The 56,182-nt window shown below is 67.5% G+C and carries 56 protein-coding genes and 3 tRNA genes (2 of these 59 running past the window's edge); 34 read left to right on the forward strand and 25 right to left on the reverse strand.

Features of this window, described 5'->3' with window-relative positions; translation table 11 throughout:
* The 4 genes in view from ACFC14_RS14090 to ACFC14_RS14105 are tightly spaced (at most 47 nt apart) and all read left to right on the forward strand, a layout consistent with a single transcriptional unit that may run on beyond the window.
* Nucleotides 1-439, forward strand: the 3' portion of a protein-coding gene (locus ACFC14_RS14090) for a DivIVA domain-containing protein (RefSeq protein ID WP_376105648.1). The gene continues 140 nt to the left of window position 1, outside the view; the window shows 439 of its 579 coding nt (coding positions 141-579); the start codon falls outside the window, past its left edge; it ends in the stop codon at nt 437-439.
* Between the two features lie 47 nt (nt 440-486).
* Nucleotides 487-1,179, forward strand: a complete 693-nt coding sequence (locus ACFC14_RS14095; protein ID WP_376105651.1) for a transglycosylase SLT domain-containing protein — start codon at nt 487-489, stop codon at nt 1,177-1,179.
* Between the two features lie 9 nt (nt 1,180-1,188).
* Nucleotides 1,189-1,479 (forward strand): hypothetical protein, encoded by a 291-nt coding sequence (locus ACFC14_RS14100; RefSeq protein ID WP_376105653.1) that lies wholly within the window; start codon nt 1,189-1,191, stop codon nt 1,477-1,479.
* A 2-nt stretch (nt 1,480-1,481) separates the two neighbouring features.
* Nucleotides 1,482-2,198, forward strand: coding sequence for an alpha/beta hydrolase (locus ACFC14_RS14105; protein ID WP_376107203.1), 717 nt, complete (start codon nt 1,482-1,484; stop codon nt 2,196-2,198).
* Nucleotides 2,199-2,213: 15 nt separating this feature from the next.
* On the opposite strand, the gene ACFC14_RS14110 is transcribed toward ACFC14_RS14105, so the two are convergent.
* A complete protein-coding gene (locus ACFC14_RS14110) occupies nt 2,214-3,275 on the reverse strand; it encodes an AI-2E family transporter (RefSeq protein ID WP_376105656.1) in 1,062 nt (353 codons plus the stop codon).
* 180 nt (nt 3,276-3,455) lie between these two features.
* Between ACFC14_RS14110 and ACFC14_RS14115 the strand changes: the two genes are divergently transcribed.
* Both ACFC14_RS14115 and ACFC14_RS14120 read left to right on the forward strand, forming a co-directional pair.
* Nucleotides 3,456-5,387 carry a glycosyl transferase gene (locus tag ACFC14_RS14115; protein ID WP_376105658.1) on the forward strand — a complete coding sequence of 644 codons (1,932 nt, stop codon included), beginning with the start codon at nt 3,456-3,458 and terminating at the stop codon, nt 5,385-5,387.
* A complete protein-coding gene (locus ACFC14_RS14120; protein WP_136043844.1) occupies nt 5,384-6,307 on the forward strand; it encodes a tetratricopeptide repeat protein in 924 nt (307 codons plus the stop codon). Before ACFC14_RS14115 ends, ACFC14_RS14120 begins: the two co-directional genes overlap by 4 nt.
* Nucleotides 6,308-6,335: 28 nt before the next feature.
* Here the strand turns inward: ACFC14_RS14120 and glgB are convergent, their stop codons facing one another.
* The 3 genes from glgB to glgX all read right to left on the reverse strand — a co-directional run bounded on the left by glgB (nt 6,336) and on the right by glgX (nt 12,747).
* Nucleotides 6,336-8,540 (reverse strand): 1,4-alpha-glucan branching protein GlgB, encoded by a 2,205-nt coding sequence (glgB, locus tag ACFC14_RS14125; RefSeq protein WP_376105661.1) that lies wholly within the window; start codon nt 8,538-8,540, stop codon nt 6,336-6,338.
* On the reverse strand, nt 8,537-10,609 hold the full coding sequence (locus ACFC14_RS14130) for a maltotransferase domain-containing protein (protein ID WP_376105663.1): 2,073 nt from the start codon (nt 10,607-10,609) through the stop codon (nt 8,537-8,539). Before ACFC14_RS14130 ends, glgB begins: the two co-directional genes overlap by 4 nt.
* A gap of 65 nt (nt 10,610-10,674) precedes the next feature.
* The gene (gene glgX, locus ACFC14_RS14135; protein WP_376105666.1) at nt 10,675-12,747 is read right to left on the reverse strand and encodes a glycogen debranching protein GlgX; all 2,073 of its coding nucleotides are present in this window, start codon (nt 12,745-12,747) and stop codon (nt 10,675-10,677) included.
* A 100-nt stretch (nt 12,748-12,847) separates the two neighbouring features.
* Between glgX and ACFC14_RS14140 the strand changes: the two genes are divergently transcribed.
* The 4 genes from ACFC14_RS14140 to ACFC14_RS14155 are packed head-to-tail and all read left to right on the forward strand — an operon-like array spanning nt 12,848 to nt 17,972.
* Nucleotides 12,848-14,023, forward strand: a complete 1,176-nt coding sequence (locus ACFC14_RS14140) for a cysteine desulfurase family protein (RefSeq protein WP_376105669.1) — start codon at nt 12,848-12,850, stop codon at nt 14,021-14,023.
* 9 nt (nt 14,024-14,032) lie between these two features.
* Entirely contained in the window at nt 14,033-15,130 is a 1,098-nt protein-coding gene (gene mnmA / locus ACFC14_RS14145) for a tRNA 2-thiouridine(34) synthase MnmA (protein ID WP_376105672.1), read from the forward strand.
* A 38-nt stretch (nt 15,131-15,168) separates the two neighbouring features.
* Entirely contained in the window at nt 15,169-17,502 is a 2,334-nt protein-coding gene (gene ligA / locus ACFC14_RS14150) for an NAD-dependent DNA ligase LigA (protein WP_376105675.1), read from the forward strand.
* Nucleotides 17,499-17,972, forward strand: coding sequence for a hypothetical protein (locus ACFC14_RS14155; protein ID WP_376105678.1), 474 nt, complete (start codon nt 17,499-17,501; stop codon nt 17,970-17,972). Before ligA ends, ACFC14_RS14155 begins: the two co-directional genes overlap by 4 nt.
* Here ACFC14_RS14155 and ACFC14_RS14160 read toward each other — a convergent pair.
* The 3 genes from ACFC14_RS14160 to ACFC14_RS14170 are packed head-to-tail and all read right to left on the reverse strand — an operon-like array spanning nt 17,969 to nt 22,020.
* Entirely contained in the window at nt 17,969-18,424 is a 456-nt protein-coding gene (locus tag ACFC14_RS14160; protein ID WP_376105681.1) for a GNAT family N-acetyltransferase, read from the reverse strand. The genes ACFC14_RS14155 and ACFC14_RS14160 overlap by 4 nt on opposite strands.
* A 3-nt stretch (nt 18,425-18,427) precedes the next feature.
* Nucleotides 18,428-20,272, reverse strand: a complete 1,845-nt coding sequence (locus tag ACFC14_RS14165) for a DEAD/DEAH box helicase (protein WP_376105684.1) — start codon at nt 20,270-20,272, stop codon at nt 18,428-18,430.
* 47 nt (nt 20,273-20,319) lie between these two features.
* Nucleotides 20,320-22,020: a long-chain-fatty-acid--CoA ligase gene (locus tag ACFC14_RS14170; protein ID WP_376105687.1), complete on the reverse strand. Its 1,701-nt coding sequence runs from the start codon at nt 22,018-22,020 to the stop codon at nt 20,320-20,322.
* A 67-nt stretch (nt 22,021-22,087) separates the two neighbouring features.
* Between ACFC14_RS14170 and gatC the strand changes: the two genes are divergently transcribed.
* Genes gatC through ACFC14_RS14200 form a run of 6 tightly spaced genes read left to right on the forward strand, consistent with a single transcriptional unit; the run spans nt 22,088 to nt 27,639 of the window.
* The gene (gatC, locus tag ACFC14_RS14175) at nt 22,088-22,387 is read left to right on the forward strand and encodes an Asp-tRNA(Asn)/Glu-tRNA(Gln) amidotransferase subunit GatC (protein WP_376105690.1); all 300 of its coding nucleotides are present in this window, start codon (nt 22,088-22,090) and stop codon (nt 22,385-22,387) included.
* Nucleotides 22,384-23,901 (forward strand): Asp-tRNA(Asn)/Glu-tRNA(Gln) amidotransferase subunit GatA, encoded by a 1,518-nt coding sequence (gene gatA, locus ACFC14_RS14180; protein ID WP_376105693.1) that lies wholly within the window; start codon nt 22,384-22,386, stop codon nt 23,899-23,901. Before gatC ends, gatA begins: the two co-directional genes overlap by 4 nt.
* Nucleotides 23,901-25,415 carry an Asp-tRNA(Asn)/Glu-tRNA(Gln) amidotransferase subunit GatB gene (gatB, locus tag ACFC14_RS14185; protein WP_376105696.1) on the forward strand — a complete coding sequence of 505 codons (1,515 nt, stop codon included), beginning with the start codon at nt 23,901-23,903 and terminating at the stop codon, nt 25,413-25,415. Before gatA ends, gatB begins: the two co-directional genes overlap by 1 nt.
* Before the next feature lie 47 nt (nt 25,416-25,462).
* The gene (gene dinB, locus ACFC14_RS14190) at nt 25,463-26,719 is read left to right on the forward strand and encodes a DNA polymerase IV (RefSeq protein ID WP_376105699.1); all 1,257 of its coding nucleotides are present in this window, start codon (nt 25,463-25,465) and stop codon (nt 26,717-26,719) included.
* Nucleotides 26,720-26,756: 37 nt separating this feature from the next.
* The gene (locus ACFC14_RS14195) at nt 26,757-27,074 is read left to right on the forward strand and encodes a hypothetical protein (RefSeq protein ID WP_376105702.1); all 318 of its coding nucleotides are present in this window, start codon (nt 26,757-26,759) and stop codon (nt 27,072-27,074) included.
* Nucleotides 27,058-27,639 carry a hypothetical protein gene (locus ACFC14_RS14200; RefSeq protein ID WP_376105704.1) on the forward strand — a complete coding sequence of 194 codons (582 nt, stop codon included), beginning with the start codon at nt 27,058-27,060 and terminating at the stop codon, nt 27,637-27,639. Before ACFC14_RS14195 ends, ACFC14_RS14200 begins: the two co-directional genes overlap by 17 nt.
* A gap of 1 nt (nt 27,640) precedes the next feature.
* Here ACFC14_RS14200 and ACFC14_RS14205 read toward each other — a convergent pair whose 3' ends face one another.
* From ACFC14_RS14205 to orn, 6 genes are all read right to left on the reverse strand, one after another.
* On the reverse strand, nt 27,641-28,144 hold the full coding sequence (locus ACFC14_RS14205; protein WP_376105707.1) for a DUF2017 family protein: 504 nt from the start codon (nt 28,142-28,144) through the stop codon (nt 27,641-27,643).
* The gene (clpS, locus tag ACFC14_RS14210) at nt 28,141-28,437 is read right to left on the reverse strand and encodes an ATP-dependent Clp protease adapter ClpS (protein ID WP_376105710.1); all 297 of its coding nucleotides are present in this window, start codon (nt 28,435-28,437) and stop codon (nt 28,141-28,143) included. The genes ACFC14_RS14205 and clpS overlap by 4 nt, the downstream gene beginning before the upstream one ends.
* Complete coding sequence (locus tag ACFC14_RS14215) at nt 28,434-28,781, reverse strand: metallopeptidase family protein (protein ID WP_091036179.1); 348 nt, start codon at nt 28,779-28,781, stop codon at nt 28,434-28,436. The genes clpS and ACFC14_RS14215 overlap by 4 nt, the downstream gene beginning before the upstream one ends.
* A 38-nt stretch (nt 28,782-28,819) precedes the next feature.
* Nucleotides 28,820-29,449, reverse strand: a complete 630-nt coding sequence (locus ACFC14_RS14220) for a LysE family transporter (RefSeq protein ID WP_376105713.1) — start codon at nt 29,447-29,449, stop codon at nt 28,820-28,822.
* A gap of 90 nt (nt 29,450-29,539) precedes the next feature.
* A tRNA-His gene (locus ACFC14_RS14225) sits at nt 29,540-29,612 on the reverse strand.
* 36 nt (nt 29,613-29,648) lie between these two features.
* Complete coding sequence (gene orn / locus ACFC14_RS14230; protein WP_376105716.1) at nt 29,649-30,275, reverse strand: oligoribonuclease; 627 nt, start codon at nt 30,273-30,275, stop codon at nt 29,649-29,651.
* A gap of 87 nt (nt 30,276-30,362) precedes the next feature.
* Here orn and ACFC14_RS14235 point away from each other — a divergent pair.
* Nucleotides 30,363-30,435: transfer RNA gene (locus ACFC14_RS14235), tRNA-Arg, on the forward strand.
* 80 nt (nt 30,436-30,515) lie between these two features.
* Here ACFC14_RS14235 and ACFC14_RS14240 read toward each other — a convergent pair.
* Entirely contained in the window at nt 30,516-30,785 is a 270-nt protein-coding gene (locus tag ACFC14_RS14240) for a hypothetical protein (RefSeq protein ID WP_136043860.1), read from the reverse strand.
* Nucleotides 30,786-30,994: 209 nt separating this feature from the next.
* On the opposite strand from ACFC14_RS14240, the gene ACFC14_RS14245 reads away from it, so the two are divergent.
* From ACFC14_RS14245 to ACFC14_RS14260, 4 genes are all read left to right on the forward strand, one after another.
* Nucleotides 30,995-31,510, forward strand: coding sequence for a single-stranded DNA-binding protein (locus tag ACFC14_RS14245; protein ID WP_376105720.1), 516 nt, complete (start codon nt 30,995-30,997; stop codon nt 31,508-31,510).
* 85 nt (nt 31,511-31,595) lie between these two features.
* Nucleotides 31,596-32,093: a DUF6993 domain-containing protein gene (locus ACFC14_RS14250; protein ID WP_376105723.1), complete on the forward strand. Its 498-nt coding sequence runs from the start codon at nt 31,596-31,598 to the stop codon at nt 32,091-32,093.
* Nucleotides 32,094-32,434: 341 nt separating this feature from the next.
* On the forward strand, nt 32,435-34,114 hold the full coding sequence (gene ettA / locus ACFC14_RS14255) for an energy-dependent translational throttle protein EttA (RefSeq protein WP_136043861.1): 1,680 nt from the start codon (nt 32,435-32,437) through the stop codon (nt 34,112-34,114).
* Between the two features lie 7 nt (nt 34,115-34,121).
* A complete protein-coding gene (locus ACFC14_RS14260) occupies nt 34,122-34,607 on the forward strand; it encodes an acyl-CoA thioesterase (RefSeq protein ID WP_376105726.1) in 486 nt (161 codons plus the stop codon).
* 25 nt (nt 34,608-34,632) lie between these two features.
* On the opposite strand, the gene ACFC14_RS14265 is transcribed toward ACFC14_RS14260, so the two are convergent.
* A complete protein-coding gene (locus ACFC14_RS14265) occupies nt 34,633-35,523 on the reverse strand; it encodes an acyl-CoA thioesterase (RefSeq protein ID WP_376105729.1) in 891 nt (296 codons plus the stop codon).
* 50 nt (nt 35,524-35,573) lie between these two features.
* Here ACFC14_RS14265 and ACFC14_RS14270 point away from each other — a divergent pair, with 50 nt between their 5' ends.
* Nucleotides 35,574-36,239 (forward strand): hypothetical protein, encoded by a 666-nt coding sequence (locus tag ACFC14_RS14270; protein ID WP_376105732.1) that lies wholly within the window; start codon nt 35,574-35,576, stop codon nt 36,237-36,239.
* 70 nt (nt 36,240-36,309) lie between these two features.
* Here ACFC14_RS14270 and ACFC14_RS14275 read toward each other — a convergent pair whose 3' ends face one another.
* The 4 genes from ACFC14_RS14275 to pepN all read right to left on the reverse strand — a co-directional run bounded on the left by ACFC14_RS14275 (nt 36,310) and on the right by pepN (nt 42,204).
* A complete protein-coding gene (locus ACFC14_RS14275) occupies nt 36,310-37,974 on the reverse strand; it encodes an FAD-binding dehydrogenase (protein WP_376105734.1) in 1,665 nt (554 codons plus the stop codon).
* Nucleotides 37,971-38,420, reverse strand: a complete 450-nt coding sequence (locus ACFC14_RS14280) for a globin (RefSeq protein WP_376105737.1) — start codon at nt 38,418-38,420, stop codon at nt 37,971-37,973. Before ACFC14_RS14280 ends, ACFC14_RS14275 begins: the two co-directional genes overlap by 4 nt.
* Nucleotides 38,417-39,490 carry a mechanosensitive ion channel family protein gene (locus ACFC14_RS14285; protein WP_376105740.1) on the reverse strand — a complete coding sequence of 358 codons (1,074 nt, stop codon included), beginning with the start codon at nt 39,488-39,490 and terminating at the stop codon, nt 38,417-38,419. Before ACFC14_RS14285 ends, ACFC14_RS14280 begins: the two co-directional genes overlap by 4 nt.
* Nucleotides 39,491-39,651: 161 nt before the next feature.
* Nucleotides 39,652-42,204, reverse strand: a complete 2,553-nt coding sequence (gene pepN / locus ACFC14_RS14290; RefSeq protein WP_376105743.1) for an aminopeptidase N — start codon at nt 42,202-42,204, stop codon at nt 39,652-39,654.
* Nucleotides 42,205-42,381: 177 nt separating this feature from the next.
* On the opposite strand from pepN, the gene ACFC14_RS14295 reads away from it, so the two are divergent.
* From ACFC14_RS14295 to ACFC14_RS14315, 5 genes are read left to right on the forward strand one after another with little or no spacing between them, the layout of a single operon-like run.
* Nucleotides 42,382-43,566 (forward strand): ferrochelatase, encoded by a 1,185-nt coding sequence (locus ACFC14_RS14295; protein WP_376105746.1) that lies wholly within the window; start codon nt 42,382-42,384, stop codon nt 43,564-43,566.
* Nucleotides 43,567-43,604: 38 nt separating this feature from the next.
* Complete coding sequence (locus ACFC14_RS14300; RefSeq protein ID WP_376105749.1) at nt 43,605-44,090, forward strand: ribose-5-phosphate isomerase; 486 nt, start codon at nt 43,605-43,607, stop codon at nt 44,088-44,090.
* A gap of 1 nt (nt 44,091) precedes the next feature.
* Nucleotides 44,092-45,090, forward strand: coding sequence for an Fpg/Nei family DNA glycosylase (locus ACFC14_RS14305; protein ID WP_376105752.1), 999 nt, complete (start codon nt 44,092-44,094; stop codon nt 45,088-45,090).
* Nucleotides 45,091-45,129: 39 nt separating this feature from the next.
* Nucleotides 45,130-45,774, forward strand: coding sequence for an FMN-binding negative transcriptional regulator (locus ACFC14_RS14310; protein ID WP_376105755.1), 645 nt, complete (start codon nt 45,130-45,132; stop codon nt 45,772-45,774).
* Nucleotides 45,771-47,267, forward strand: a complete 1,497-nt coding sequence (locus ACFC14_RS14315) for an amidohydrolase (RefSeq protein WP_376105757.1) — start codon at nt 45,771-45,773, stop codon at nt 47,265-47,267. The genes ACFC14_RS14310 and ACFC14_RS14315 overlap by 4 nt, the downstream gene beginning before the upstream one ends.
* Before the next feature lie 74 nt (nt 47,268-47,341).
* Here the strand turns inward: ACFC14_RS14315 and ACFC14_RS14320 are convergent, their stop codons facing one another.
* Entirely contained in the window at nt 47,342-47,827 is a 486-nt protein-coding gene (locus ACFC14_RS14320; protein ID WP_376105760.1) for a Dps family protein, read from the reverse strand.
* A 131-nt stretch (nt 47,828-47,958) separates the two neighbouring features.
* On the opposite strand from ACFC14_RS14320, the gene ACFC14_RS14325 reads away from it, so the two are divergent.
* Nucleotides 47,959-48,495, forward strand: coding sequence for a gamma carbonic anhydrase family protein (locus ACFC14_RS14325; protein ID WP_376105762.1), 537 nt, complete (start codon nt 47,959-47,961; stop codon nt 48,493-48,495).
* A 30-nt stretch (nt 48,496-48,525) separates the two neighbouring features.
* A tRNA-Ile gene (locus ACFC14_RS14330) sits at nt 48,526-48,599 on the forward strand.
* Here the strand turns inward: ACFC14_RS14330 and ACFC14_RS14335 are convergent.
* Nucleotides 48,597-49,337: a helix-turn-helix domain-containing protein gene (locus ACFC14_RS14335; RefSeq protein ID WP_376107205.1), complete on the reverse strand. Its 741-nt coding sequence runs from the start codon at nt 49,335-49,337 to the stop codon at nt 48,597-48,599. The genes ACFC14_RS14330 and ACFC14_RS14335 overlap by 3 nt on opposite strands.
* Between ACFC14_RS14335 and ACFC14_RS14340 the strand changes: the two genes are divergently transcribed.
* Nucleotides 49,305-50,579: a globin domain-containing protein gene (locus ACFC14_RS14340; RefSeq protein ID WP_376105765.1), complete on the forward strand. Its 1,275-nt coding sequence runs from the start codon at nt 49,305-49,307 to the stop codon at nt 50,577-50,579. The genes ACFC14_RS14335 and ACFC14_RS14340 overlap by 33 nt on opposite strands.
* 117 nt (nt 50,580-50,696) lie before the next feature.
* Nucleotides 50,697-50,957 carry a DUF6458 family protein gene (locus tag ACFC14_RS14345; protein ID WP_136043878.1) on the forward strand — a complete coding sequence of 87 codons (261 nt, stop codon included), beginning with the start codon at nt 50,697-50,699 and terminating at the stop codon, nt 50,955-50,957.
* A 42-nt stretch (nt 50,958-50,999) separates the two neighbouring features.
* Here the strand turns inward: ACFC14_RS14345 and ACFC14_RS14350 are convergent, their stop codons facing one another.
* From ACFC14_RS14350 to ACFC14_RS14360, 3 genes are all read right to left on the reverse strand, one after another.
* Nucleotides 51,000-51,317, reverse strand: coding sequence for a hypothetical protein (locus ACFC14_RS14350; RefSeq protein ID WP_136043879.1), 318 nt, complete (start codon nt 51,315-51,317; stop codon nt 51,000-51,002).
* A 168-nt stretch (nt 51,318-51,485) separates the two neighbouring features.
* Entirely contained in the window at nt 51,486-52,400 is a 915-nt protein-coding gene (locus ACFC14_RS14355) for a helix-turn-helix transcriptional regulator (RefSeq protein ID WP_376105768.1), read from the reverse strand.
* Nucleotides 52,401-52,509: 109 nt separating this feature from the next.
* A complete protein-coding gene (locus tag ACFC14_RS14360; RefSeq protein WP_376105771.1) occupies nt 52,510-53,235 on the reverse strand; it encodes a 3'-5' exonuclease in 726 nt (241 codons plus the stop codon).
* Between the two features lie 66 nt (nt 53,236-53,301).
* Between ACFC14_RS14360 and ACFC14_RS14365 the strand changes: the two genes are divergently transcribed.
* Nucleotides 53,302-54,201 carry an alpha/beta fold hydrolase gene (locus tag ACFC14_RS14365; protein ID WP_376105774.1) on the forward strand — a complete coding sequence of 300 codons (900 nt, stop codon included), beginning with the start codon at nt 53,302-53,304 and terminating at the stop codon, nt 54,199-54,201.
* Here ACFC14_RS14365 and ACFC14_RS14370 read toward each other — a convergent pair.
* Nucleotides 54,173-54,646 (reverse strand): Lrp/AsnC family transcriptional regulator, encoded by a 474-nt coding sequence (locus ACFC14_RS14370; RefSeq protein WP_376105777.1) that lies wholly within the window; start codon nt 54,644-54,646, stop codon nt 54,173-54,175. The two genes, ACFC14_RS14365 and ACFC14_RS14370, sit on opposite strands and share 29 nt — an antisense overlap.
* A 168-nt stretch (nt 54,647-54,814) precedes the next feature.
* Between ACFC14_RS14370 and pdhA the strand changes: the two genes are divergently transcribed.
* Nucleotides 54,815-55,930, forward strand: coding sequence for a pyruvate dehydrogenase (acetyl-transferring) E1 component subunit alpha (pdhA, locus tag ACFC14_RS14375; protein WP_376105779.1), 1,116 nt, complete (start codon nt 54,815-54,817; stop codon nt 55,928-55,930).
* 2 nt (nt 55,931-55,932) lie between these two features.
* Nucleotides 55,933-56,182, forward strand: partial view of an alpha-ketoacid dehydrogenase subunit beta gene (locus ACFC14_RS14380; RefSeq protein WP_376105782.1) — the start only. Its footprint extends 761 nt past the window's final position; only the first 250 of its 1,011 coding nucleotides appear in the window; its start codon is at nt 55,933-55,935; its stop codon lies beyond the right edge, outside the window.

The raw sequence follows: 56,182 nt of genomic DNA on the forward strand, positions 1-56,182 counted from the left end.
CGACGAGCTGGGCGCCGATGATGTGCGCGCGGCGTCTTTTCCGCTCGTCAAGGGCGGCTATGTCGTCGCCGACGTCGACGCGGCGCTCGGTCGCGTGGAAGATGCCTTCGCCGCGCGTGAGCGCGAGCGTGTGGTGCGCGCGCAGGGTGCCGAGGTGTGGGTCGAGCAGGCGAGAGCCGACGCGCAGGTCATTCTGGACCACCTGGCGCGACCTCGACGCCGGCGCTTCGCCCGCACCGGGGTGCTCACGTTCGGCTACCGCATTGACGAGGTCGACCATGTCTCGACCAGGATCGTCCGCTATCTCCGGGATGGCGATCCACTCTCCGCCGAGCAGCTGCGATCGGCAGCGTTTCGGATGCAGCGGGGCGGCTACCGCGAGGAGCAGGTCGATGGGCTCCTCGACGCCACGATCGACGTGATTCTGGCCGTTCGCTGAGTTCCTGATGGTCGTCCCAGGCGCCTTTGCGTAGACTGTCCTTCATCGTGAACTCCCGAAACGACATGAACCCCCAACGACGCGACCTTTCGCTGCAGCCCGCAGCGAGGGACGGATCCGCGCGCACGGGCACTCGTCGAGGGTCTCGCCGACGCGGCGTCGTCAGCGTGTTGAGCGCTCTCGCCGTCGTCGGATTCGCGGGAGCACTCGTGGCACCGACCGGGGTCGCTCTGGCCGAACCCGTGAAGTCCGACGCCCCGGATTCCGCTTATTCGCTGGCTCTCGCCGACACGCAGAACCTCACGGTCACCGTCAGCGGTGCTGCCATCACCCCGGTGGAGCGCGGCACGTTCGAGGTGTACGTGAAGCCGAAGCCCAAGCCGAAGCCCAAGCCGGCAGCCACTGCCTCCACGGGATCGCAGGGCGGATCCTCGGGCGGCACTCTGCCCCCCTATTCAGGAGGCGGTGCTCCCGCGGACTGGATGGCCGCCGCCGGGATCGCGCAGAGCGATTGGCAGTACGTCGACTACATCGTGTCGCGCGAGAGCGGGTGGAATCCGAACGCCACGAACTCGTCCTCGGGCGCGTGCGGCCTGGTTCAAGCCCTTCCCTGCAGCAAGGTGCCCGGTAACGGCTACGACCCGGTGGACAACCTGCGCTGGGCGACCGGCTACGCCACGGGCCGTTACGGCAGCTGGGCCGGGGCGTACAGCTTCTGGACGAACAACCACTGGTGGTGAGCAGGAGCGATGCCTCGCTCACGCAGACGCCCTCCGGCGCGCCCGGAAGCCGACGACGACTCGTTCGAGCGGTTGCTCGCCGGATGGAAGCGCTCGGAGACCCGTCGCGGCAGCGAATGGACCGTGCAGCCGGTGTCGTCCGCTCAGGCGCAGAAGGACTACGTCTGCCCGGGTTGTGCGCAGTCGATCGTGGCGGGAACCGCACACCTGGTCGCTTGGCGGGCTGACGGCGTCCTCGGCGATGCCGCTGATCTCGCCGCGCGCCGGCACTGGCACACACACTGTTGGAGGATCGCGTGAGCATGGAGATTCGAGGGCCGCTGGAGCTTCCCGCCGAGCGGGAGGACATCGAGCTGAAGACGGCGGACGGTCTCACTCTGGTCGGAGAGCTCGCCCTCCCGGAGAGCGTGCCGCCGGTCGCGACGCTCGTCACCCTGCATCCGCTGCCGACAGCCGGCGGCTTCATGGACTCCCACATCATCCGCAAAGCGGCAGCCAGGCTTCCCGCGCTGGCTGACTTGGCGGTCCTGAGGTTCAACACGCGAGGAACCACGTCGCCCCGCGGCACGAGCGACGGCGCGTTCGACGGCGGTGCGGCCGAGCAGTTCGATGTCGCGGCGGCCATGGACTTCATCCGTGCTCGGGCGCTCCCGCGACCGTGGCTGCTCGGATGGTCTTTCGGCACCGAACTCGCGCTCAAGTATGGACGTGATCACGACGTCGCCGGTGTGATCCTGCTGTCTCCGCCGCTGCATCGGACGACGGATGAAGAGGTCGCCGCCTGGGCTGCCAGCGAAGTCCCGCTCGTCGTGCTGGTGCCGGAGCTGGACGACTACCTGCGGCCTGACGAGGCACGCGAACGCTTCGCTTCGATTCCGCACGCGCAGCTGATCGCTGTCGAGGGCGGGAAGCACCTGTGGGTCGGCGAGACGCAGACGCGGCGCGTGCTCACCGAGATCGTGGCCGCAGTGAACCCGTCGGCGCTGCCCCTCGCCACGCACTGGCCGCCGGCGGACTGATCGAGTGCCGGACGCTCAGAGTTCGTTCATCCGCGGGATGAGCACCTGCCGATAGATGATCAGGATGCTCGCGGCGACGGGGATCGCGATGAGCGCCCCGAGCAACCCGAGCAGACTGCCACCCGCAAGGGCCGCGACGACGACCACTGCGCCGGGGACGGCGACTGCGCGGCTCATGATGCGCGGCGAGATCACATAAGCCTCGATCTGCATGTAGACGAGGTAGTAGATGGCCGCGGCGATCGCGATCCCGGGTGACCCGAGCCCGGGGATGAGGCATACCAGGACGATGATCGTCGAGCCGGTCAAGGTGCCGACGAGCGGGATCAGCGAGAAGAAGAAGGCGATGATCGCGAGAACGGCCGGGAACGGCGCATCGATGATCGAGAGGTAGATCGCGCTGAGGACGCCGTTGATCACGCCCTGGGTGACCTGCCCCATGACGTAATAGCCCACGGAGTCGGTGATCTGCTCGGACAGATCGATGAAACGGTCGCGCTTCGACGACGGGGCGAGCTGGTAGACGGCACGCTTGAGCGACGGCGTCGAGGCGGTCAGGTAGATCGTCAGGATGAGGACGATGAACGCGCCGAACAGTCCGCTCAGAACGGCGCCGCTGGCGACGAGGACGCCCTGGCCGATGGATCCGCCGATCTCGGCGAGGTTGGTCGTCAGCCAGTCCGTCACATAGGTGAAGACGTCATCGACAAGGAGGTTCGGGAAGGTGTCCTGCATCCACTCCTTCAGGTCGGGGATCAGGTTGCCTCGCGACACGATCGCCGAGATCTGCGCGATGAGCTGCGAGATCTGATCCACCAGGACGGGGAGGATGATCAGCACGATCCCGCTGAAGATCGCGAGGACGGCGAGGATCGTCACCAACACGGCCAGCCAGCGGGGGAGCCGACGACGCTCGAGGAAGGACACGAGTGGATCGAGCCCCAGACTCAGGAACAGCGCCGTGCCGACATAGAGCAGGACGCTGGAGAGAGTCTCCACGCTGTTGATCAGGAGGATCCCCAGTCCCACGCCGAGCGTCGCCACGAGGGCGGTGCGGAACGGATTGTGGATCTTCATGCGACGACTCCTCGAAACGGCTGCAGCAAGGGTATCCAGACGCCGCGCAACGCCGCGCGCGACGTGCCGGTCCAGCCTGCACTGCACGTGTACGTGGGCAACACTCAGCTGATTTCGCTAGTCTGAAATGTCGAGTGTTGCGTCGCGGGCAGATGCCGGTGATGCGTGAGGAGACTATTCGTGCGTTTCGTATGGGCCGTGGTGGCCTTCGTTCTTGCCGCCGTGCTGATCGGGGCCGGGATCGCCCAGCGCACCTTCGTGGGCCCCGACTCGCAGCAGACGCCCGTCGAGATCGAGGAGCCCGCGCCGTTCGTCCTCCTGGATGGAGACGTGCTCCGGACGAACCCGGGCGTTCAGACCCTGATCGTCCGCGGGCAGGGCGACATCTTCGGCAGCTACGGCAGGACCGCCGATATGGAGGCCTGGCTCGCAGACTCCGACTACAACCACGTCACGGTGGACGACGACGGCGGCTTCGCCGTCGAGCACGTGTCGGCGGCCGAGGATGCGGACGAGGCGGACGGCGGCGCAGGCGAGGACGGGGAGGCGGCTACGGGCCGCGATCCCCGGGGATCCGACCTGTGGCTGGACTCCTTCGAGAAAGAGAACCGCCTCGTCGCCGACAACATGCAGCTCCCCGAGGGAACGAGCATGCTGGTCGCCTACGACGGCACGCAGGACGCTCCTGATGACATCGTCATCTCTTGGCCGCTCGACACATCGACGCCGCTGGCCGGGCCGCTCATGGTCGCCGGCGGCATCGTCCTGCTGATCGGACTCGTGCTGTACGTCCTCGGGATCCGCCACCAGCGTCGTGGGCGCGGGCCGCGTCGCAAGGGCCCGGGCCCTCTTCCGGCGACCGAGCCGATCGACATCGCGGTGCTCCCTCCCGAAGAGCGCGCGGCTATCGAAGGCCCGGCGGATACGCCGACCTCCGCCGGCCCGGCGCCTTCCGCAGACACCCCGGATACCGCGATCGAAGACGGGGAGATCGTGGATCCCAAGGAGAACGACTCGAAGACGTCGATGCGTGCGAAGAGCACCGCTCGTCGTCGCCGGCTGCTGACGATCCCGGCCCTCGGGCTCACTGCTCTTCTCGCTGCCGGGTGTTCCGCTGACTCCTGGCCGCAGTTCGGCGATGCCTCTGCCTCGCCCTCGCCCAGCCCGACCGTGATCGCGCCGGAGAACCAGAAGCCGCCGGCCGTGACCGAGTCCCAGGCGAAGCGAATCCTGAAGTCCGTATCCGACACGGTGGTGGAGGCAGACACCGCACTCGACCTCGACCTGGCGTCCACGCGTCTGGCCGGACCGGCTCTCGCTGCTCGCACGACCGAGTACGCGCTGCGGACCAAGCTCACGGACATGGCAGTTCCTGCGGCGATCCCGACCGACGATGTCGAGGTCGTGCTTCCGGAGGCGACCGACGCATGGCCGAGGACCGTGCTCATGCTTGCGAAGAGCAAGGGCGACGACACCGAGCCGCCCGTCGTGCTCATGATGACCCAGGCCGACCCGTGGTCGAACTACAAGGTCAGCAATATGGCCGAGATGTCCGCGGATGCGGTGTTCCCCGACGTCGCCGCCGCCTGGCTCGGCACGTCGCTCGTCCCATCTGACTCCGCGTTCCTCACGCTCCCTCCCGCCGAACTCGCCCCGGCGTTCGCCGATGTCGTCGACTCGGGGGAGAAGAGCGAGTTCTACGGCCTGTTCGATGATCTGGCGCTGAACCTCGCGACGTCGATCACCGATAGTCGGCAAGCTGTGGTCAAGGGTCTCGCCGACAAGGGCGCCGCCAAGACATCGAAGGCGGCATTCGACATGGCGCCGACGACGGACGAGCCGATCTCGATGACCACGCTCGACAGCGGTGCGATCGTCGCGGTCTCCCTGACCGATACCGAGACCGTGACGCCCGTGTCTTCCGACGTGGTGATCCGGTTCGGGGACAACGCTCAGGCGAAGGCGCTCACCGGTGCGACCGAGTCCGCGAAGGGCGTCGAAACGACTTATGAGTTCCAGCTGTTCTTCTCGGTCCCCGCTCAGGGGTCGACGGAGCAGATCCGGCTCCTGGCAGTCCACCAGGACCTCCTTTCCGTGAAGGTGATCAAGTGAGTGAAATCTCTCCGTCCGCGCTGCGCGGCGCGGTGGACCTGTCGACCCTCCGAAACCGGCCGGCGTCGCCGCCCGAGGGCGCTCCTGCTCCCGGCGTGGTCGATGTCGTCGTCGATGCGACCGACGAGACGTTCGGGCAGATCCTCGAACTCTCCCGCACGGTTCCCGTCGTCGTGGACCTGTGGGCCGAGTGGTGTGGACCGTGCAAGCAGCTGAGCCCGATCATCGAGAAGGTGACTCGTGAACTCGGCGGCCGGGTGCTGCTCGCCAAGGTCGATGTCGACGCGAATCCGCAGCTCGCGCAGAGCTTCCGCGCGCAGTCGATCCCGATGGTGGTGGCGTTGATCGCCGGCCAGCCGGTACCGATGTTCACAGGCGCGGTGCCGGAGCAGCAGGTGCGCGAGGTCTTCGCGCAGCTGCTGCAGGTGGCCGCGCAGAACGGCGTCACCGGATCGCTCTCGGTCGATGCGGATGCCGAGGCCCCGGCGACCCCGGAGGAGCCGGAGTTGCCGCCGCTGCACGCCGAAGCCTTCGCTGCGATCGAGGCAGGCGACTACACAGCCGCGATCCGGGCGTACGAGAAGGCCCTCGCCGAGAACCCTCGCGATGAGGAGGCGATCGCGGGCCTCGGCCAGGTGCGTCTGCTCGACCGCGTGCAGGGACTCGATCTGCAGACGGCGCGCGCAGCGGCCGCGGAGGGACCGCTCGACGTTCAGGCGCAGTTCGATGTGGCCGACCTCGATCTTGCCGGCGGGCATGTCGAAGACGCTTTCGCGCGACTGCTCGACCTGTTCGCGCAATTGCCATCCGACCAGCGCACCCCTGTGCGGGAGCGCCTGATCGAGCTGTTCGGTCTCATCGGGACGGGTGACCCGCGAGTCGTCGCCGCCCGGAACCGGCTTTCGTCGCTGCTGTTCTAGCCCTTGGAGGGTTACGGGCGGGTCACCGTCATCCGTGACTGACGGTGGGTACGTGCGGGTCGGACTGGTGACGTAGCCACAGCGTCGAAAGCGCGGGAAGTGTCATCGTCGCGGTGGGGGCGCCGCCATCCTCGCCCGACGCGAAGACCATGCCCAGATTTCCCGACCCTCGTCCGCCGTATTCGGCGGCATCGGTGTTGAGCACCTCCTGCCAGACGCCGTCCTGCGGAAGTGCGAGTCGATATCCCGCGCGCTCCACGCCGGCGAAGTTGCTCACGACGACCAGACGGCCTCCATGGGAATCCCGCCGCTCGAAGGCGATCACGTTCGGGTCCCAGCTGGGTGCACCGAGGCGGTGGAACGACGATCCGTCGTTGTCGCGCGCCCAGAGAGGGGACTGGGACCTGTAGGCACGGTTCATCGCTCCGACGAAGTCCTGCAGCTGCGCGTGCGAAGGCTGTTCGAGGAGCCACCAGTCCAGCTCACGCCCTTCCGACCACTCGGCGAGCTGACCGAATTCCTGCCCCATGAACAGGAGCTTCTTGCCGGGGTGTCCCCACATGTAGGCGACGTAGGCGCGGACGTTGGCGAGCTTGTGCCAATGGTCGCCGGGCATCTTCGCCATCAGGCTGCCCTTCCCGTGCACGACTTCGTCGTGGCTGATCGGCAGCAGATAGTTCTCCCCGAATGCATACACGAACGAGAACGTCATCTCGCCCTCGTGGTGCGCCCGGTACATCGGGTCGCGGGAGATGTACTGGAGCGAGTCGTTCATCCAGCCCATGTTCCACTTGAACCCGAATCCCAGCCCCGCGTGATCAGTGGCTGCTGTGACGCCGGGGAAGCTGGTCGACTCCTCGGCGATCATCATGATGCCGGGGTGCAGGCGGTACGCCGTGGCGTTCACCTCCTGCAGGAACCGGATCGCCTCGAGGTTCTCGCGACCGCCGTGGATGTTCGGTTCCCATTCGCCGGCTTCGCGGGAGTAGTCGAGGTAGAGCATCGAGGCGACCGCGTCGACGCGCAGCCCGTCCACGTGGAACTCCCTGAGCCAGTACAGCGCGTTGGCGACGAGGAATCCCCGCACCTCGGGCCGGCCGTAATCGAAGATGAGCGTGCCCCAGTCCTGGTGCTCGCCGCGACGCGGGTCCGGGTGCTCGTAGAGCGGCTGGCCGTCGAAGCGTGCGAGAGCGAAGGCGTCTTTGGGGAAGTGCCCGGGGACCCAGTCCATGATCACGCCGATACCGGCCTGGTGCAGCTGGTCGATCAGGTACCGCAGATCGTCGGGGGTGCCGAATCGGCTCGTCGGCGCGTAGTACCCGCTGATCTGGTAACCCCAGGAGCCTCCGAACGGGTGCTCCGCCAGGGGCATGAACTCCACATGGGTGAATCCGGCATCCGAGACGTGCTGGATCAGCGGCTCGGCGATGTCCCGGTACCCGAGTCCCTCGCGCCAGGAGCCGACGTGGATCTCGTAGACCGACAGCGGCTGCGCGACGGCGTGTGTCGCGGCACGCCGCGTCATCCATGCGCCGTCCGCCCAGTCGTACGAGGATGAGGTCACGACCGATGCCGTGTCCGGTGGCACTTCGGCGGCGAGCGCCATCGGGTCGGCCTTGAGGATCCAGGCGCCCTCGCGTGTGCGGAGCTGATACTTGTACCGCGTGCCCAGCGGAAGGTCGGGGATGAAGAGTTCCCAGACCCCGCTCACGCCCATCGAGCGCATGGCATGGGCTTCGCCGTTCCAGTCGTTGTGATCTCCCACGACGCGCACGGCTGTGGCGTTGGGCGCCCAGACGGCGAATGAGACGCCCTGCTCGCCCCCCAGAGTGCGCGGGTGCGCCCCGAGCACCTCCCAGAGGCGTTCGTGGCGGCCCTCCGCGATCAGATGGAGATCGAGGTCTCCGAGGGTCGGGTGGTGTCGGTACGGATCTCCGGACAGCTTCTCCTCGTGATTCGCGTATCGCGTGGCGACGCGATAGGGGAGTGGCGGACCGACATGCTGCGCCTCCCAGATGCCGTGCGCGACATGGACGAGCTCGAGCCGGCTGCCGTCACCGAAGATCGCGGCCACCCCGGCGGCCAGGGGGCGTCGGACGCGGATGACCGTCACCGTGCGATCGGCCGCGTCCTTGTGGGGATGCGCGCCGAGAACGGCGTGCGGATCGTGGTGGGTGGCCGAAGAGATGGCCTCCCACTCTGTGGACGCCGTGACATCTTCTGCGTAGCTCATGCTCGCTCCCTCACCCTCAGGATGTGCACCGGCTCGGCGAAGGCGTCGAGTCGCACGTAGTTGTGGTCGTTCCAGTTCCAGACGGCGCCGGTGAGCAGATCTTCGACCTCGAACGACTCGCCGAGCGGAACGCCCCACTGGGTGCTGTCGAGGTGCACGGTCGTCTCGCGGACCGAGTGCGGGTCCACGTTCGCGACCACGATGATCGTGTCCGCGCGGCCCGTGCCGGTGAAGGGGGCGGCCAGGTGCTTGCTGTACACGAGGACGGCATCGTCATCGCTCCAGTGCGCCCGGAAGTTCCTGAGCTGACGGAGTGCGGGGTGGGCTGTGCGGATCTCGTTGAGCCGTCGAAGCAGGGGGGCGAGGGATTCACCGCGAGCCTCGGCGCCCGACCAATCTCGGAACTTGTACTCGTACTTCTCGTTGTCGATGTTCTCCTCGGACCCGGGCCGTGCCACGTTCTCGAAGAGCTCGTAGCCGGCGTACACCCCGTACACCGGTCCAGCGGTGGCGGCGATGCAGGCACGGATGCGGTAAGCCGCACGACCGCCGAACTGCAGGTACTCGGTCAGGATGTCGTGCGTGTTCACGAAGAGATTGGGCCGCATGTAGTCGGACGTCTCCCGTGACACCGAGGTGAGGAACTCCTCCAGCTCGCTCTTGGTGTTCCGCCACGTGAAGTAGCTGTAGCTCTGCTGGAACCCGACGGCGGCCAAGGCACGCATGACAGCCGGACGTGTGAAGGCCTCGGCGAGGAAGATCACATCCGGATCCACGGTGTTGACCTCGCGGATCAGCCACTCCCAGAACTGCAGCGGCTTGGTGTGGGGGTTGTCGACCCGGAAGATCTTCACCCCCTGGGCAACCCAGTGCTGCACGACGCGCAGCATCTCGGCCGCGATGCCGTCGGGGTCGTTGTCGAAGTTGAGGGGGTAGATGTCCTGGTACTTCTTCGGCGGGTTCTCCGCGTACGCGATCGTCCCGTCGGGGAGGGTCGTGAACCACTCCGGGTGCTCGCTCACCCAGGGATGATCCGGGGATGCTTGGAGGGCGAGGTCGAGGGCGACCTCGAGGCCCGCCCCGTGCGCCGCCCGGACGAAGGAGCGGAAGTCGGCGGCCGAACCCAGGTCGGGGTGGATGGCATCGTGGCCGCCCTCGGCGGAGCCGATCGCATACGGCGAGCCGGGGTCACCCGACTCGGCGGTGAGGGTGTTGTTGCGCCCCTTGCGGTTGGTGGTTCCGATCGGATGGATCGGAACCAGGTAGACCACGTCGAAACCCATCGCGGCGACCTCTGGCAGGCGTCTGGCCGCCGTGCGGAAAGTCCCGCTCTTCACCGTGCCGTCCTTGAGCCGCTTCGCCCCCTCCGATCGGGGGAAGAACTCGTACCAGGCACCGACGCCCGCAGCATGACGTTCGACGTTGAGTGTATGTCGCTCCGTCGCGGAACACAGGGTCACCAGGGGGCGGGCGCGGAAGAGGTCGGCCAATCCGGGATCCGTGGAAAGCGCGAGCGCCGTCGCACCGTCCCCGCCCTCCAGCGACTCCGCATCGGCGAGCAGACGCTTTCGCTGCGCGGCGGGACGCTCCTTCTCGGCAGCGGCTCTCGCGAGCAGCTCTGCTCCGAGCGCAGCCATCACCGGCACGTCGACCCCGGCCGCGACCTTCAGCTCCGTGGCATGGGCCCAGGTCGCGAAGTCGTCCGAGAAGGCCTCGAACCGATAGCGCCATGCGCCCTGCTCATCGAGTGCGATCTCGGCCGACCATCGGTCCGTGCCGTCGTTCCGGGCGGTCAACCGGTGGAGGCTCTCCTCGCCGGACGGCGAAGTGAGGCGGACGTGCACGCCGATGATGTCGTGCCCCTCGCGGAACGAGACCACGCTGAACGGGACGACCTCTCCCGCGAACGCCTTCGGCGCGAAGCCGCCGGGAACCGCCGGACTCGGATCGAGCAGGGGGATCCGCGTGGTGCGGAGGGAGCCCGGAACATCCGCGTCGACGAAGACGCGCGTCGGGATCTGAGCGGGGCTCCGGAGAGCCGAGGACCGAGTACCAGCGCGTGCAGCCACATCCCGAATGTACCGCGCAGACGTGGCCGCGGGTAGCGCGCCGCGTGGTGCGTCGGGAGCGGGGCTCATTCGATGCGGAAGAGCCTCATCGACGTTCCGGACACCGGCAGCACATCGCCGGGTGCGAAGACCTCCTCCTCATCGGAAGGTCGCTCCTGAGAGCTCGACCACAGGGACACGAAGCGGGTCGCGTCCTCGATCTCGTCGGGGAGACGCACGTCGATCGGCGACTCCGTCCCGTGCACGATGAGCAGGATGCGGTTGTAGGCCTCGGTGTCGGGCGTGGACGCGGCGACGTACTGCAGCGTCCTGTTCCCGGGATCTGCCCACTGCCCCTGCTCCATCGTCTCGCCGTTCTGGTCATACCAGTCCATGACCGAGGCGTTGGGGATGTGCTCGCCGAGCCGTGCGTAGCGACTCGGGCGGAGCGCAGGGTTCTCCTGTCGCAACCGGATCAGGTGGGAGACATGCGCACGCAGGTCCTCCTGCCAGGGCTCGGACTCCCAGGCGAGCCAGGTGAGAGCGGAATCCTGAGCGTAGGCGTTGTTGTTGCCGCGCTGGGTGCGGCCGACCTCGTCGCCTGCGGTGAGCATCGGGATGCCGGCGGAAAGCAGCAGAGTCCCGAGCAGGTTGCGCATGGCCTTGCGACGCGCGGCGAGAATCGTCGGGTCGTCCGTCGGCCCCTCGATACCGTGGTTGAACGCACGATTGGTGTCAGCGCCGTCGCGATTCTGCTCGCCGTTTGCCTCGTTGTGTTTGACGTCGTACGAGACGAGGTCATGCAGGGTGAAACCGTCGTGGGCGGTGACGAAGTTCACGCTGGCGAGCGGACCCCGGTCCTCGCTGAAGGTGTTCGAGGAACCGGCGAGACGCGTCGCGAACCCCCCGATGCCCACCGGTGCCGACGCGCGCCGTGCATAGTCGATGTCGCTCAGCCAGAAGTTGCGCACGCGGTCGCGGTAGCGATCGTTCCACTCATGCCACCCCGAGGGGAAGTTCCCCGTCTGCCACCCGCCGAGGCCGACATCCCACGGCTCGGCGATGAGCTTCGTGTCCGCGAGGATCGGATCATCGGCGATGGCGCTCAGAAGCGGATGCTCCGGTGTGTACGCATGGGACTCGTCCCGTGCGATCGCGGTGGCGAGGTCGAAGCGGAATCCGTCGATCTGCATCTCCTGCGCCCAGTAGCGGAGCGAGTCGAGCACGAGTCTGGCCCCGGCGTCGGTCGCGGTGTTCAGGGTGTTGCCGCACCCGGTGGTGTCGACGTAGACGCCGGCCTCGTCCTGACGGTAGTAGAGGGCGTTGTCGATGCCGCGCAGGCTCGAACGGGGTCCGCCGATGCCCTCTTCCGAGGTGTGGTTGTAGACGACGTCGAGGATCACCTCGAGGCCGGCCTCGTGCAGCAGCCGCACCATCCCCTTGAACTCCGCGAGCACGGCCTCCGGGCCTTCCTTGCGCGCGTCCTCCGTCGCGTAGGCGGTGTGCGGAGTGAAGAAGTTCAGGGTGTTGTAGCCCCAGTAGTTCGTGAGTCCGCGCTCGAGCAATCGCGGCTCCGGCACGAAGGCGTGCACGGGGAGGAGCTCGATCGAGGTGATGCCCAGCGAGTGGAAGTACTCGATCATCGCAGGATGGGCGAGGCCGGCATACGTGCCGTGCAGTGCAGGGGGGACATCGGGGTGCCGCTTGGTGAGTCCCTTGAGATGTCCCTCGTAGATCACGGTGCGGTCGAGGGGGATACGCGGCTTCTGGGATTCGCCCCAGTCGAATCCGTCGACGATCACGACGGAACGCCACTCCTCGTACCCGTCGCCCTGGGCGAGACCGCGGGCATACGGGTCGAGCAGCAGCGTCTCCGGGTTGAAGGTGTTTCCGGGGCCGTGAGGCCCACCGACACGGACGGCGTAGCGGACGCCCGGCTGCAGGAGTTCCGTGGTGACCTCCCAGATGCCTCCGGCCAACCGATCGAGCGGGACCTCGTCGGTCGCCCAGTCCAGGTCGGTGGCATCGAACACGACCAGCTCGATCGACGAGGCGTTCTGCGACCAGACGCGGAGGGTGCCGACGCCGTCGTGCAGACGGACGCCGAGGTTGTCGAGGGCGGTGCCGCCGGGCACGGTGAGGTCTCGGGACGCGGGCATGAGTACACACTAGGCGCGATGTGTTGCAGTCTCATGTCAGGGCGTACCGGGTTCCATGGACGCAGACCCGGCAGGGCGCGTTTCGCGAGAGAATCGAAGGATGCGGCACTATCTCGATCATGCGGCGACCACGCCTCTGCGCCCCGAAGCGCGCGACGCCTGGCTGGCCGCCACGGAGACCGTCGGCAATGCGTCGTCCACGCACGGCGCCGGCCAGGACGCCCGCCGACTGCTCGAGGAGTCCCGCGAGCGCGTCGCAGCGATCCTCGATGCCGACCCGATCGAGATCGTGTTCACCTCGGGGGGCACCGAGTCGATCAATCTGGCGCTGCAGGGCCTGTGGCGGTCCCGCCCCGAGGGCACCGCGGCGATCGTGATGCCCGATGCCGAGCACCACGCCACGATGGACACCGTGGCCGCACTCGTTGAGGACGGCGCCGAACTGCGCCGGGTGCCGGTGACCGACCGCGCGCGCATCGAGCCGGAGCAGTTCGCGTCGCAGCTTCGGGAGGCGGCTCTCGCCACCGCGCTCGTCGCCAACAACGAGGCCGGTACGATCAACGACGCCGCGGCGCTGTCCGCCGCTGCCGCCACGGCCGAAGTGGCGCTCCACCTCGATGCGGTCGCTGCGCTCGGCCACGTACCACTGTCGTTCCGTGGTCTGCGCGGGGGTGCCGCCGGGGGAGCCGGCCTCGTGGCCATGAGCCTCGCCGGGCACAAGATCGCGGCTCCCGTCGGCGTCGGGGTGCTCGTCACGGCCCGTACCGCGCGTATGACGGCCCTCTTGCGTGGCGGCGCGCAGCAACGAGGGCTCCGCGCCGGAACCCAGGACGTCGCCGGGGCTGCGGCGTTCGCCACCGCGCTCGAGCTCGCCGAAGTCGAGCGGGTCGCGGAGGCCGCGCGACTTCGCGCACTGCGAGACCGTCTGGTGTCCGGGATCCGCGCCGCGGTTCCGTCGTCGGAACTCCTGGGCGACCCGATCGATCGTCTGCCGGGCAACGCGCATCTGCTCTTCCCCGGTGCGGTGGGGGAGAGCCTGCTGTTCCTCCTCGACGTCGCCGGGGTCGCGGCGTCGACCGGATCGGCGTGTCAAGCGGGCGTCGCCGAACCGTCCCACGTGGTGATGGCGATGGGGCGGAGCGAACGCGATGCGCGCAGTGTTCTCCGGTTCTCGCTCGGCCGCACGTCGACCGACTCCGATGTCGACGCAGTGCTGGCGGCGATCGCTGACGCGTACACGCGGGCATCCGGCGCCGGCACAGGCGCACGCTCGTAGACTGTTCCCATGCGGATACTTGCGGCGATGAGCGGCGGCGTCGACTCCGCCGTCGCGGCAGCCAGAGCCGTGGAGGCGGGGCACGACGTCGTCGGTGTGCACCTGGCACTCTCCAGAGCCGGCGGAACGCTCCGCACGGGCAGTCGCGGATGCTGCACCATCGAAGATGCCCTCGACGCGCGGCGGGCTGCCGATCTGCTCGGCATCCCGTTCTATGTGTGGGACTTCTCGGAGCGATTCCGCGATGACGTGATCGACGACTTCATCGCCGAGTATCAGGCGGGGCGCACCCCCAACCCCTGCATGCGGTGCAACGAGAAGATCAAGTTCGCGGCTCTCCTGGAACGCGCGATCGAGCTCGGCTTCGACGCCGTGTGCACCGGCCATTACGCCACGCTCGTGGACGGTGCCGACGGACTGGAGCTGCATCGTGCCTCCGACAACGCCAAGGATCAGTCCTACGTCCTGGGCGTGCTGACCGCGGAGCAACTCGCGCACACGTACTTCCCGCTCGGGTCCACCCCCTCGAAGGCGATCGTTCGCGCCGAGGCGGCAGCACGCGGCCTGACCGTCGCCCAGAAGCCGGACAGCCACGACATCTGCTTCATCCCCGACGGCGACACCCGGGGGTGGCTCGCCGAGAAGGTCGGCACCGCCACGGGCGAGATCGTCGATCGCAGCGGGGAGGTCGTCGGATCCCACGAGGGGGCGCATGCGTTCACGGTGGGTCAGCGACGCGGCCTCAAGCTGGGTGTCCCCGCAGCGGACGGCAAGCCTCGCTTCGTGCTCGAGGTCCGTCCGGTGTCGAACACCGTCGTGGTCGGGCCCAAGGAAGCCCTGGCGATCGCGCAGATCGCGGGGGAGCGGTTCAGCTGGGCCGGTGCCGCACCGACGGAGTCCTCGTTCGATTGTCACGTGCAGATCCGTGCGCACTCCGAGCCGGTCGCCGCGCGTGCCGTGGTCTCGGACGACGGGGTCCGGGTGACGCCGGAGACGCCGCTCGACGGCGTCGCGCCGGGACAGACCGCCGTGCTCTACGTCGGCACACGGGTACTCGGGCAGTTCACCATCGACACCACGGTCTCGGCGGTTCCCGTCGGCGCGTAGGCGCTTCCGGTGTCGGTGCCCGCTCGTAGACTGGCGGGGTGCCGGAGAACATCTCGCTGGAAGACGCCCGAACCGAAGCCGACGAGCTGACGGCTCGCATCCTCGAGGCCAAGGAGGCCTACTACGGTCGCGACACCTCGGTCGTCGACGACTTCACCTACGACGGATGGATGCATCGGCTCGAGGAGCTGGAGCGGCTGCACCCCGAGTTGCAGGGGCAGGACTCGCCCACGCAGATGGTCGGGGCCGCCGAGGCGACCGGTCTCGCGACGATCGAGCACGCCGAGCGCATGCTCAGCCTCGACAACGTCTTCTCCGTCGACGAGCTGCGGGAGTGGGCCGCGAAGACCAGGGCCGCCGCCGGGCGCGAGGTCGCGTGGCTCACCGAGCTGAAGATCGACGGGCTCGCGATAAACCTCCGCTATGAGAACGGCGTCCTCACCTCTGCGGCGACTCGCGGCGACGGTCGTGTCGGCGAGATCGTGACGGAGAACGCGCTCCGGCTGCCCGAGATCCCGCAGCGTCTGAGCGGCGAGGGCCATCCGTCGATCGTTGAGGTGCGCGGCGAGGTGTTCATCCCCGTCGCGGCGTTCGAGCGCCTCAACGCCGCGCAGGCCGCCTTCCGCGACCGCGCATACGCCGATGCTCTCGCGCGCTGGGAGGCCCGAGGCGGGGCCAAGAAGGCGTTCGACGAGGAGAAGGCGCAGACGGCGGCCGCCAGGCGCTTCCCGTCGTTCGCGAATCCGCGCAATGCCGCCAGCGGGGGGCTCCGTCAGCAGATCGACAAGAAGAACGGTCTCGAACTCGAGGCCGGGCTCCTGCGCATCGAGTCGCTCGCGCTCTACGTGCACGGCATCGGCGCGTGGACGAACCCTCCCGTCGCCGCGCAGAGCGAGGTGTACGACCTGCTCTCCGAGTGGGGCCTGCCCACGAGTCCGCACACGAAGGTCTGCCACACCGTCGACGAGGTCGTCGCGTTCGTCGAATACTTCGGTGAGCACCGTCACGACATCGAGCATGAGCTCGACGGCATCGTGGTCAAGGTCGACGAGCTCGAGCTGCACGACGAGCTCGGCGCGACGAGTCGAGCGCCGCGCTGGGCCATCGCCTACAAGTACCCGCCGGAAGAGGTCCAGACCAAGCTCCTCGACATCGTCGTGTCGGTCGGACGCACCGGGCGCGCCACGCCGTTCGCCGTCATGGCGCCCGCGCACGTCGCCGGTTCCGTGGTCCGGCAGGCCACGCTGCACAACAAGGACGTCGTCAAGGCCAAGGGCGTTCTGATCGGCGACACCGTCGTACTGCGCAAGGCTGGCGACGTGATCCCCGAGGTTCTCGGCCCTGTCGTCGAGAAGCGTGACGGCAGCGAGCGGGAGTTCGTGATGCCCGTGGAATGCCCGGAGTGCGGCACCCCGCTGCGCGCGATGAAAGAGGGCGACATCGACCTCCGGTGCCCGAACGCGCGTTCGTGCCCTGCTCAGGTCCGCGGCCGCGTCGAGCACATCGGCTCCCGCGGTGCCCTCGACGTGGAAGCGCTGGGCGAGGTCACCGCGGCCGCGCTCACGCAGCCGACCTCACCTGCCGTTCCCCCGCTCGAGACCGAGGCAGGGCTGTTCGCGCTGACGCTCGAAGAGCTCGTACCCATCGAGCTCTTCGTGAGAGATTCCGAGACCGGGCTCCCGAAGGAGGATGAGGACGGGATCGTCAAGACGCGCGCACCCTTCCGACGCAACCCCACCGCTGCCGAGAAGAAGTCAGGACTTGAGGGTCCCCAGCCGTCGTCTCAGGCGCTCACGCTGCTCGCCGAGCTCGAGAAGGCGAAGACCAAAGACCTGTGGCGGCTGCTGGTGTCGCTGAACATCCGCCACGTCGGCCCCGTTGCCGCGCGGGCGCTCGCGCAGTGGTTCGGCTCCCTCGACGCGATCCGTGCGGCATCGCGCGACGAGCTCGCCGCCGTCGAGGGCGTGGGCGGCATCATCGCCGACTCGCTGCTCGCCTGGTTCGAGGTCGACTGGCACCAGGAGATCGTGCGGCAGTGGGCCGACGCAGGGGTGCAGTGGTCGACTCCGGGCCACCCCGGGCCGGGTGCGGCAGTCGCGGCGGGGGGCGTGCTCGAAGGACTCACGGTGGTCGCCACCGGATCGCTCGATGGCTACACCCGCGACGGTGCGCAGGAGGCGATCATCAACGCGGGCGGAAAGGCTGCGTCCAGTGTGTCGAAGAAGACCGACTTCGTCGCCGCCGGGCCGGGAGCGGGATCGAAGCTCGCGAAGGCCGAGGACCTCGGCATCCGCATCCTCGACGCGGCACAGTTCCACATCCTCGTGACGGAAGGCCCGGCGGGGCTTCCGCCCGTGGGCGACGGGTCGTGAAGCGGTATGGGCCTCTGATCGTCGTCCCGGATGCGCTGGCCGTCGGCGACCCCGGGCGACACCACCTTCGACTCACACCCGACGCCCTCATCATTCGTGAGGGCACCGAGAACCGTGGCATCGTGCCCTGGGATCAGGTCGAGCGCATCCTGCTTGACGTTCCGACGACGCGGTTCCGGTTGCCCGGTCTGGTGAGCACGGTCATCCTCGGCGCGCTCACCGTTGCGGCACTCGACGACCTCGGTGCCGACCCCGACGATGGCTCCGTCTCTCTCCGGATCGGCGGCGAGGAACGTGTACTCCCCTTGAGCAGGCACCACGTCGGCGGCTACTGGGCTCCCACGGTCGAAGGAGCCCAGCGGTTGATCGCTCAGCTCATCGCGCGTCCCGAACAGCGGACCCTGCTGGCACACCCGGAGTCGCTCGTCGACCTCGCCGCGCGACTCGCCCGGACGACTGGACAGACTTAGGCAGGGCCGCGCAGCTGGAGCAACTGCGCTGAACCGCTGAATCCGAGGCGTCGATACAGTCTCACCGCGCCGTCGCTCGAGTGCACCGTGATTCGCGGTGCACCGAGAGATGTTCCGTACGCGCACGCTGCCGCGATCAGCCTCGAACCGATGCCGCAGCCCCGGTGCGCCGGGAGGACGAAGACGCTCTGGATGTCGGCAGACACCCGGTCCGCTGCTCCGGGTCGAGGCACACGGGGAAGCAGCGCGAGCCAGGCCATGCCGACGATCTCTCCGTCGTCCGTTCGTGCCACGAACGCCGAATGGGTGTCCGCGTGCGCACGCCACCACGTCGCGAGCTCATCGGTGAAGAGGTCAAGCGACCGGCCGGCCTTCGCCTCAGGAGCGACGTCCTGCCACTTCAGCCAGGCGAGACCGGCGATGTCCTCGCCATCGGCGCGCTCGACGCGCACGTGTCAGCTCTTGTGGCGGGGCTTGCGGAACGGCTTTTCGTCGCGGTTGTCGCGAGCCGGACGGTCGTCGCGGTCGCGACGCTCGAACCGGTCTCCCGCATCGCGGCCGCCCTCACGAGGGCCGTTGCGGCGGGCGCCAGCGGGGCCGCGGTCGGGCTTGATCTCGATCAGTCGGCCCGAGATCCGAGTGTCGCGGAGCTTCTCCAGCACTGCCGGGCTCATGTTCGCCGGAAGTTCGACGACTGAGAAATCGGGACGGATGTTGATCGCACCGAAGTCGTCACGGCCGAGGCCGCCTTCGTTCGCGAGGGCACCGACGATCTGGCGGGGCTCGACCCGGTGACGGCGACCCACCTCGATGCGGTAGGCCGTGTAGTCGCCACGACCCCGACGCTCGCGCGGCTCGCGGGACTCACGCGTGTCCCGTCCCGTGCGCTCGCGCGGGGGACGATTGTCGGCTTCGACAGCCTTCGTCAGCGGATCGTTGGCCGGATCGAGGAGCAGAGGCTTGTCGCCCTGAGCCACCACGGCGAGAGCTGCTGCCACGTCGGCCTCGGGAACGTCGTGGTGACGGACGTAATGGGCGACGATATCGCGGAAGGCATCGATGCGGCCGGTCTCGGACAGCGCGGTGGTGATCGCGTCGTCGAAGCGGTTCAGACGCGTGGTGTTCACGTCTTCGGTGCTGGGCAGCTGCATCTGAGCGGGCTGCTGACGCGTGGCCTTCTCGATGTGCTTCAGCAGGTAGCGCTCGCGGGGCGTGATGAAGCTGATCGCGTCGCCCGAACGTCCGGCGCGTCCGGTGCGTCCGATGCGGTGCACGTACGACTCGGTGTCGGTGGGGATGTCGAAGTTGACGACGTGGCTGATGCGCTCGACGTCCAGACCGCGGGCAGCCACATCGGTCGCGACGAGGATGTCCAGCTTGCCGTCCTTGAGCTGGTTGACACTGCGCTCACGCTGCACCTGGGGCACGTCGCCGTTGATGGCAGCCGCGGAGTATCCGCGGGCGCGCAGCTTCTCGGCCAGCGTCTCGGTCTCGTTCTTGGTGCGGACGAACACGATCATCCCGTCGAAGTTCTCGACTTCGAGGATGCGGGTGAGGGCGTCGACCTTCTGCGCATACGACACCACGAGGTAGCGCTGCGTGATGTTCGTGCCGGTCGCGGTCTTGGACTTGATGCTGATCTCTTCCGGGTCGCGCAGGTACTTCTGCGCGAGGCGGCGGATCTGCGGCGGCATGGTCGCCGAGAACAGCGCGACCTGCTTCTCCTCGGGGGTCTGCGCGAGGATCTGCTCCACGTCCTCCGCGAAGCCCATCTTCAGCATCTCGTCGGCTTCGTCGAGCACGAGGTACTGCAGCTGCGACAGGTCGAGCGTGCCCTTGGCGAGGTGGTCCATGATGCGGCCGGGAGTTCCGACGATGACGTGGACGCCGCGGCGCAGAGCCGACAGCTGCACGCCGTAGCCCTGTCCGCCGTAGACGGGGAGGACGTGGACGCCCTTCATCTTGGAGGCGTAAGACTCGAATGCCTCGCACACCTGGAGCGCGAGCTCACGGGTGGGAGCGAGCACGAGAGCTTGCGGGGTCTTCTGCGAGACGTCGAGGCGCTCGAGCACGGGGAGTGCGAACGCCGCCGTCTTGCCGGTACCGGTCTGCGCCATGCCGACGACGTCGCGGCCGGCGAGGAGCGTGGGGATGGTCGCCGCCTGGATGGGCGATGGGGTCTCGTAGCCGAGGTCCTTGATGGCTTTGAGGACGGGCCCGGTGATGCCGAGCTCCTCGAATCCGGGGGTCGCGGGGGAGTCCTCGGGGGCGTCGGTCAGCACTGCATCTTCAGGGGTCACTTCCCAAGGGTAGCGCGCCGCAGCGCCCGGTGCCTGTGAGGCCGGCCTCAGGCGCCGGTGTTCAGCGCGACCAGCTTCTCCTTCACCTGGCGTCGGAGCACCTTGCCGATCAGCGACTTCGGAAGCTCGTCGACCACGAACACGCGTCGCGGGACCTTGTACGGAGTGAGGATGCTGCGGGCGAACTCGCGGATCGCCTCCACGTCGACATCGGTATCGGCATCGACCACGATGGCCGCGACGACCTCCTCGCCGGAGTGCTCGCTCGGCAGGCCGATCACAGCAGCGTCGGCGACCTGCGGGTGCTGGCGCAGCGCGTTCTCGACCTCGGTCGGGGCCACGTTGAAGCCGCCGGTGATGATGAGCTCCTTGATGCGATCGACGATGCGCACGAAACCGGCGTCGTCGATCGTGACGATGTCGCCCGTGCGGTACCACCCGTCGACGAAGGCGGCTTCGGTCTCCTCGGGCTTGCCGTAGTACCCCGAGAACACCTGCGGCCCGCGAACGACGAGCTCTCCGGCTGAGCCCGCCGGCACGTCTTCGCTCGGGTTCTCCGGATCCACCACGCGGCATTCGGTCCCGGGCAGGGGGAGCCCGACGGTCCCGGGTACGCGGTTGTCCGCGACCGGATTCGCCATCAGCACCGGCGAGCACTCGCTGAGCCCGTAACCCTCGACGAGGTAGCCGTGGGTGGCTTCCTCGAACGGCACGACCAGCTCGTGCGGCAGTGCCATGGCTCCGGAGATCGCGACCTCGATGCCGTCGAGGGACACACCCTTGTCCTTCGCCGCGGCGAGGAGGCGGTCCGCGATGGGCGGCACGAGCGGCAGGAACGTCGCGGGGTGCTTCTTGACGACGTCGAGCACGAGGTCCGGGTCGAACTTGGGGAACAGCACGAGTCTGGCGCCCATCGACATCGCGAATGTCAAGCACAGCGTGAGCCCGTACGCGTGGAACATGGGCAGGACTGCATAGACGACGCATCCGTTGCCGCGACGGATCGAGGGCACCCAGGCCTGCGCCTGTGCGGCGTTGGCCAGCAGGTTGCGGTGCGTGAGCGCGGCGCCCTTCGGCGTTCCCGTGGTGCCGGAGGTGTACTGGATGATCGCGAGATCGTCCGTGCTCGGCGCCGGATGCGAAGCGGGGATCGGCTCCGAGGTCAGGAGGGAATCCCACGCGACGGTGCCGCGCACCTTCTCGGTCAAGGCGGCGCGCGATTCGCGGGCCTTGGCGACGGGTAGCCGAAGGGCGAATCGGGTGAGGAACGGCATGGCGCGCGTCACGTCGACCGAGACGAGGTTCGTGACGGCCAGATCCGCCGGGAACTCCTGCACCGTCGAGACGACCTTGTTCCACACGATCGCGTGCTTCGCGCCGTGATCCTCGAACTGCTTCCGCAACTCGCGCGGCGTGTAGAGCGGATTGTGCTCGACGACGACGGCACCGAGACGGAGCACGGCGTAGAACGCGACGATGTGCTGAGGGCAGTTCGGCAGCACGATGGCGACCGGGTCGCCGGCGCGGACCCCGAGGTCGCGAAGGCCGGCTGCGGCGCGGTCGATCGCTGCCTGGAGTTCCGCGTAGGTCGTCTCGCGGCCGAAGAACTGGAGGGCGGGGGCATCCGGGTAGTCGCGTGCGGACGCGGCGACGATGTCGACGAGCGAGCCGTCGACGGGAGGGAGGTCTTCGGGGACTCCTGCGGCATAGCTGTCGATCCACGGGCGAGGGGGCTGGAACGTGCTCACCCGCCCAGCATATGTCTCGCACCTGGTGGGGCGGAGGAGTGCGGAGCGCGCCAACTAGACTGGGGGAGTGTCTGAAATCACCCCTGAACTCGTGCGCCATCTCGGTGTGCTCGCACGCATCCAGCTGAACGACGACGAGGTGTCGCGGCTCACGGGCCAGCTCGACGCGATCGTCGACAACATCGCGAAGGTCTCGGAGGTCGCGACGGACGATATCGCCGCGACGAGCCACCCGATCCCGCTGAGCAATGTCTTCCGACCCGACGTGGTCGGGCAGACCCTCACGCACGAGCAGGTGCTCCAGAACGCCCCGGATGCCGCCGACGGCCGCTTCCGCGTCACCGCGATCCTGGGAGAAGAGCAGTGAGCGACATCATCCGGCTGAACGCGGCGGATCTTGCCACCAAGCTCGCTTCCGGCGAGGTGTCGAGCGTCGAGGCGACGCAGGCTCATCTCGACCGCATCGCCGCCGTCGACGGCGATGTGCATGCCTTCCTGCACGTCAACGAGGGCGCGCTCGAGGCTGCTGCCGCGATCGATGCCCGTCGCGCCGCAGGGGAGCACCTCGGCCCGCTCGCCGGCGTGCCGCTCGCGATCAAGGACGTGCTCGTCACGACCGACCAGCCGACCACCAGCGGCTCGCGCATCCTGGAGGGCTACCGTTCTCCGTACGACGCCACGGTCGTCGCGCGTTCCCGTGCCGCGGGACTCATCCCGCTCGGTAAGACCAACATGGACGAGTTCGCCATGGGTTCGTCGACCGAGCACTCGGCGTACGGCCCCACTCGCAACCCCTGGGACCTCGACCGGATCCCGGGCGGCTCCGGCGGCGGTTCGGCTGCGGCTGTCGCGGCCTTTGAAGCGCCCCTTGCGCTCGGCTCCGACACCGGCGGCTCGATCCGTCAGCCCGCCCACGTCACAGGCACGGTGGGTGTGAAGCCGACGTACGGCGGCGTGAGCCGCTACGGTGCGATCGCCCTCGCCTCCAGCCTCGACCAGGTCGGACCCGTCTCCCGGACGGTCCTCGACTCCGGTCTGCTGCACGACGCCATCGGCGGACACGACCCGAAAGACTCCACGTCGCTGCGCGATGCCTGGCCGTCGTTCGCCGAAGCCGCTCGTGAGGGCGCGCGGGGCGACGTGCTCAAAGGACTCAAGGTCGGCGTGATCCGCGAGCTTCCGGACAGCGGCTTCCAGCCCGGTGTCGCGGCATCGTTCCGCAGCGCTCTCGCGCTGATGGAGGCGCAGGGCGCCGAGATCGTCGAGATCGGTGCACCGCACTTCGAGTACGGAGTCGCCGCCTACTACCTGATCCTCCCCGCGGAGGCATCGAGCAACCTCGCGAAGTTCGACTCGGTGCGGTTCGGCCTGCGCGTGACGCCCGACGGCAACCCCACGGTCGAAGACGTCATGTCCGCGACCCGCGACGCCGGCTTCGGCGACGAGGTCAAGCGCCGCATCATCCTCGGCACCTACGCGCTGTCGGCCGGGTATTACGACGCGTACTACGGCAGCGCGCAGAAGGTCCGCACGCTCATCCAGCAGGACTTCGCGAACGCGTTCGCCGAGGTCGACGTCATCGCGACGCCCTCGGCCCCGACCACGGCGTTCAAGCTCGGTGAGAAGATCGACGACCCGCTGCAGATGTACCTCAACGACATCACGACGATCCCGGTGAACCTCGCCGGCGTGCCGGGTATCTCCATCCCGAGCGGTCTGGCGGACGACGACGGTCTGCCCGTCGGCATCCAGTTCATCGCTCCGGCACGCGAGGACGCCCGTCTCTACAAGGTCGGCGCCGCGCTCGAGACGCTGCTCGTCGACTCGTGGGGTGCGCCTTTGCTCACCCGCGCACCGCAGCTCGCAGGAGGGAACCGCTGATGGCCGCCGCCAAGCTCATGGACTTCGACAAGGCGCTCGAGCTGTTCGAGCCGGTCCTCGGATTCGAGGTGCACGTCGAGCTCAACACGAACACGAAGATGTTCTCCGACGCGCCGAACCCGGCCAACGAGGCCTATCACGCCGCCGAGCCGAACACGTTGATCGCGCCGGTCGACCTCGGCCTTCCCGGGTCGCTGCCGGTCGTCAACGAGACCGCGATCCGCTCGTCGATCAGCCTGGGCCTCGCTCTCGGCTGCTCGATCGCGGACTCGAGCCGGTTCGCCCGGAAGAACTACTTCTACCCCGACCTGGGCAAGAACTACCAGATCTCGCAGTACGACGAGCCGATCGCGTACGACGGATCGGTCGAGGTCGAGCTCGAGGACGGGACGCTCATCACCATCCCGATCGAGCGCGCGCACATGGAGGAGGACGCCGGCAAGCTCACCCATATGGGTGGAGCGACCGGCCGCATCCAGGGCGCCGAGTACTCGCTGGTCGATTACAACCGTGCGGGAGTGCCGCTCGTCGAGATCGTGACGAACATCATCTACGGCACCGAGCACCGCGCACCCGAGGTCGCCAAGGCCTACGTGCAGGCGATCCGCGACATCGTCCGCGGACTGGGCATCTCCGAGGCTCGGCTGGAGCGCGGCAACCTGCGCTGCGACGCGAACGTCTCGCTGCGTCCGCGCGGTACGGACAAGCTCGGCACCCGCACCGAGACGAAGAACGTCAACTCGATGCGCTCCGTCGAGCGCGCCGTGAAGTACGAGATCCAGCGGCAGGCGCAGATCCTCGCCGACGGTGGAACGATCACGCAGGAGACGCGGCACTGGCACGAGGACACCGGCACCACCTCGCCGGGTCGTCCGAAGTCGGATGCGGACGACTACCGGTACTTCCCCGAGCCCGACCTGCTGCCCGTCGAGCCGGCCGCCGAGCTGATCGAGGAGCTGCGCGCGGCCCTCCCCGAGCAGCCGGTCGCCCGTCGTCGCCGTCTGATGACCGAGTGGGGCTTCACCGACCTGGAGTTCCAGGACGTCCGCAACGGCGGACTGCTCGAGGTCGTCGAAGCGACGATCGCGGCCGGCGCGACACCGGCCACCGCACGCAAGTGGTGGACGGGTGAGATCTCCCGGCTCGCGAACGCGCAGGAGAAGGACGCCACCGAACTGATCAGCCCGGAGAACGTCGCCGCCCTGCAGCAGCTCGTCGACGCGGGAACGCTCACCGACAAGCTCGCGCGTCAGGTTCTCGAAGGTGTCATCGCCGGCGAGGGCACGCCACAGGAGGTCGTCGACGCTCGCGGTCTTGCGGTCGTGTCCGACGACGGTGCGCTGATCGCCGCCATCGACGAGGCTCTCGCCGCACAGCCCGACGTGATGGCGAAGATCAAGGACGGCAAGGTACAAGCTGCCGGCGCCGTGATCGGAGCCGTCATGAAGGCGATGAAGGGTCAGGCGGACGCCGCCCGCGTCCGCGAACTCATCCTCGAGCGCGCTGCCCAGTAGCGCGTGCCCCCGGGCCTTCTGTCGGAGGCCCGGGGGAGAATGGTCGTATGGGACACGGTGACGGCAGGGGGCGGATCGTCTCCGCAGTCGACGCCGACGACACCGGAACGCGTATCCTCCACGTCGATATGGACGCGTTCTACGCGGCCGTCGAAGTGCTCGACGACCCCGGCCTGCGTGGGCTTCCACTGATCATCGGTGCACCGGACGGCCGGTCGGTCGTCTCGAGCGCCTCGTACGAGGCCCGCCGTTACGGCGTCCGCGCGGCGATGCCCGTGTCGCAGGCACTCCGACTGTGTCCTTCGGCTCGTATCGTGCCCCCTCATTTCCACCGGTATCAGGAGGTCTCGAGGCAGGTGATGGCGATCTTCGAGTCGTTCACACCGCTCGTGGAGCCGCTGTCGGTCGACGAGGCCTTCCTCGACGTGCAGGGTGTGCGCCGACTCTGGGGGAGTCCCGCTCGAATCGCTGAACTCATCCGGGCACGGGTCCTCGACGAGGTCGGAATCACCTGCAGCGTGGGCGTCGCTGCCACCAAGCACGTCGCCAAGATGGCCTCGACGATCTCCAAGCCCGACGGCATGCTCGTCGTCGCGGCGCACGACACGCTCGACTTCCTCGCGCCGCGACCGGTCCGTGCGATGTGGGGCGTCGGCCCGAAGGCCGCAGAGGCGCTGGAGGCGCGAGGCATTCGGACGGTACAGGATGTCCGTGATGCTCCACCCGAGATGGTCGAACGCGCTGTGGGTCCCGCCCTGAGCGCCCGGCTCGCGCAGCTCGCGATGGGACAGGACGCCCGCGCCGTCGACACCGAGCGCGTGGAGAAGAGCATCGGTCATGAGGAGACCTTCGAGACGGACATCCTCGACCGTGCGTTCCTCCGTGCCGAGCTGCTCCGCCTCGCGGACCGGGTGGCGGCCCGGCTCCGTCGCGCACAGTGGGAGACATCGACCGTAGCCATCAAGATCCGGTTCGACGACTTCCGCACACTCAGCCGATCTCAGACGCTGAGCGAGCCCACGGCCGTAGGCCAGCGGATCGGTGAGGCCGCCCAGACGCTGTTCGAGCAGATCGATCGCCGGGATCCGGTGCGACTCGTCGGCGTCCGTGCCGAGAACCTGCGCCCGGCCGGTGGTGGCGGTTTGGGACTCTGGGACGATGACGAGGATTGGCGCAAGCTCGAAGGTGCCGTCGATGAGGCTGTCGCGCGCTTCGGCACGGCGACGATCAGCCGTGCACGACACATCGGTCGCGCAGGCGGCAGAGGTGCCGCACAGCATCCCAAGGCGCACGGCCTGGATTGATCTCACGCGCGCCGCGTTCCTCGGCTACCGTGGAGGTATGCCGAACATCGCACTGGAACTCGGAAAGCAAGCAGCGTCCTTCGGCGTGAAGAGCGCGTACGGAGAGCCGCAGGACGTCGACGGAGTCAGCATCACTCCCGTCGCATTCACCTACTCCGGATTCGGCGGGGGCAGCGGAGACGGCGCCGAAGGTGGCGGCGGTGGTGGTGTCTCCGTTCCGGTCGGAGTCTACGTCCGGAGAGAAGAGGGTCTCCGGTTCGAACCCAACATCGTCACACTGCTCCTCGTCGCGGTGCCGTTCGTCTGGGTCGCCGGGCGGGCTCTCGTTCGCATCATCCGTGCCCTCAAGAAGTGACGACCCCGTCGCGACGGCTTTGGAGCGCGCCGCGGCACTGATCGAACACGACGTCCGTGCCGTTGCGGCAGCGAACCCTGTCGTGCTGATCGATGGAGGCAGCGGCGGAGGGAAGTCTTCCCTCGCTGCGAGACTCGTCCGACGCTGGCCCGTGCTCGGTCACGTGCAGCTCATCGCCCTCGACTCGATCTACCCCGGGTGGGACGGGCTCGACGACGGTGCCGCACGTGCGCTCGAGTGGATCCTGCGGCCGCACGGTCGCGGCTACCTGGGTACCTGGCGGCGTTGGGATTGGGAGGCGGAGACCGAGGCGGAGAGCCACGCGGTCGATCCGGCACTCGGCGTCATCATCGAGGGCAGCGGAATCCTGCGGCCGTCGACGGCCGCTCTCGCCGACGTCCGGGTCTGGGTCGAGTCTGCAGAGGAATCGCGCAAGGCTCGGGCGCTGAACCGGGACGGCGACACGTACCGCCCGCATTGGGATCGTTGGGCAGCTCAGGAACGCCGTCACATCGATCGGGACGACCCTCGCGCGCTGGCCACTCGGATCGTCGACGTTCCGTAGGTCAGGTGTTGGAGGCGGACTCTGCCTCGTCGGCGGCCTGGATGATCAGCTCGAGCCGATAGCCGACCCACTCGTAGACGTCGTGACGGCCGTCTTGGCCGCTCTGGTCGTCAGAAGTGATTCCGAGTCTGGTGGCGATGACGAGTCGGATCGCGGTGAGGGTTCGAAGCCAAGCATCGAGACGCTCCATCGTGATGAGGATCTCTCGCATGTCAAGCGCGTCTTCTTCGGGGAGGGAGTCGATGTCGGTCGAATACTCGGCCAGTGCAGCGCGGACGATGCGCGCGTCCGCGAGACGACGATCGAGGAGGTCGTCGCGCGTGGCATCGGTGAACTCGGCGGCGGCGTCGGAGTCTTCGGGGTAGGGATTCGGGGTCAGTCGGGCGATGGCCGGGTCGTCGGTGCCTCGTGAATCGCCGACGAGCTCGATGAAGTCCTCGACGAGCCGGGCGAGGTGGAACTCCTCGATCACGGTGATGGGCACGACGATGATGCCGGCGCTCACAGCGGGGCCTTCCTGACGGTCGCCCAGAGTCCGAAGTCATGCATGGCCTGCGCATGCACCTCCATCGTCTCGCGCGGTCCCGTGGAGACGATCGCGTGCCCTTCGTTGTGCACGGCGAGCATCAGGGCGGTGGCGTGTTCGAGCGAGTAACCGAAGTACGTCCGGAACACGCGAACCACATAGCTCATGAGGTTGACGGGGTCATTCCACACCACGACCTGCCACGGCTCGAGCGGTGCTGCGCTGAGGTCGGTGATCTCATCGAGCTCGGGATGTGCCGTAGGCAGCGTCATGCCCAGCCCATCTCGTGCAGCTGCTCATCATCGATGCCGTAGAAGTGAGCGATCTCGTGGACCAGGGTCGTGTGAATCTCGTCGCGAAGCTCGTGCTCGGTCTCGCACTGGGCGAGATGCGGCTCACGATAGAGGACGATCCGGTCGGGAAGTTCACCCATCCCGTATTGCGTGCGTTCGGTGAGCGCCAGACCGTCGTAGAGGCCCAGCAGATCCAGGCTGCCGTCTTCGGGCCGGTCTTCGACGACGAACACGACGTTCTCCAGTCCCTCGACCATGTCGTCGGGCAGGAGGTCGAGCTCGTCGATCACCAGTTCTTCGAAGGCCGCGGCATCCATGTCCATCCTGTCCAGCCTAGAGGCGCGCGGGCCCTCGCGTCGGATCAGTGCAGCAGGACGAGCACGCCGGCCACCGCGATGAACAGCACGCCGAACACCAGGTTGAGGATGCGTTGGCCGCGCAGGGACCGTGTGAACTGTCGGAACGGGCGGGCCGCAGCTGCGAAGAACCCCCACATCACGATGACGTCGACCACTATCACCGTGGCGATCAGGGTCAGGTACTGCGGTACCGGGGGCTCATCGAGACGGATGAACTGAGGGATGAATGCCAGGAAGAACACGATCGCCTTCGGGTTCAAGAGGTTCACCCAGAATCCTCGGCGGATCATCGACCAGTGACTCTCTCGGGCGTCGATCGGCACCGGCGCATCATCGAGGGCGGCTGCGGGTTTCGCGAGGATCAGACGGATGCCGAGGAACACGAGGTAGGCCGCCCCGGCGTATCGGATGGCGTTGAACAGGAACTCCGAGCGCGAGACGAGAAGACCGACCCCCGCGGCGACGATCGCCACATGCACGACCAAAGCGATCTGCTGCCCGATGATTCCCCAGATCGAGCGCTTCCAGCCCTGGTTCAGCGCATTCGACATCGTGTTGATGGCGCCGGCCCCCGGGGTGAAGCTGATGACCACTGACGCGGTGAGCAGGGAGAACCAGACCGCGAGCGACACCACGCAAGTCTACGGCGTCGTTGCGAATGGGCCGTCCACCGCGGGATGCGAAGAAGGCCCGAACCATACGGTTCGGGCCTTCTTCCTGAGGGTGAGTAACGGGACTCGAACCCGCGACATCCGGCACCACAAGCCAGCGCTCTACCAGCTGAGCTATACCCACCATGTGCCCGCCGGAGCAGGCAACCATACGAGTCTATTACATGTTCGGAGTGAACTCGGACACCGTGCGGGTGGCGATCTCGCGGGCGTCGTCGCTCGACGGCCCGGGCTCGTCGACGAAGACGGCTTCGCGGTAGTAGCGGAGTTCGCGGATCGACTCCAGGATGTCGGCGAGCGCTCGGTGTCCGCCGTCTTTGAGCGGTGCCTGGAAGAAGACGCGCGGGTACCAGCGCCGCGAGAGCTCCTTGATGCTGGAGACGTCGACGTTCCTGTAGTGCAGCCACTGGTCGACCTGCGGCATGTACTTCGCGAGGAACATCCGGTCGGTGCCGATCGTGTTGCCCGCGAGGGGCGCCTTGCGTTCGAGCGGCACGAACCGCTTGATATATGCGAGCGTCTGCGCTTCTGCCTCTTCGAGGGAGACCCCGTGCGGTATCTCCTGGATCAGGCCGGAGGTCTCGTGCATCTTCGTCACGAAGTCGTTCATGTGCTCGAGTGCCGCAGCGCCGGGACGGATCACCACCTGGAAACCCGGATCGACGGGATTGAGCTCGAAATCGGTGATGACGACAGCGATCTCCACGAGCTCATCGACCGAGAGATCGAGTCCCGTCATCTCGCAGTCGATCCATACGAGACGATCGTTCTCGGACGCAGATACCATGCCGCCATCCTATCGACGGGTCGGACATCGTCCGCCGTGACGCCGTTCCGCGAGCATCGTCGGGTCCGCGATACTCTAGAAGAGTGCGCCTCCGTAGCTCAGGGGATAGAGCAGGAGCCTTCTAATCTCTTGGTCGCAGGTTCGAATCCTGCCGGGGGCACCCTTACCGGATCTGCGCCGGACGGGACGCGAGTACGTCGCTCCTGAGGCACCCCCATCGCGGGGCGAAGTCACCCCAGCTCAGGAGTAGCGAAGGGCAGCGACCGCGTCGTCCACGCGCCAGAACTCACCGACGACGCGGAAGACCCCGGTCGCGAGGTGCAGGCGCTCGGCGCGATAGCGGAGCCCGAGCGGGTCGGCGACGACGCGCAGGTGGCCCAGGACATGCTCCCGCCGATCCTGCACCCGCCAGAGGTGGTCGGCTGCGCGGACTAGGTGCTCGCGGGGAGAAGAGAGCCGAGGCGTCGCGTACGGGACGTCGGGGAGAGAGGTGGTCAAGCTTTCGGACATCGGAACTCCTTTCATGATTCGAAGCTATGACCGACCACCGACATTCGAGTGGCCGTCGCGACACGCGCTGTGATCTGCCCTTTCTGCACAGGACGGCGACAACGAGGGCTGTCCACGTTTCGCGGTTTTCGTGTGCGTGGTCGGGGGTGGCGAGAGACAGGCTGGAGCGATCCGGACGAGTACCGCTCCGGTCGACGAGAGGACAGCACATGATCGACATGGTCACCATCGTGGGAAGAGTCGCCACGGATCCGACCCAGGGTCAGACCGGGGGAGGAGTGCCGGTCACGAACTTCCGTCTCGCGAGCACCCATCGCCGTTTCGACGCCGCCACGCAGGAGTGGACGGATGCCGGGACCAACTGGTTCTCGGTGGCCGCGTTCCGAAGCCTCGGCGAGAATGCGAAGGCATCGTTGCGAACCGGCGACAGCGTGATCGTCACCGGCCGGCTGAAGATCCGCAACTGGGAGAGCAACGGCAAGCACGGCACGAGCGTCGACATCGATGCGGATGCCATCGGACATGACCTTCGGTGGGGCACGACGGCTTATCGACCGCAGTCACGTCCGGCTGCGGCGGGCCTCGATGCGACGTCGACTGCAGAGGGGAACAGCCCGGAGGAAGCGGTGGATGACGATGCCGGGTCGGAGCAGGCGATGCACGATTCTGAGCCGCTGGACCTGTCATGGGCTGCCCCGGGCCCGGCCGCGGGTGCCATGTCCTAAGGGTGTTCCGGCTTCGCGCCCGATCGGGGCGTGCGGGGCGCGCCGGCGGGCAGGGACCGATTGCGCGGCGACGTAGACTCGGCGTGTGCTTCGTCGTTCGGTCTTCTCGTCGCCGCGCGCGGCCGGTGCCCTCGCGGCTTCGATCGCCGCGCTCCTGCTGCTCTCCGCCTGCGCGCCGACTCCCGGCCCCTCTGCCTCTCCCACGGCTGTTGCGTCGCCGACGCCCGGGACGACGACTCCTGCGGAACCGACGCTCGTACCTGACGGCGCTGCGGAGGAGAACCTCCCGGTCTTCACCGCGGTCGCGGAGCGCGTGTGGGCAACCGATCAGCGCGGGGCCGGGCGTGCGTACATCGACGCTCTCGTCACGGCGGGATTCGATCGGAAGGCCATGCAGGTGACCCAAGACCAGTCGACGGTGGGCAACCCGGCTGAGAGCCTGCAGTTCTCCGTGCGATGGGGTGACAACGAGTGCCTCGTCGGTCAAGTGGGCCCGTCCACCGGACGTGTCGTCACGGTCGTGATGCCGCAGCTGGCCGAGGGCCGCTGCCTGGTCGGCACCACACGTCCGATCGACTGGTGAGCACGTGCTGGTGCGCGTTGAGGTGTTTCCGGTCGAGGCGCGGCGCTGGGTCGCCGTTGTCGATACGCCCGAGGGTGCGTTCTCCACGGAGTGCGCACGACCCGAGGATGTGCCAGAGGAGGTCGACTCCGTCATCCGAGGTGTGCTGAAGGTCCGCGGGTTCGCGACCGAACTCGTCGATGACCTAGGACGCGCGTGGAGCCCGGCAGACGGCGGAGATCAGTGCAGGCGCCGGGGAATCGTCTGACCGCCGACCCGGAGGTAGTCTTAGGTAGATTTCCGCACCGCTTCAGCAGTGCGACGGCAGGTTCGATTCTGATCAGCAAAGGTGTTTAAACGGTATGGCTGAGTACATCTACTCGATGGTGCGTGCGCGTAAGGCAGTGGGCGAGAAGCTCATCCTCGACGACGTCACCATGGCGTTCCTCCCCGGCGCGAAGATCGGCATGGTCGGTCCGAACGGCGCCGGAAAGTCGACGATCCTCAAGATCATGGCCGGTCTCGACACTCCGTCGAACGGCGAGGCGAAGCTCTCACCGGGCTACACGGTCGGCATCCTGATGCAGGAGCCGGAGCTCGATGAGTCCAAGACGGTGATCGAGAACATCCAGGACGGCATCGCGATCAAGCCGAAGGTCGACCGTTTCAACGAGATCTCGCTGCTGATGGCCGAGCCCGACGCCGACTTCGACGCCCTGCTCGCCGAGATGGGCACGCTGCAGGAGGAGATCGACGCTGCCGACGGCTGGGACCTCGACTCGCAGCTCGATCAGGCCATGGACGCGCTGCGCACACCTCCGGCCGACGCCGCGATCGCCCCGCTCTCCGGTGGTGAGAAGCGTCGTGTCGCGCTCGCGAAGCTGCTCCTGCAGAAACCCGACCTCCTGCTCCTCGACGAGCCCACCAACCACCTCGACGCCGAGAGTGTGCTCTGGCTCGAGCAGCACCTGCAGGCCTACAAGGGTGCCGTGATCGCTATCACCCACGACCGGTACTTCCTCGACCACGTCGCCGAGTGGATCGCCGAGGTCGACCGAGGCCGTCTCATCGGCTACGAGGGCAACTACTCGACCTACCTGGAGAAGAAGGGCGAACGCCTCGAGGTCCAGGGCAAGAAGGACGCGAAGCTGGCCAAGCGCCTCAAGGAGGAGCTGGAGTGGGTCCGTTCCAGCGCGAAGGGCCGCCAGACCAAGTCGAAGGCGCGTCTCGCCCGCTACGAGGAGATGGCTTCGGAGGCGGAGCGGACCAGGAAGCTGGACTTCGATGAGATCCAGATCCCCGCGGGTCCGCGCCTGGGTGGCATCGTCATCGATGCCAAGAAGCTGCAGAAGGGCTTCGACGGACGTGTGCTGATCGATAACCTCAGCTTCAGCCTGCCGCCGAACGGCATCGTCGGCGTGATCGGTCCCAACGGTGTGGGTAAGACCACGCTCTTCAAGACGATCGTGGGTCTCGAGCCGCTCGACGGCGGCGATCTGAAGATCGGTGAGACCGTCAAGATCAGCTACGTCGACCAGTCGCGTTCCAACATCGACCCGAACAAGACCCTGTGGGAGGTCGTGTCCGACGGCCTGGACTACATCACCGTCGGCAAGACCGAGATCCCGTCCCGCGCTTACGTGTCGAAGTTCGGATTCAAGGGCCCGGACCAGCAGAAGAAGGCCGGCGTGCTCTCCGGTGGTGAGCGCAACCGTCTCAACCTCGCGTTGACGCTCAAGGAGGGTGGCAACCTGCTGCTCCTCGACGAGCCGACCAACGACCTCGATGTCGAAACCCTGAGCTCGCTCGAGAACGCCCTGCTCGAATTCCCCGGCTGTGCTGTGGTGATCACTCACGACCGGTGGTTCCTCGACCGCATCGCGACGCACATCCTCGCCTACGAGGGCACCGACGAGAATCCCGGCCAGTGGTACTGGTTCGAGGGCAACTTCGAGGCGTACGAGGAGAACAAGATCGAGCGCCTCGGACCGGATGCCGCGAAGCCGCACCGGTCGACGCACCGCAAGCTGACGCGCGACTGAGACCGCGATGTCTGCTTCGCAGGGGCCGCGTCTGCACATCCCGATCCACCTCCGCTGGGGTGACCTGGATGCGTTCAATCACGTCAACAACACCTCGATGCTGAAACTGCTCGAGGAGGCTCGAGTCAGAGCCTTCTGGCGTGCCGGCCCCGGCGAGGAGGCGCCGTCGACGGCGGTGCTCGATTCCGGTATCGACGAGGGCATCCTGACGCTCATCGCGCGCCAGGAGATCGAGTACCTCGCACCTGTGCCCTATCAGCGACGTCCTCTCGAGGTGCAGATGTGGTTCGGCAAACTCGGAGGCTCGAGCGTCGAAGTCTGCTACGAGGTGCACAACGATCCGGCTGCCGAACCGCGACAGATCTACGCTCGGTCCACCGCGATCATCGTGTTGGTCGATGCTCGGACCGGGCGTCCCACCCGGCTCACGCAGGAGATGCGCGACGCGTGGGAGCCGTACGTGGGTGACTCGATCGAGTACACCCACCGCTGAGACGTCGCCGTCGTCTCGATCGTGCCTAACGCGTCTCCTCGGGCACCCGGAGCATGATCTCCTGGGCGACGCTCGCGACCAGTGCGCCGTCGCGCGTGTATATGCGCCCGGTGGCGAGGCCTCGACCTCCGCGCGCATTCGGCGACTCCTGCACGTAGAGCAGCCACTCGTCCACGCGTGCGGGGCGATGCCACCACATCGCGTGGTCGAGGCTCGCGACCTTCAAGCCGGGGAGCGCCCAGTAGACGCCGTGCGCCCGCAGGATCGACTCCTGGATCGTCATGTCGCTGAGGTAGGCGAGAGCCGCCCTGTGCAGGCGCTGGTCGTCGGGGAGCGGCGCACGCAGTCGCATCCACACAGCCTGGCGCGGTACGTGAGCATCGTCGCTGGGCAGATACATCGGAGAGTCGACGTGTCGCACATCGGCAGCCCGTTCGCTGAGCATCCGCGTCGTGCCTTCTGGCAGGCCGTGCACACGCTCCTCATCCGGGGTGAGGTCGTCCGGATCGGGAATTCCCGCAGGCATAGGCTCGGCATGCTCCACGCCGGGATCGGCATCCTGGAACGAGGCGATCATCGAGAAGATCGGCACGCCGTTCTGGTAAGCCTGTGTCCGCCGCGTCGAGAACGATCGGCCGTCATGGATCCGATCGACGGCGATCGTGATTCCCTGGCTCGCGTCGCCTGGGCGCAGGAAGTACCCGTGCATCGAGTGCACCGCGCGGTCCTCCGGGAGCGTCCGTTCCGCCGCGAGCAGAGCCTGGGCGAGCACCTGGCCGCCGTAGATGCGCCCACTCGGCATCGGGTGGGAGGAGCCCGTGAAGATGTCCTCTGTGGTGCGTGCCTGAGTCGCGTCGAGATCGAGGACCTCGAGAAGTCGCTCGACGGTCTGGATGGCGTGCTGCTCCGCGCTCATGTGTTCCTCTCCGCGACCCCGCATGCCGCACCGTTGGTAGTTTAGAACGCGTGCCGCATCACCTCCTCCTCGCCGACCCCGAGACCGCGAAGGACGTTCTGACCTTCGTCGGTCGCGCGACCAGAATCACGGACGACGGTGTGCGACTACAGGCGGCGAACGGGGTGCTCGCGCTGACCACCGCCGTGCTCGCGCCGCAGACGCTGTTCGATCAGACGCCGACCATCCTCGCCATGCGCATCGTGCATGCCGACCCCGAACTCGAATGCGATGTCGTCGTCGATCAGCTTTCGAAGACGGACGAGGCCGACCGCCTGACTCTCCCCGAAACGGGTCTCGCCCCGGCATGGGCAGGTGTCGCGCCGCCTCGGAGCGCCTGGGCGCCCAAGACCACGCTGGTCGCATCCGTGATCGCGCAGCGCGCGCAATGGGGTATCTCGGCCGTCGCGCGAGGCGCGGGAGCCGGCTCGGGGGAGGAAGCGGTCCGTGCACTCCGCGCCGCGATCTGGGGTGAGCCGGATGAGGAACTCGGAGGGCTGCCCCGCGGCGCGGCGTTCGCCGCGGATGCGATGGGCTTCATCTCGGGTGAGGAGCAGGTTCGCGTTGCGCAATCCGGCAGGTGGACGCGTCTGACGTTCCGCCGCGGACACGTGCTGGTGCGCGGTCCCGTGGCCACGGGACTGACGAGCGTGCGTACGACCGGCTCTGCCCTCTAGCCTGGGGGGAGAACCCGCCGCATGGGCGCCGCGCGGTTCCCGTCGCGCTGACACCTCGGCTTCTCGAGCGTCAGCCCGCGGCCGCGGCAGCGCGGCCGGCGGTTCTGCCGGAGAACAGGCACCCTCCGAGGAAGGTCCCCTCGAGCGCGCGATAGCCGTGAACCCCGCCGCCGCCGAAACCACTCGCCTCGCCCGCGGCGTAGAGTCCGGGGATCGGGTCGCCGGTCGCATCGAGGGCGCGGCCCTCGAGGTCGGTGTTGATGCCGCCGAGCGACTTGCGTGTGAGGACGTGGAGTTTGACCGCCACCAGTGGTCCTGCGCTCGGGTCCTGGAGGCGATGCGGCGCTGCCGTGCGGATCAGCTTGTCGCCCCGATAGCTGCGCATCGCACGAAGCATGCCGATCTGCGCATCCTTCGTGAAGTCGTTGTCGATCTCACGGTCTCTCGCGAGCACCTCGCGGCGGACATTGTCGATGTCGAGGAACTCGCCCCCGGGGTGGCGCTGCATCTGCTCGAGCAGCGACTCGAGGTCGTTCTCGACGATGAAGTCCTCGCCCTCATCGAGAAACGACTGCACCGGTCCGGTCGGGCCCTTGGCGAGCCTCGACTTCAACAGCAGCTGGACGTCTTTGCCGGTGAGATCGGGATTCTGCTCGCTGCCCGAGAGCGCGAACTCCTTCTCGACGATCTGCCGCGAGGTGACGAACCAGGAGTGATCGTGGCCGGTCGTCCGGAGGTGGGCGAGCGTCCCCAACGTGTCGAAACCCGGGAAAAGCGGGACCGGGAGGCGCGTGCCCGTCGCATCCAGCCAGAGCGATGACGGCCCGGGGAGGATGCGGATGCCGTGAGACGGCCACACCGGATCCCAGTTCGTGATGCCTTCGACGTAGTGCCACATCCGGTCGCCGTTGATGAATCGCGCGCCGGCGGCCGCGCTGACGCTGTACATCGATCCGTCGACATAGGCCGGAACTCCGGTGAGCATGTGCTCGGGGGGAGTACCGAGGCGTTCGGGCCACGCTGCACGTACGAGGTTGTGGTTCCCGCCGATGCCGCCCGAGGAGACGATGGTCGCCCCTGCCGCGATCTCGAACTCGCCGACGATCTCGCGCGAGGACACGGCACCACGCTGCGCGCCCGACGAAGCGAGGATGTTGCCGCGCGCTCCAGTGACCGCGCCATCGGTCACCGCGAGCTCGGAGACCCGGTGTCGAGCGAGCACGGTCAGCCGCCCCTCGCGTTCACCCTGCTCGACGGCGGCGGCGAAGGGAGCGACGATGCCGGGCCCGGTGCCCCAAGTGATGTGGAATCGCGGGACCGAGTTGCCCGGTCCGATGGCGCCGTAGCCACCGCGTTCCGCCCAGCCGACGACCGGGAAGAAGCCGACGCCGCGCTCGCGCAGCCATGAGCGCTTCTCGCCGGCGGCGAACTGCAGATAGGCCTCGGCCCAGCGCTTCGGCCATTCGTCTTCCGGCCGGTCGAAACCGGCGTTGCCGAGCCAGTCCTGCGTCGCGAGCTCGAGCGAGTCTTTGATTCCGAGCCGGCGCTGCTCGGGGGAGTCCACGAAGAAGAGCCCGCCGAACGACCACCAGGCCTGACCGCCGAGGTTCGTCCGCGGCTCTTGATCCACCAGGATGACGCGCCGGCCGGCGTCGAGGGCCTCGGCCGCGGCGACCAGCCCTGCCAGCCCCCATCCGATCACCAGGACATCCGTGGACAGGGGCTTCGTCGTCATGAGTTCTCCGTTGATTCCTGACGTGATCGGGTCTCGAGCGTGGGGCGACCGCCGGGAGCGGCACCGATCCCCGAAGGCTCGAATGTGTTCACCATGGCATATGCCGCCCGCTCGAGGTAGTCCCAGAGCGTCGCTTCGTGCAGAGGCGACAACCGCGCCTCGTCCACGGCGGTGCGCATGTGACGAAGCCAACGATCGCGCGCGTCCGCATCGATGTGGAAGGGCATGTGCCGCATACGGAGCCGGGGGTGCCCGCGGGTGTCGCCATACGTCGTCGGGCCGCCCCAGTACTGCTCGAGGAACATCCGGAGCCGGTCCTCGGCGGGCCCGAGGTCCTCTTCGGGGTACATCGGCTTCATCACGGGATCGAGGGCGACCTCGCGGTAGAACACCGACACGATCTTCGCGAACGTGTCGTGTCCGCCGATCTCGTCGTAGAACGTCACTTCTGGGGACTCCCGTCGTCGTTCGGCTTCTTGCGCCGCCAGATCCCGCGATCAGGGATCACCGGCACACCGGTCACCGCATTCGGTCGCGTCCGGGGAGGATTCGCGCCACGAACTCGGCGGGCGCCGTCGAGCCCCGTCGGCACGACATCGACCATGCGCGGCACACTGATCTCCTTCTCGAGCAGCGCGGCGCGCAGACGGCGACGCAGCTCCTGCGCCACGTCGTCCTTCGCGTTGGCGCGTGCCTTGATCACGATGCGGACGACGAGAGCATCGCCGTCGATCGACTCGAGGCCCCAGAGCTCGGGCTTCTCGATGATGCGCGTGCGCCACTTGGGATCTTTCGCCAACCCCTGTGCGGTCTCAAGCATGATGTGCTCCACCTGCTCGAGGTCGGAGTCGGCCGGGACCCCGAGGTCGATGATCGATCGCGCCCATCCCTGAGACATGTTGCCGATGCGCGTGACCTCGCCGTTGCGCACATACCAGAGCGTGCCGTTCACGTCGCGGACCTGGGTGATGCGCACACTGACATATTCGACGACGCCGCTCGCGAGCCCGAGGTCGACGACGTCGCCGATGCCGATCTGGTCCTCGGCCACGAGGAACATGCCGTTGAGCACGTCCTTGACGATATTCTGCGCGCCGAAACCGAGACCGGCGCCGACCGCGGCGGTGAGGAGAGTCAAAGAACCGAGCAGGCTCTGGTCGAGAGCGTTCACGATGAGCACGATCGCGATGACGACGAGCATCACGTTGACGATGTTCTGCAGGATGGTGCCGAGCGTCCTGGTGCGCTGCACCAGTCGCATGTCGGCGAGGGGGGATCGCTCCAGCGCCTGGGTGTCGTCGACCGATGCCTTGCTCTTCGCGCTGTCGACGATGCGGTGCACGACCCGTCGGATGACGAGGCGAAGGATGAGCCCGATCACGATGCAGCTGGCGATGATGATCGCGACGGTGAGTACTTTCATACCGGCCTGGCTCAGCCAGGCGAGCAGCTTCGTCACCCAGTCGGGGAGGGCGGTTTCCACGGCAGGATCGTTGACATCGAAGGGGAGCATCATCAGTCACGATCCTAGCGAGCGGGGCTCTGTGCAGGCTGGACGGACGTGCCGTGCCAAAACGGAGACCATCCACATCCGCTATGGCGTGTCCGTGCTGGACACCCCGAGAGCGAGGTGGGTGGTCTCCGTTTCGAGAGCCGGTGGTGGCTCAGGCGGGGCGCTCAGTCCTCCGCGTCGCGTGACTGTGCGGCGAGTGCGCGCTCGACGTCGGCGAGGTTCTCGAGGACCAGGCGTCGAAGAGCCGGTGCCGCCTCCTGGTTCGCAGCCAGCCACGCGCGCGTCGCATCGCGGAGCGCCGCGTCGGCGAGAGCGGTGGGGAACAGCCCGACGATCAGGTACTGGGCGATCTGGTAGGTGCGCGACTCCCAGACGGGAAGCAGCATGTCGAAGTAGGCGGGGACGAACTCGCCCAATACGGCGGCGCCGGCAGGATGCGTGAAACCGAGCGCGGCGGAGCGGACGATCGTGTTGGGGGCATCGTCGCGTTCGATGAGCGAAGCCCACGCGGCCTTCTTGGAAGCCGAGTCCGGCAGTGAGGCCCGTGCCTGCGCCGCGAATTCTCCACCCTTGGCGGTGTTGTCCGCAGCCAGAGCCGCATCGATGCTCGCCGCATCCGTGGCGCCGATGGTGGCCAGGCCGACGAGCAGCTGCCAATTCAGGTCGGCATCGATCTCCAGGCCCGGAAGCGTGTCCTCGCCGGAGCGCAGACGGCCGACGATGCCGGCATGCTCCTGGGTCACCAGGGCGTTCGCGAAGGCGGTGACGAACTGCAGCTGGCTGTCGCTGCCCGGCTCGGCCGCTTCCGCCAGGTTCCACAGCCCATCGGCGATCTTGAGGCGCGCCGCCTCGCGCTCAGCCGGAGCGACGTAGAGCGTGGCAGCCGTCCGCAGCTGAGCGAGCGTGGTGCGCACGGTGGTGGACTCGGTCTCCCGGCCGATGTTCCCCAGCACGAGGTCGATGTAGGCGGACGCTGCCGTCTCCGCATCCCGGGTCTGATCCCACGCGGCTCCCCACACCAGGGAGCGGGCGAGCGGATCGTGGATGTCGGCGAGGTGGGCGATCGCGGTGGCGAGCGACTTCTCGTCGAGGCGGATCTTCGCGTAGGCGAGGTCCTCGTCGTTGAGCAGCACGAGGTCGGGGCGGGTGATGCCCTGCAGCTCCGGCACTTCGGTGCGGTCGCCGTCGACATCCACCTCGAGGTAGTGCGTGCGCGTGAGCGCACCGTCGGTCAGCGTGTAGAAGCCGATGCCCAGTCGGTGCGGTCGGATGGTCGGGTAGTCCGCGGGGGCCGTCTGCGTGATGGCGAAGCGCGAGATCGTGCCGTCGTGGTCCTCGGCGATGACGGGTTCGAGCGTGTTGACGCCGGCCGTCTCGAGCCACTTCTTCGACCAGGTGCTCAGGTCGCGACCGCTGGTTGCTTCCAGCTCCGAGAGCAGGTCGCTCAGCTCGGTGTTGCCCCAGGAGTGCTTCTGGAAGTACTGGGAAACTCCGGCGAAGAACGCCTCGATGCCCACCCAGGCGGCCAGCTGCTTCAGGACAGATCCGCCCTTGGCATAGGTGATGCCGTCGAAGTTGACCTGCACGTCTTCCAGGTCGTTGATCTCAGCGACGATCGGGTGCGTCGAGGGAAGCTGGTCCTGCCGGTAGGCCCAGGTCTTCTCCATGGCGTTGAAGGTCGTCCACGCCTCGGTCCACTCGGTGGCTTCGGCGGTGGCGATGGTGGATGCCCACTCGGCGAACGATTCGTTCAGCCAGAGATCGTTCCACCACTTCATCGTGACGAGGTCGCCGAACCACATGTGCGCGAGCTCGTGCAGGATGGTGACGACGCGGCGCTCCTTGACGGCGTCGGTGACCTTGCTGCGGAAGACGTAGGTCTCGGTGAAGGTGACGGCTCCCGCGTTCTCCATCGCGCCGGCGTTGAACTCGGGGACGAAGAGCTGGTCGTACTTGGCGAACGGGTACGGAACGCCGAACTTCGACTCGTAGTAGGCGAAGCCTTCGCGCGTCTTGTCGAAGATGTAGTCGGCGTCGAGGTGCTGCCACAGGCTCTTGCGGCCGTACACGCCGAGGGGGATCACGCGGCCCGAGGCACTGGTGAGTTCGGAGAACGTCGACTCGTAGGGGCCGGCGATGAGCGCCGTGATGTACGAGGAGATGCGCGGAGTCGGCTCGAAGCCCCACGTCGCCGTCGTGTCGTCGTCGTGCACGATGGGCTCGGGCGTGGGGGAGTTGGAGATGACCTTCCACGCGGCCGGTGCCGTCACGGTGAACTGGAACGTCGCTTTGAGGTCGGGCTGCTCGAACACGGCGAACACACGACGCGAGTCCGGAACCTCGAACTGCGAGTAGAGGTAGACCTCCCCGTCGACCGGGTCGACGAATCGGTGCAGACCCTCGCCGGTGTTCGTGTAGAGGCAGTCGGCGTCGACGACCAGCACGTTCTCGGCCTGCAGCCCGCTGAGCGCGATGCGAGAGTCGGCGAAGACCTCGTTCGGGTCGAGCTGCTCGCCGTTGAGGGAGATCTCGCGCACGTCGCGGGCGATCAGATCGATGAAGGTGAAGCTCTCCGGAGTCGCGGTGAAGCGCACCACGCTCCGGGAGCCGAAGATCTCGGCACCCTTGGTCAGATCGAGGGCGACTTCATAGGACTGAGTGTCGATGACGTCGCGGCGCTCCTGCGCTTCGATGCGGGTGAGGTTCTCTCCAGGCACAGCTTTACTCCCAGGGGTGAGGGGATGTCACCGGGGTCGGCGCAGTTGGCGCCGACGGCAACCCTGACAGCCTACGCCAGTGCGACGGGTGCCTCCTCGCATCGAAGCAGGAGGACGGAGGGATAGAAACGGAGCTGTGCGGACCTTCATGCTCTGCCGAAGTGAAAGGATGGAGGGGTGACTGCGATCGAGCCGAATGTCGTCCCCTTTGCCTCGCCTGCTGCCGCCGGCGGAGCCCCCTTCGTGACCACGCCGGTGGCCTACGACGGGATCCTCCTCGCCGGGTTCGGTGGGCCCGAGGGGCAGGAGGATGTCATCCCCTTCCTCCGGAATGTGACCCGCGGCCGAGGAATTCCCGATGAACGGCTCGAGGAGGTCGCGCACCACTACCGGCACTTCGGCGGAGTGAGCCCGATCAACGGACAGAACCGCGTGCTGAAGGAAGCGCTCGAGAGTGCCCTCGCCGAACGTGGGATCACGCTCCCCGTGTACTGGGGCAACCGCAACTGGTCTCCGTATCTCGAAGAGGTCGTGACCGAGGCATCGTCAAACGGTCACAACACGCTGCTGGCGTTCGCCACCAGCGCCTACAGCTCGTTCTCCAGCTGCCGTCAGTACCGGGAGGACTTCGCCCGCATCCTGGAGGAGACCGGGTTGGGCGAGACCGTGACCATCGACAAGATCCGGCCCTTCTACGATCACCCCGGCTTCGTGGAGGCATTCGAGACCGGGGTTCGTGAGGCTGTCGAGGGCTTCCTGGCCGACGGCGTCGCGCCGGCGGACATCCAGATCCTGTTCTCCACCCACAGCATCCCAACGGCCGACGCCGAGCGCTCCGGAGCGCGCGACATCGACTGGGGTGAGGGCGGCGCGTACGCGGCTCAGCATCTCGCGGTGGCTGCCTGGGTCATGGACCGGGTTCGCCAGACGGTTCCCGCGGCGGCCGATGTCTCCTGGGAGCTCGTCTACCAGTCCCGCTCGGGTCCTGCCTCGCAGCCATGGCTGGAGCCCGACGTGTGCGACGTGATCGGCGAGCTGCCCGACCGCGGGCGCAAGGCAGTGGCGGTCGTCCCGGTCGGCTTCATGAGTGACCACATGGAGGTCTTGTGGGACCTCGACACCGAGGCCGCCGAGGCAGCGGAAGAAGCCGGACTCGCCTTCACCCGCACCCCGACCCCCGGTGTCTCTCCGGCATTCGTCGATGGCATCGTCGATCTGATCCAGGAGCGTCTTCAGGGTCGGCCCAACGAGGAGCGCGCGCATGTCACGTCGCTCCCCGGCGGCTTCGATGTCTGCCGTCCCGGATGCTGCGAGAACGTCCGCGCGGGGTTCAAGCCTGCTGCCGCGGGCATCGCCCCGTGACCTCGGACTCGACCGAAGCCGCTTCTAGGATGGGAGTCATGCGCATCCACATCGCCACCGACCACGCGGGACTCGACTTCTCCACGCAGCTGCAGGATCACCTGCGCGCAGCGGGACACGACGTGGTCGACCACGGCCCGATCGAGTACGACGCGGTCGATGACTACCCCGCGTTCTGCATCCGCGCGGCGCAGGCGGTCATCTCCGACCAGCGGGACGGTGTCGAGGCCCTCGGCGTGGTCTTCGGCGGTTCGGGGAACGGCGAGCAGATCGCAGCGAACAAGGTCGCAGGGGTGCGAGCGGCTCTGGTCTGGAATCTCTCGACGGCCGAGCTCGCCCGTGAGCACAATGATGCCAATGTCATCTCGATCGGTGCGAGGCAGCACACCTTCGCCGAGGTGACCTCGTTCATCGATCGGTTCATCCAGACACCGTTCTCGGGTGATGAGCGCCACGTGCGACGGATCGGTCAGATCGCGGACTTCGAGCGCGACGGGTCCCTGCTCCCGGATCCGCGGGCCTGAGATGCCCGAGGGTCACTCCGTACACCGGATCGCGCGGCAGTTCGATCGCAACTTCGTCGGGAAGACCCTGAGCGCGTCCAGCCCGCAGGGACGGTTCGCCGAGGGAGCCGCAGTCCTGGACGGACGTGCGGCGGTGAGTGTGCAGGCCGTCGGCAAGCAGATGTTCCTCGAGACCGAGGGCGACCTCTGGCTGCGAGTGCACCTCGGTCTCTACGGCGCCTGGGACTTCGCCGGGGAGATCCTCGTCGATCCGACGATCGCTTCGGCCAACGGGCGCATGGGGCAGACGAACCAGCGGGGTACCGTGATCGACGAGGAGATCCTCGATGACGCCGGTGAGAACTCCCTCGCATCCATTGGGGCGCCTCGGCGCACGCGGGTGCACGTGCGCATGTCGGAGCAGACGAAGGGCCTCGTCGATGAGGGGCTCGAATGGCCGCCGCCGGTCGTCGGACAGGTTCGTCTCCGCCTCATGACGGACATCACCGCCGCCGATCTGCGTGGCCCGACCGCCTGTGTTCTGCAGACCCCGGAAGAGATGCTGGCGACGATCGCCAAGCTCGGTCCCGACCCGCTGGTCGGCGACCCGGTCGAGAACGAGGAGCGGTTCGTCCGGGCGGTCGGAAAGAAGTCGACGGTCATCGCGCTGCTGCTGATGGACCAATCCGTCGTGAGCGGGATCGGTAATGTCTACCGTGCCGAGATGCTCTACCGGCAGCGGTTGAACCCGCACACTCCGGGCCGAGACGTCCCGGAGGAGGTCGTGCGGGCGCTCTGGCACGATTGGGTCCGGCTTCTGGCAATCGGTGTCGAGACCGGCCAGATGATGACCATGGACGGCCTCACGGGCGCGGACTACCGTGCGGCGATGGCCAACCGCGACGACCGGCACTGGGTGTACCACCGCGCCGGTCTGCCGTGTCGTGTCTGCGGCACCGAGATAGCCCTCGAGGAGATCGGCGCCCGCAAGCTCTATTGGTGCCCGCGCTGCCAGGCGTGACCGGGCTCCATGGCATCGCATCCGTTCTAGGCTGATCGCATGCGACAGAATCCGAGCTTCACTCTCGCCGACGTGGCCGAGATCCGCCGGGTGATCGAGATGAGTCCCTGGGCGACGATCATGAGTGCCGGGGAAGAAGGCCTCGTCGCTTCGCACTACGCGGTGCTTCTGGACGAGGCACGTGATGACCTCACCATCGTCGGGCATGTCGGCCGACCGGACGACCTCATCCACGGCCTGGGGGAGCGCGAGCTGCTCGTCGTTTTCCAGGGTCCCCACGGTTACGTCTCGCCCGGGTGGTACGGCGATGTGCCTGCGGTGCCGACGTGGAACTACACCGCTGTGCACCTTGCCGGAGTACCGGAGATTTTGACCGAGGAGGAGAACCTCCTCGTGCTCGACCAGCTCGTCGCGCACTTCGAATCCCGGATGCCGGAGCCGCGACGCATGTGGGAGCGCCCGAACGATCAGGCCTACGTGCAGCGCCTCGCTTCAGGAACGGTCGGCTTCCGGTTGACCCCGACCCGCGTCGTCGCCAAGCGAAAGCTGAGCCAGAACAAGCCGCCGGAGACGATCGAGACGGTGATCGCCGCCCTCTCGACCGACGGACCGTACTCGAACCCGGCTCTCGCCGCGGAGATGCGGCGCGCACAGGATGCGCGCAGAGAAGGACGACAGCAGTGACCGAACGCGGAACGGCCATCGACACCATCACGGCTGCGCGGATCGTCGGCCCTGGGCGCGAGTTCCTGATGGACGAAGAGCCCGTGGACATCTTCATCGCCGATGGGCAGATCGTCGACATCGCACCGACGGGGGCTCTGCCTGCACGCGGTGAGGTCATCGCGGCAGATGGTGCCTGGGCGGTTCCCGGGCTCTGGGACAACCACGTCCACACCGTCCAATGGGCCCTGACGTCGGAACGGGCGCCGCTCGGCCACGCGGACTCCGCTGCTTCGGCGGCCGCGGCGATGAGCGGTGTGGCCCCGCTGTCGGATGGGCGCCGCGTCGGCACCGGCTTTCGTGATGCCCTGTGGTCGGATCGGCCATCGCTCGATCTCCTGGACGCTGCGACCGGCGACGTTCCGACGTACCTCATCAACGCCGACGTACACAGCGTCTGGTTGAACAGCGCCGCTCTTGCTCGCGAGAGCTTCCGGAGCGACGACGGTGTGCTGCGGGAGACCGAGGCGTTCGAGATCTCGCGCCGCCTGAACGCCGTCGAGGCCGCTCATGGCGACCGCGCGATGATGCGGGCCGGCGAGCAAGCGGCGGCGCGTGGCATCACCGGCCTCGTCGACTTCGACATGGCGTGGAGCGCGCAGGCATGGCCCCGGCGTGTGCACGCCGGCTTCGCCTCGCATCGCGTCGAGTTCGCGGTGTACCCCTTCGACCTCGACAGGGCCATCGGAGAGGGGCTGCGCACAGGCGAGCTGCGGGAGATGCCCGATGTCCCGGCCGCCGGCAGGGGGCTCGTGCACGTCGGTCCGCTGAAGGTCATCACCGACGGGTCGCTCGGCACACGAACAGCCGCCTGTTCGCACGCATATCCCGGTGATCCGGACAATTTCGGGGTGCTCACCGTCCCTTCGGACGAGCTCATCGCCCTGCTGACCCGCGCGACCGGTGCCGGCCTGGCCGTGGCCGTGCACGCGATCGGCGACAGGGCGATCACATCGGCTCTGGACGCCTTCGCCACGACGGGCGCCGTCGGATCTATCGAGCACGTGCAGCTCGTGCGGCATACCGACCTCGCACGATTCGCCCGTCTCGGCGTGATCGCCAGTGTCCAGCCGCAGCACGCGGTGGACGACCGCGACCTGGTGGACCGTCACTGGGCGTCGCAGACCGCGATCGGCTACCCGCTCGCGTCGCTGCGGGACGCAGGTGCGCAGCTGCGCTTCGGATCGGACGCACCGGTCGCCGAGCTCGACCCGTGGCAGGCCATCTCCGCCGCGGTATCGCGCACCGACGACGAGCGGGCCGCATGGCATCCGGAGGAGCGGCTCACGCTCGACCAGGCGCTCGAAGCGAGTGTGCGTTCGTCACTGCGACCCGGCGAGCCCGCAGACATCGTCCTGTGCGGCGCGGATCCTCGAACGGCGTCGGGGGAGCTGCTGCGATCGATGCCTGTCCTCTCCACGCTTCTCGCGGGGTATGTCACGCACGCCGCGTGATCCTCGGAAGGAACGCAGAAGGGGCGGCCCTCGGAGAACCGAGAGCCGCCCCTTCTGAGGTCAGACGGGACCGATCAGGCGGCGATGTGCGAGACGAGGAACCAGCGGTCCTTCTCGAGGCCGCGCTGGATCTCGATCGCGACGTCCTGGCTCGTCAGATCGACCTCGTCGAGGCCCTCGACGGCAGACTTGACATCGACCAGGATCGCGTCGATGTCGGCGATCACGGCGCGGATCAGTTCGTCCGACTGGGTGAAGCCTGCGGGGACGGTGGTCGCGCCGGCCTTCTCCGCCACGGCGCTCACACGCGCATCGATCGGGAGTCCGAGGGCGACGATCCGCTCCGCGGCGGTGTCGGCGAAATCGCCCGCGTGCGCAACCACCGTGTCGAGAAGCTCATGGACGCCGACGAAGTTGGCGCCGCGGACGTGCCAGTGCGCCTGCTTGCCGTTGACGGTCAGCGCCTGGAGGCCGAGCACCACTGGGGAGAGGAACTGGGCCGCCCCTGCAGCCACGGTCGGGTCGATGGCGGTGGTGGAAACGGTCTGTGCCTTGCTCATCTTGTGCTCCTCCGGATGGGATTTCTCGTACCTGTTGTAGATAACGCTACTCGGGCTCAGACATTCCGCAAGCAAGCTGAGGCTGGGCTCACTTCCGCGTGATTCCGCGGTGATTCGGGTAGCCTCGCCTCATGAGCATCGCTGCTGGAGCTTCCGTCCTCACCCTGCCGAACAGCGCGCCTTCCATCGACGACACGGCGTTCGTGGCGGATGGTGCCCGCATCGTGGGGGATGTGTCACTCGCGGCAGGCGTCAGCGTCTGGTACAACGCGGTTCTTCGAGGTGATTCTGCGGGGATCAGCATCGGATCTGATTCGAACGTCCAGGACAATGTCTCGATCCATGTGGACCCCGCGCACGGGGTGATCGTGGGCGCCCAGGTGTCGATCGGCCACAACGCGGTCGTGCACGGCTGCACGATCGGAGACGGAACGCTCATCGGCATGGGAGCCGTGATCCTCAGCGGTGCGAAGATCGGAGCCGGGTGTCTGGTCGCCGGCGGAGCGGTGGTCCTCGGCGAGGCGGACATCCCCGCGGGATCGCTGGTCGCCGGTGTCCCCGCGAAGGTGCGCCGCACGCTCGACGAGGACGAGCGGTCCGGCTTGATCGCGAACGCCGCCGTCTACCTCGCCCACTCGCGTACACATGCGGCTGCGACGTCGGCCTGAAGGCGCCGACCGATAGGCTGAGTCAGGTACGGGGCGGTGGCCAAGCTGGTTAAGGCAGTGGGCTCATAACCCAACGATCGCGGGTTCAAGTCCCGCCCGCCCTACTCTTCGTCTGCAGTTGCCCTGGACTCGCCTCGGGTGAGGAACAGGTGGCACGCGTGGCTCGTCACGAACGGTTCGAGTCGTTCGACCTCGAGCGGGCCGTCACTGTGGCGGAGGACATCACGCACCAGTCGAGCGTGAACACCGCAGACGAGTTCCTGATCCGCATCGAGCAGATCGTGATAGTTACACGGGGTGAGATCGAACCGCAGAGACGTCTCATCGACGACGGGGTTGAGGCCCGCATCATCGAGGTGCTCGTAGAGCACGTCGACCTGACGCAGCGCATCAGCCTCGAGCCCGACCGGCGCTTCACGCGACATCGCCCGCAGCATCCGCCCCCGCGAGACTGCTCCTTCGACTCGAGCGCGCGCCACGGAGCTCGATGCGACGTCGCGGACGGGGTGGAACACGACCGGTGGTCGGCCGCGTCTGCCGAGGGCGAGAGTCTCACTGCGGATCAGCCCCTCGTCCTCGAGAACCCGGACGTGATCCCGCACTGTGTTGAGGGGAATTCTGCATTGCGCGGCAAGGTCGCCTGCTGAGCATCCCGGTGTCTGCTGGATGGCGTGGAGCAACTGGAGCCGACGGGGTTGTGTCAGCCCGCGAAAATCGTGTGCGCGGCGGGGCATGTGGCGAGAGTAAACGCGGAAGAGGTCGCGCACCTGCGGTTGGACCGGAAATAAACCGGTAGAACGGAATGCGATGTGCGCGAGGGCTCGGGATGGTGGAAACACCATGACCACGAGAGGCGGGAAGCCATGAGGCTCACAGCCGAATCCGAGAACGTCGTGCGGGCGACCGCCAGCGTCGTCGCCGAGCACGCAGACGAGATCACCACGCTTTTCTATCGCACTATGTTCGACGCGCATCCGGAGTTGCTCCGCGTATTCAACCGGGCGAATCAGGCGATCGGAGAGCAGCCGAAGGCCCTGGCCGCATCCATCGTCGCCTTCGCAGTGCAGCTCATCGATCCCGCGGCGCCCGACTTCGCCCCCGTGATGCGTCGCATCGCGCACAAGCATGTGTCGCTGGGCGTCAAGGCGCGCCAGTACACGATCGTGGGGCACCACCTCCTCGACGCGGTCGGAACAGTCCTCGGGGACGCGGTCACACCGGAGGTGAGAGCCGCGTGGGATGAGGTCTACTGGCTCTTCGGATGCTCCCTGATCGCGGAAGAGGCGAAACTGTATGCGCTCGGCGGCACCGACCCGGAGTTCCCCTGGAGGAAGCACCGGGTGGTGGAGAGGATCGAGGAGTCCTCCGACGTCGTCTCACTCGTGCTCGCTCCCATCTCGGGAGACGTCGGGTCATACCGGGCCGGACAGTACGTGGCCATCGCCGTCGACCTGCCCGACGGTTCGCGCCAACCGCGGCAATACACGATCTCGTCGGGGCCCCGCGGCGATTCGCTGCGCGTGACGATCAAGCGTGTGCGCGCGAACGGAGACGCCCCGGAAGGCCAGGTGTCGACGTGGTTGCATGAGAACGCGCATCCTGGACAGCTGATCGACGTGTCCCAGCCGGCCGGTGACGTCACCATCGACGATTCCGAGCGACCGCTCGTCCTCGTGTCGGCCGGCATCGGCATCACCCCGGTCGCGGCGATCGTCGAGGACCTCTCCCGTCGTGCCCCGGCGCGCACGGTCCGACTGTTCCATGCCGATCGCTCGCATTCCAGCCATGCGCTCTACACATCATTGCGGAGGCAGGTGCTGGCGATGGACGACGCCCGTGCACAGAACTGGTATCGGGAGGAAGCGGAATCCGCGCCGACGCTCCGCCCCTCCCTCTCAGGCCGGATGGACCTCGCCGACGTCGACCTGCCTGACGACGCGGAGGTGTTCATGTGCGGACCGCTCGACTTCATGCGCACGTCTCGATCGACGCTTCTGGCACGCGGCGTGCCGTCGGAGCGGATCTCCTACGAGGTATTCGGCCCGGATCTCTGGGCACAGCAGCCGAAGCCCGGAGCAGCCTGAGCACCGGCACCGGCCGCGTCCGCAGAGCGATACGGTCGCTGTCAAGCCCCTCCCCGGAGCTCGCCCTAGACGCCATCCTTCCCACGTGCGGCACCGCGCCGCAGAACGGGAGGCACCATGAGCATCGGCAGCGGAATCGCGCTCTTCGTGATCGGAGCGATCCTCGTCTTCGCGGTGAACGTCGACGTCCAATGGGTCGATCTCGACATGGTCGGCTACATCTTGATGGGCGCCGGCGTCGTCATCTTCCTCATCGGGATCGTGCTGCTCGCGCGGCGGCGCAGGACGGAGACGGTCTCGCGCACATTCGTCGATCCGGCGACGGGCGAACCGACCACTCGTCGATCCGTCAGCTCCAGCGGCGACGAAGCGGTGTGAGCGCAGCGGATGGCATCCGACGATCGAGGTCGTCGGATGCCATCACTCTGCGGGACTGCTCTCGAGGTGCTCCTCGACGAGTGTGATTCCTCCGCTCGAGCTCGCCGAGTGCGCGAGGTCTTCGATCCACTTCCGGCTCAGGTCCGGCGTCTCGGGCTCTTGGAAGACGAACCTCAATGGGATCGACGGGTGCAACCAGAGGGTCGAGCGTCCGGGAGCGTCGCCTTCCGGGTGCCGCCAGGACAGCGTGAAGCTCTCGTTGCGCCGCAGCTTGGTCGCGATGACGACCTTCAGGTGTGCGAGGGCGCGATCGTCGATCTGGATCGGGGTCTGCGCGTCGCCGTAGTAGAGGCTCCCCATCAGCGAACGATCAGCGCGATGGGATGGGGGGCAGGGATCATGCGACTCCTCGACGGCGCGGCCGCGGACGGGGGTATCCGGGTACTCGAACTCTAGCCAACGACGCCAGCACGCACCGCACTGGCGTAATGACCCGCCGCAGAATGCGAACAGAATCTTCGCCCGGTGTCACATGGAGGTCAGCGACGGCGGTGTGCCGAACGCGTCTCGGTACGCCGAGGCGAAACGGGTCGGGTGGGTGAATCCCCAGCGGCGGGCGACTTCGCCGACGGAGCGTCCTTCTCCGCTCTGCAGGTCTCTGCGGGCCCCTTCGAGTCGTGCCCGACGGAGGGCCTGGGTGGGTGTGATGTCGAGAGCGCGACGGAACGCGTACTGGAGTCCCCTCGTCGAGATGTAGGCCGCCGCTGCGACGTCGTCGACGGTGATGGGCCGGTGCGCGTTCTCGTCGATGTATGCAAGCGCCCGGCGGACCGCCACGGGCGCTCCCGCACGCTGGGCCGGGCGGCGCATCGCCTCGGTGAAGGTGTTGGGAAACGCGGAGAGCGTCATCATCAGGGCATGACGTTCGAGCTCGGCAGCGATCAGCGGGTCGGAGCCGGAGAGAGCGAGTGCTTGGTCCACGTAGGCGAACATCGCCTCCCAGCGCCGTGCGTCGATGGCTGTGTGCGGGGCGAGTCCCGTCGTGCGCAGCTTCAGCGTGTCATCGCCGGTCAACTGCCGTGCCCGCGCTTCGGCTGCGGGTCGATCGAACACGAAGGCCCGGACGTCAGCGGATCGGTCCCACTTCGCCTCGACTCGGGTGCCGTCGGAGATCCACGGCGCCCCTGGGGTCAAGGTGTCGCGCGCGGACCAGACACGCGCATCCGGGGCGTCGACGCGGCACACCAGAATCTGGTCCAGCGGTTCTGCTTTCGAATGCACCTTCGCCGCGAGCCGGTAGTTCACCAGCGAGGTGCTTGCCAGTTGTTCCGAGCGCCAGTCGAACCGAAAGCGGCGAGGGTCCGCATCCTGGAGCGACGAGGAGGGAACGAACTGCTGCCACGTGGACTCGACCTGCTCGACGTCGGTGGACGTGAACTGCATGGGTGCTCCTTGTTCTTCGCGTCGCGATCCCACTCGACGACGCCTTCCAGGAGCGTAGCTCAGTGAACGGGACTCCAGTTCGAAAGGCGCTGGACGGCTGGCGGCATCGTCACTCGGCACCGATTCGGCTCGATCGCACCGGCCAGCCGCCGTCGAGCGTCTCCTGCGGATCGAGTCGGCCGATGCGCACGAAGTACTCGGTGAGGCTGGCTGCCTGCGAGCGCGCCCAGCCGATCTGATTCGTATGCAGCTCGGCCGGGGTGGCGGGGAGGGCGAAACGACGAGCGAGGGCTTGCGCCACGCGGCCGGCGGCGATCGCATCCGCGGACGCCTCGTGAGCGTCTTCGAGCACGACCGCGTAGTGGGCTGCGACGACTTCGAGTGTGCGTCGTCCGCGGCGGTATCGGTCGTACGCCTTGTCGATCACGAGGGGGTCGATGACGGGGGAGGGATCGGTCAGCGGGACGATCCCGTGTCTTGCCGCCTCATGCGCCAGGAGAGAGAAGTCGTACGCGGCGTTGTAGGCGACCACGGGCACGTTCTGCTCGAGCAGTGAACGCAGGGCCGCCGTGACCTCTGCGACGACTTCCCGGGACGATCGCCCGTGCCCTCGGGCATACGCCGTGGTGATGCCGTGCACCGCCGTGGCGCCCTCCGGGATCGGTACTCCAGGATCGGCGAGCCAGGAGCGTGCAGCGATCTCGCGTCCTGCGGCATCGAGGACACCGACGTACGCGGTGACAACTCGATCCGACTCGACATCGACGCCGGTCGTCTCCAGATCGAACACCCCGACACGGGTGAGCCACGCAGGAAGCGGGGGACCGGATGGCATGCTTTCACGCTATGCGCGGCCGCGGACATCCAGGGGAAGGCGCACGGCGACTCGTAGACTCGGAGCATGACCGTGCCTTCCCCTTATGCGGACCGCCTCCATCGCCTTCCCGTGCAGCGCCACGAGGTCGAGGTGCGTGGAGCGACCACGGCGTACTGGGTGTACGGACCGGAGAAGGCCGAGACGACGGTCATCGCGGTGCACGGCTTCCGCGGCGATCATCATGGCCTCGAGCCCGTGCTGGCGTACCTCCCCGAAGTGCGTGTGATCGCGCCTGATCTTCCCGGGTTCGGGGAATCAACGCCCCTGCCCGAGCGCCGGCACGACCTGGACGAGTACGCCGGCTGGCTTGTCGACTTCGCAGCGGAGGTCGCTCCCGGCGCCGTCATTCTGGGCCACTCCTTCGGATCGATCGTGACCTCGGCGGCGGTCGCTCGAGGGCTGCGGACTCCGCGACTGATCCTGCTGAACCCGATCGGCGCTCCGGCGTTGGAAGGGCCGAAGGGCGTCATGACTCGCTTGGCGGTCGTCTACTACGCGCTCGGTGCCCGGCTTCCGGAGAGACTCGGCACTGCTCTGCTGCGCAACCGCGTCATCGTCCGCGTGATGAGCGTCACGATGGCGAAGACCAGGGATCCCGAGCTCCGACGCTTCATCCACGACCAGCACGACACGTACTTCTCGCGATTCTCGGACCGAGATGTGCTCCGCGACGCCTTCGTCGCGAGTGTCTCGCACGACGTCCGGGAGTTCGCTCCCGAGATCGATGTTCCGACCCTGCTCGTCGCTGCAGAGCGTGACGACATCACCCCGATCGAGGCAGAACGCAAGCTCGCGGCGCTGTTCCCCGACGCGAAACTCGTGGAGATCGCCGACGTGGGGCATCTCATCCACTACGAGACGCCGGCCGAGGCCGCGGGCGCTGTGCGTCAGTTCCTCAGGATTCCCGTCGCGCGAGGCCGATAAGGCCTGCGACGCGGAACGGGATGACCTCGCCCATCGCCAGCGAGGTCTCCGTGCGTTCGACGCCTTCGATCGAGAGGATGCGGGCGTCGGTGTCGAAGAGGTGACGTGCGTCCCTGCACGCGACGCGAGCGAGCAGGTCGATCGAGCCGCTCAGGCCGTGCGCTTGCACGACTTCAGGAATCCGAGCGAGCTCGTTGATGATGCGCGGCAGTTCGGTCTGGCGGACTCCGATGCTGACGAACGCCTGAAGAGGGAACCCCAGGACGTCGGGTGAGAATGACCGCTCGTAGGAGAGGAAGATTCCGCTCTGCTCGAGGCGCGCCATCCGTGCCTGGATCGTGTTGCGGGAAAGCCCGAGATTCTCCGCGAGGGCGACGATGGTGGTCCTCGGATCGTCGGCGAGGGCGGCGAGGAGCTCGAGATCGATGCGGTCCATTCCTGGCATAGTGCCAAACCTTAGCAGGGGCGCTTCGCGTCAAATTGAGCAACATGCTCAAGCACCGCGAGAATGCTTGAGCGAGGTGTTCAGCAGACGTACCCTCAGAGCATGTCGGTGATGACGCCGGCATCAGCGCGCAGAGCCTCACGAGGGCCGCCGACGAGGAGGACGACGATGTCACCGCAGATCACCCCCATCGCAGACACCGCTCAGGATCTCGAGCTCTCGGAGCGGATACTGGACCCGGACGGACACCGCATTCCGAACCCCCGCCTGGACCCTCTCGTCGCGGATGTCGATGCCGCGCAGCTGCGATCCCTGCTCCGCGACATGATCATCCTCCGTCGTATCGACGCCGAGGGCGTCGCACTTCAGCGGCAGGGGCAGCTGGGGCTCTGGGCGCCATGTCAGGGTCAGGAGGCGACGCAGATCGGTACGGCGCGGGCACTCGCTCCAGAGGACTACGTGTTCCCCAGCTATCGCGAGACCGGGGTCATCTACGCTCGCGGCGCTGAGCCGGGCGACTACGTGCGCATGTGGCGCGGAGAAGAGGGCGCTGCCTACGATCCCGCGGCGCTGGGCGTCGCGCCTCTGCAGATCATCATCGGCGCACAGACTCTGCATGCGGTGGGTTACGCGCTCGGCATTCAGCGCGACGGTGCCGACGAGGTCGCGGTGACGTACTTCGGTGACGGAGCGACCAGTCAGGGCGACGTCAACGAGGCGATGATCTTCGCGGCGTCATACCAGGCGCCGGTGGTCTTCGTGTGCCAGAACAACCATTGGGCGATCTCCGAGCCGGTCGCCGTGCAGTCGCAGTACCCAATCGCGGGGCGGGCTCCGGGTTTCGGGATTCCGAGCCTCCGTGTGGACGGCAACGATGTGCTCGCCTGCATGGCAGCCATGCGCTGGGCGCTGCAGCACGCACGCTCCGGCAAGGGGCCCGCGTACATCGAAGCGGTGACCTATCGCATGGGACCGCACACGACGGCCGACGATCCGACGCGCTACCGCGACGCGGAGGAGCTCGAGTCCTGGCGTCGCCGCGACCCGATCGCACGGTTGGAGACACACCTGCGGGCGAGCGGCGAGCTCACCGATGAGCATGTGGCCGAGACCCAGGCCGCCGCGGACATGGTCGCGAAGGAGATGCGGGCTGCGTGCCTCGGAATGGTCACCCGTCCGCCGCTCGCGGTCTTCGACGGCGTCTACGCCGAACCCCACACCGGGCTCGACCGTCAGCGCGGCGAGTATGCGGCGTACCTCGCCTCCTTCGAGAGCGAGGCGTGAACGTGACCGAGCTCACTCTCGGAAAGGCGCTCGGCGCCGGCCTCCGGCAAGCGATGCGCGACGATGACAAGGTCGTGCTCCTCGGCGAGGACATCGGCAAGCTGGGCGGTGTCTTCCGCATCACCGACGGACTTCTCGACGAGTTCGGCGCGGCCAGGGTGATCGACACCCCGCTCGCCGAGTCCGGCATCGTCGGCACAGCTGTGGGCCTCGCCTTCCGCGGCTATCGTCCGGTCGTCGAGATCCAGTTCG

Origin of the sequence: Microbacterium sp. NPDC055988 (assembly GCF_042269505.1) — a bacterium.
Classification (GTDB): Bacteria; Actinomycetota; Actinomycetes; order Actinomycetales; family Microbacteriaceae; genus Microbacterium.

What these genes read in the sequence shown, in the direction of transcription:
- ACFC14_RS14100 (WP_376105653.1), top strand. Translation starts at nt 1,189, where the DNA reads ATGCCTCGCTCACGCAGACGCCCTCCGGCGCGCCCGGAAGCCGACGAC.
- ACFC14_RS14105 (WP_376107203.1), top strand. Translation starts at nt 1,482, where the DNA reads ATGGAGATTCGAGGGCCGCTGGAGCTTCCCGCCGAGCGGGAGGACATC.
- ACFC14_RS14110 (WP_376105656.1), bottom strand. Translation starts at nt 3,275, where the DNA reads ATGAAGATCCACAATCCGTTCCGCACCGCCCTCGTGGCGACGCTCGGC.
- glgB (WP_376105661.1), bottom strand. Translation starts at nt 8,540, where the DNA reads ATGAGCTACGCAGAAGATGTCACGGCGTCCACAGAGTGGGAGGCCATC.
- glgX (WP_376105666.1), bottom strand. Translation starts at nt 12,747, where the DNA reads ATGCCCGCGTCCCGAGACCTCACCGTGCCCGGCGGCACCGCCCTCGAC.
- ACFC14_RS14140 (WP_376105669.1), top strand. Translation starts at nt 12,848, where the DNA reads ATGCGGCACTATCTCGATCATGCGGCGACCACGCCTCTGCGCCCCGAA.
- mnmA (WP_376105672.1), top strand. Translation starts at nt 14,033, where the DNA reads ATGCGGATACTTGCGGCGATGAGCGGCGGCGTCGACTCCGCCGTCGCG.
- gatB (WP_376105696.1), top strand. Translation starts at nt 23,901, where the DNA reads ATGGCCGCCGCCAAGCTCATGGACTTCGACAAGGCGCTCGAGCTGTTC.
- dinB (WP_376105699.1), top strand. Translation starts at nt 25,463, where the DNA reads ATGGGACACGGTGACGGCAGGGGGCGGATCGTCTCCGCAGTCGACGCC.
- ACFC14_RS14195 (WP_376105702.1), top strand. Translation starts at nt 26,757, where the DNA reads ATGCCGAACATCGCACTGGAACTCGGAAAGCAAGCAGCGTCCTTCGGC.
- clpS (WP_376105710.1), bottom strand. Translation starts at nt 28,437, where the DNA reads ATGACGCTGCCTACGGCACATCCCGAGCTCGATGAGATCACCGACCTC.
- ACFC14_RS14215 (WP_091036179.1), bottom strand. Translation starts at nt 28,781, where the DNA reads ATGGACATGGATGCCGCGGCCTTCGAAGAACTGGTGATCGACGAGCTC.
- orn (WP_376105716.1), bottom strand. Translation starts at nt 30,275, where the DNA reads ATGGTATCTGCGTCCGAGAACGATCGTCTCGTATGGATCGACTGCGAG.
- ACFC14_RS14240 (WP_136043860.1), bottom strand. Translation starts at nt 30,785, where the DNA reads ATGTCCGAAAGCTTGACCACCTCTCTCCCCGACGTCCCGTACGCGACG.
- ACFC14_RS14245 (WP_376105720.1), top strand. Translation starts at nt 30,995, where the DNA reads ATGATCGACATGGTCACCATCGTGGGAAGAGTCGCCACGGATCCGACC.
- ettA (WP_136043861.1), top strand. Translation starts at nt 32,435, where the DNA reads ATGGCTGAGTACATCTACTCGATGGTGCGTGCGCGTAAGGCAGTGGGC.
- ACFC14_RS14260 (WP_376105726.1), top strand. Translation starts at nt 34,122, where the DNA reads ATGTCTGCTTCGCAGGGGCCGCGTCTGCACATCCCGATCCACCTCCGC.
- ACFC14_RS14265 (WP_376105729.1), bottom strand. Translation starts at nt 35,523, where the DNA reads ATGAGCGCGGAGCAGCACGCCATCCAGACCGTCGAGCGACTTCTCGAG.
- ACFC14_RS14275 (WP_376105734.1), bottom strand. Translation starts at nt 37,974, where the DNA reads ATGACGACGAAGCCCCTGTCCACGGATGTCCTGGTGATCGGATGGGGG.
- ACFC14_RS14285 (WP_376105740.1), bottom strand. Translation starts at nt 39,490, where the DNA reads ATGATGCTCCCCTTCGATGTCAACGATCCTGCCGTGGAAACCGCCCTC.
- ACFC14_RS14300 (WP_376105749.1), top strand. Translation starts at nt 43,605, where the DNA reads ATGCGCATCCACATCGCCACCGACCACGCGGGACTCGACTTCTCCACG.
- ACFC14_RS14305 (WP_376105752.1), top strand. Translation starts at nt 44,092, where the DNA reads ATGCCCGAGGGTCACTCCGTACACCGGATCGCGCGGCAGTTCGATCGC.
- ACFC14_RS14310 (WP_376105755.1), top strand. Translation starts at nt 45,130, where the DNA reads ATGCGACAGAATCCGAGCTTCACTCTCGCCGACGTGGCCGAGATCCGC.
- ACFC14_RS14320 (WP_376105760.1), bottom strand. Translation starts at nt 47,827, where the DNA reads ATGAGCAAGGCACAGACCGTTTCCACCACCGCCATCGACCCGACCGTG.
- ACFC14_RS14325 (WP_376105762.1), top strand. Translation starts at nt 47,959, where the DNA reads ATGAGCATCGCTGCTGGAGCTTCCGTCCTCACCCTGCCGAACAGCGCG.
- ACFC14_RS14335 (WP_376107205.1), bottom strand. Translation starts at nt 49,337, where the DNA reads ATGGTGTTTCCACCATCCCGAGCCCTCGCGCACATCGCATTCCGTTCT.
- ACFC14_RS14345 (WP_136043878.1), top strand. Translation starts at nt 50,697, where the DNA reads ATGAGCATCGGCAGCGGAATCGCGCTCTTCGTGATCGGAGCGATCCTC.
- ACFC14_RS14350 (WP_136043879.1), bottom strand. Translation starts at nt 51,317, where the DNA reads ATGGGGAGCCTCTACTACGGCGACGCGCAGACCCCGATCCAGATCGAC.
- ACFC14_RS14355 (WP_376105768.1), bottom strand. Translation starts at nt 52,400, where the DNA reads ATGCAGTTCACGTCCACCGACGTCGAGCAGGTCGAGTCCACGTGGCAG.
- ACFC14_RS14360 (WP_376105771.1), bottom strand. Translation starts at nt 53,235, where the DNA reads ATGCCATCCGGTCCCCCGCTTCCTGCGTGGCTCACCCGTGTCGGGGTG.
- ACFC14_RS14365 (WP_376105774.1), top strand. Translation starts at nt 53,302, where the DNA reads ATGACCGTGCCTTCCCCTTATGCGGACCGCCTCCATCGCCTTCCCGTG.
- ACFC14_RS14370 (WP_376105777.1), bottom strand. Translation starts at nt 54,646, where the DNA reads ATGCCAGGAATGGACCGCATCGATCTCGAGCTCCTCGCCGCCCTCGCC.
- pdhA (WP_376105779.1), top strand. Translation starts at nt 54,815, where the DNA reads ATGTCACCGCAGATCACCCCCATCGCAGACACCGCTCAGGATCTCGAG.